This window comes from Nonomuraea sp. AD125B (assembly GCF_041402765.1).
Lineage (GTDB): Bacteria > Actinomycetota > Actinomycetes > Streptosporangiales > Streptosporangiaceae > Nonomuraea > Nonomuraea bangladeshensis.
On sequence record NZ_JBGLOU010000003.1, the window covers coordinates 107,721 to 163,770 of the forward strand.

The 56,050-nt window shown below is 73.0% G+C and carries 53 protein-coding genes (1 of these 53 running past the window's edge); 39 read left to right on the forward strand and 14 right to left on the reverse strand.

Annotated features, from left to right (window positions below; translation table 11 throughout):
• Positions 1-755, forward strand: a 755-nt coding sequence (locus ACBR40_RS09860) for a WD40 repeat domain-containing protein (protein ID WP_371248430.1), incomplete at its 5' end; no start/stop codon positions are given.
• Complete coding sequence (locus ACBR40_RS09865) at positions 752-1,039, forward strand: hypothetical protein (protein ID WP_371248431.1); 288 nt, start codon at positions 752-754, stop codon at positions 1,037-1,039. The genes ACBR40_RS09860 and ACBR40_RS09865, both read left to right, overlap by 4 nt.
• 94 nt (positions 1,040-1,133) lie before the next feature.
• Here ACBR40_RS09865 and ACBR40_RS09870 read toward each other — a convergent pair whose 3' ends face one another.
• Positions 1,134-1,778, reverse strand: a complete 645-nt coding sequence (locus ACBR40_RS09870) for a hypothetical protein (RefSeq protein ID WP_371248679.1) — start codon at positions 1,776-1,778, stop codon at positions 1,134-1,136.
• A 109-nt stretch (positions 1,779-1,887) separates the two neighbouring features.
• Here ACBR40_RS09870 and ACBR40_RS09875 point away from each other — a divergent pair, with 109 nt between their 5' ends.
• From ACBR40_RS09875 to ACBR40_RS09885, 3 genes are all read left to right on the forward strand, one after another.
• A complete protein-coding gene (locus ACBR40_RS09875) occupies positions 1,888-2,769 on the forward strand; it encodes a hypothetical protein (RefSeq protein WP_371248432.1) in 882 nt (293 codons plus the stop codon).
• 484 nt (positions 2,770-3,253) lie between these two features.
• On the forward strand, positions 3,254-4,735 hold the full coding sequence (locus tag ACBR40_RS09880; RefSeq protein WP_344206941.1) for an endo-1,4-beta-xylanase: 1,482 nt from the start codon (positions 3,254-3,256) through the stop codon (positions 4,733-4,735).
• A gap of 212 nt (positions 4,736-4,947) precedes the next feature.
• Complete coding sequence (locus ACBR40_RS09885; protein WP_371248433.1) at positions 4,948-6,405, forward strand: non-reducing end alpha-L-arabinofuranosidase family hydrolase; 1,458 nt, start codon at positions 4,948-4,950, stop codon at positions 6,403-6,405.
• Between the two features lie 13 nt (positions 6,406-6,418).
• On the opposite strand, the gene ACBR40_RS09890 is transcribed toward ACBR40_RS09885, so the two are convergent.
• Positions 6,419-6,928, reverse strand: coding sequence for a helix-turn-helix domain-containing protein (locus tag ACBR40_RS09890; protein WP_364460051.1), 510 nt, complete (start codon positions 6,926-6,928; stop codon positions 6,419-6,421).
• Positions 6,925-7,545, reverse strand: a complete 621-nt coding sequence (locus tag ACBR40_RS09895; protein WP_371248434.1) for a TetR/AcrR family transcriptional regulator — start codon at positions 7,543-7,545, stop codon at positions 6,925-6,927. Before ACBR40_RS09895 ends, ACBR40_RS09890 begins: the two co-directional genes overlap by 4 nt.
• A gap of 126 nt (positions 7,546-7,671) precedes the next feature.
• On the opposite strand from ACBR40_RS09895, the gene ACBR40_RS09900 reads away from it, so the two are divergent.
• The 3 genes from ACBR40_RS09900 (at position 7,672) to ACBR40_RS09910 (ending at position 15,014) form a co-directional block, all read left to right on the forward strand.
• Positions 7,672-8,547, forward strand: a complete 876-nt coding sequence (locus tag ACBR40_RS09900) for a VOC family protein (protein WP_371248435.1) — start codon at positions 7,672-7,674, stop codon at positions 8,545-8,547.
• 65 nt (positions 8,548-8,612) lie between these two features.
• Positions 8,613-9,374 carry a group II truncated hemoglobin gene (locus ACBR40_RS09905; protein WP_371248436.1) on the forward strand — a complete coding sequence of 254 codons (762 nt, stop codon included), beginning with the start codon at positions 8,613-8,615 and terminating at the stop codon, positions 9,372-9,374.
• A 171-nt stretch (positions 9,375-9,545) separates the two neighbouring features.
• On the forward strand, positions 9,546-15,014 hold the full coding sequence (locus tag ACBR40_RS09910) for a biotin carboxylase N-terminal domain-containing protein (protein WP_371248437.1): 5,469 nt from the start codon (positions 9,546-9,548) through the stop codon (positions 15,012-15,014).
• Positions 15,015-15,047: 33 nt separating this feature from the next.
• On the opposite strand, the gene ACBR40_RS09915 is transcribed toward ACBR40_RS09910, so the two are convergent.
• From ACBR40_RS09915 to ACBR40_RS09935, 5 genes are read right to left on the reverse strand one after another with little or no spacing between them, the layout of a single operon-like run.
• A complete protein-coding gene (locus ACBR40_RS09915; RefSeq protein ID WP_371248438.1) occupies positions 15,048-15,497 on the reverse strand; it encodes a MerR family transcriptional regulator in 450 nt (149 codons plus the stop codon).
• Complete coding sequence (locus ACBR40_RS09920) at positions 15,494-15,835, reverse strand: hypothetical protein (protein WP_371248439.1); 342 nt, start codon at positions 15,833-15,835, stop codon at positions 15,494-15,496. The genes ACBR40_RS09915 and ACBR40_RS09920 overlap by 4 nt, the downstream gene beginning before the upstream one ends.
• Complete coding sequence (locus ACBR40_RS09925; RefSeq protein WP_371248440.1) at positions 15,832-16,803, reverse strand: cytochrome c-type biogenesis protein CcmH; 972 nt, start codon at positions 16,801-16,803, stop codon at positions 15,832-15,834. Before ACBR40_RS09925 ends, ACBR40_RS09920 begins: the two co-directional genes overlap by 4 nt.
• Positions 16,803-17,321, reverse strand: coding sequence for a TlpA family protein disulfide reductase (locus tag ACBR40_RS09930; RefSeq protein ID WP_371248441.1), 519 nt, complete (start codon positions 17,319-17,321; stop codon positions 16,803-16,805). Before ACBR40_RS09930 ends, ACBR40_RS09925 begins: the two co-directional genes overlap by 1 nt.
• Positions 17,318-19,318, reverse strand: a complete 2,001-nt coding sequence (locus ACBR40_RS09935) for a heme lyase CcmF/NrfE family subunit (RefSeq protein WP_371248442.1) — start codon at positions 19,316-19,318, stop codon at positions 17,318-17,320. The genes ACBR40_RS09930 and ACBR40_RS09935 overlap by 4 nt, the downstream gene beginning before the upstream one ends.
• A 182-nt stretch (positions 19,319-19,500) precedes the next feature.
• Between ACBR40_RS09935 and coxB the strand changes: the two genes are divergently transcribed.
• The 11 genes from coxB to ACBR40_RS09990 all read left to right on the forward strand — a co-directional run bounded on the left by coxB (position 19,501) and on the right by ACBR40_RS09990 (position 28,962).
• On the forward strand, positions 19,501-20,472 hold the full coding sequence (coxB, locus tag ACBR40_RS09940; protein WP_371248443.1) for a cytochrome c oxidase subunit II: 972 nt from the start codon (positions 19,501-19,503) through the stop codon (positions 20,470-20,472).
• Positions 20,473-20,475: 3 nt separating this feature from the next.
• A complete protein-coding gene (gene ctaD, locus ACBR40_RS09945; RefSeq protein WP_371248444.1) occupies positions 20,476-22,377 on the forward strand; it encodes a cytochrome c oxidase subunit I in 1,902 nt (633 codons plus the stop codon).
• Positions 22,374-22,985, forward strand: a complete 612-nt coding sequence (locus tag ACBR40_RS09950) for a heme-copper oxidase subunit III (protein ID WP_344206925.1) — start codon at positions 22,374-22,376, stop codon at positions 22,983-22,985. Before ctaD ends, ACBR40_RS09950 begins: the two co-directional genes overlap by 4 nt.
• Entirely contained in the window at positions 22,982-23,362 is a 381-nt protein-coding gene (locus ACBR40_RS09955; RefSeq protein ID WP_371248445.1) for a hypothetical protein, read from the forward strand. The genes ACBR40_RS09950 and ACBR40_RS09955 overlap by 4 nt, the downstream gene beginning before the upstream one ends.
• Positions 23,353-24,282 (forward strand): cytochrome c oxidase assembly protein, encoded by a 930-nt coding sequence (locus ACBR40_RS09960; RefSeq protein WP_371248446.1) that lies wholly within the window; start codon positions 23,353-23,355, stop codon positions 24,280-24,282. The genes ACBR40_RS09955 and ACBR40_RS09960 overlap by 10 nt, the downstream gene beginning before the upstream one ends.
• The gene (locus ACBR40_RS09965) at positions 24,279-24,950 is read left to right on the forward strand and encodes a c-type cytochrome (protein ID WP_344206921.1); all 672 of its coding nucleotides are present in this window, start codon (positions 24,279-24,281) and stop codon (positions 24,948-24,950) included. Before ACBR40_RS09960 ends, ACBR40_RS09965 begins: the two co-directional genes overlap by 4 nt.
• On the forward strand, positions 24,947-25,786 hold the full coding sequence (locus ACBR40_RS09970) for a Rieske 2Fe-2S domain-containing protein (RefSeq protein WP_371248447.1): 840 nt from the start codon (positions 24,947-24,949) through the stop codon (positions 25,784-25,786). The genes ACBR40_RS09965 and ACBR40_RS09970 overlap by 4 nt, the downstream gene beginning before the upstream one ends.
• The gene (locus tag ACBR40_RS09975; RefSeq protein ID WP_371248448.1) at positions 25,783-27,255 is read left to right on the forward strand and encodes a cytochrome bc complex cytochrome b subunit; all 1,473 of its coding nucleotides are present in this window, start codon (positions 25,783-25,785) and stop codon (positions 27,253-27,255) included. The genes ACBR40_RS09970 and ACBR40_RS09975 overlap by 4 nt, the downstream gene beginning before the upstream one ends.
• Positions 27,245-27,520 (forward strand): hypothetical protein, encoded by a 276-nt coding sequence (locus tag ACBR40_RS09980; RefSeq protein ID WP_371248449.1) that lies wholly within the window; start codon positions 27,245-27,247, stop codon positions 27,518-27,520. The genes ACBR40_RS09975 and ACBR40_RS09980 overlap by 11 nt, the downstream gene beginning before the upstream one ends.
• 40 nt (positions 27,521-27,560) lie before the next feature.
• Positions 27,561-28,232 carry a cytochrome c biogenesis protein CcsA gene (gene ccsA, locus ACBR40_RS09985; RefSeq protein ID WP_371248450.1) on the forward strand — a complete coding sequence of 224 codons (672 nt, stop codon included), beginning with the start codon at positions 27,561-27,563 and terminating at the stop codon, positions 28,230-28,232.
• 85 nt (positions 28,233-28,317) lie between these two features.
• On the forward strand, positions 28,318-28,962 hold the full coding sequence (locus ACBR40_RS09990; RefSeq protein WP_371248451.1) for a cytochrome c maturation protein CcmE: 645 nt from the start codon (positions 28,318-28,320) through the stop codon (positions 28,960-28,962).
• Positions 28,963-29,008: 46 nt separating this feature from the next.
• Here ACBR40_RS09990 and ACBR40_RS09995 read toward each other — a convergent pair whose 3' ends face one another.
• From ACBR40_RS09995 to ACBR40_RS10010, 4 genes are all read right to left on the reverse strand, one after another.
• Positions 29,009-30,391 (reverse strand): N,N-dimethylformamidase beta subunit family domain-containing protein, encoded by a 1,383-nt coding sequence (locus tag ACBR40_RS09995; protein WP_371248452.1) that lies wholly within the window; start codon positions 30,389-30,391, stop codon positions 29,009-29,011.
• A gap of 83 nt (positions 30,392-30,474) precedes the next feature.
• Positions 30,475-31,638 (reverse strand): M20 family metallopeptidase, encoded by a 1,164-nt coding sequence (locus ACBR40_RS10000; protein WP_371248453.1) that lies wholly within the window; start codon positions 31,636-31,638, stop codon positions 30,475-30,477.
• On the reverse strand, positions 31,635-32,795 hold the full coding sequence (locus ACBR40_RS10005) for an amidohydrolase family protein (RefSeq protein ID WP_371248454.1): 1,161 nt from the start codon (positions 32,793-32,795) through the stop codon (positions 31,635-31,637). Before ACBR40_RS10005 ends, ACBR40_RS10000 begins: the two co-directional genes overlap by 4 nt.
• Positions 32,785-34,083, reverse strand: a complete 1,299-nt coding sequence (locus tag ACBR40_RS10010) for a glutamine synthetase family protein (RefSeq protein ID WP_344206911.1) — start codon at positions 34,081-34,083, stop codon at positions 32,785-32,787. Before ACBR40_RS10010 ends, ACBR40_RS10005 begins: the two co-directional genes overlap by 11 nt.
• Positions 34,084-34,256: 173 nt before the next feature.
• Here ACBR40_RS10010 and ACBR40_RS10015 point away from each other — a divergent pair, with 173 nt between their 5' ends.
• The 11 genes from ACBR40_RS10015 to ACBR40_RS10065 all read left to right on the forward strand — a co-directional run bounded on the left by ACBR40_RS10015 (position 34,257) and on the right by ACBR40_RS10065 (position 45,557).
• Positions 34,257-35,024, forward strand: a complete 768-nt coding sequence (locus ACBR40_RS10015; RefSeq protein ID WP_364459970.1) for an SDR family NAD(P)-dependent oxidoreductase — start codon at positions 34,257-34,259, stop codon at positions 35,022-35,024.
• Between the two features lie 153 nt (positions 35,025-35,177).
• Positions 35,178-36,485 carry an ABC transporter substrate-binding protein gene (locus tag ACBR40_RS10020; RefSeq protein ID WP_371248455.1) on the forward strand — a complete coding sequence of 436 codons (1,308 nt, stop codon included), beginning with the start codon at positions 35,178-35,180 and terminating at the stop codon, positions 36,483-36,485.
• Between the two features lie 6 nt (positions 36,486-36,491).
• A complete protein-coding gene (locus ACBR40_RS10025) occupies positions 36,492-37,334 on the forward strand; it encodes a polysaccharide deacetylase (protein ID WP_344206908.1) in 843 nt (280 codons plus the stop codon).
• Positions 37,318-39,075 (forward strand): gamma-glutamyltransferase, encoded by a 1,758-nt coding sequence (locus tag ACBR40_RS10030; RefSeq protein WP_371248456.1) that lies wholly within the window; start codon positions 37,318-37,320, stop codon positions 39,073-39,075. Before ACBR40_RS10025 ends, ACBR40_RS10030 begins: the two co-directional genes overlap by 17 nt.
• Positions 39,072-39,902 (forward strand): SDR family NAD(P)-dependent oxidoreductase, encoded by an 831-nt coding sequence (locus ACBR40_RS10035; RefSeq protein WP_371248457.1) that lies wholly within the window; start codon positions 39,072-39,074, stop codon positions 39,900-39,902. Before ACBR40_RS10030 ends, ACBR40_RS10035 begins: the two co-directional genes overlap by 4 nt.
• Entirely contained in the window at positions 39,899-40,645 is a 747-nt protein-coding gene (locus ACBR40_RS10040; RefSeq protein WP_371248458.1) for an ABC transporter ATP-binding protein, read from the forward strand. The genes ACBR40_RS10035 and ACBR40_RS10040 overlap by 4 nt, the downstream gene beginning before the upstream one ends.
• Complete coding sequence (locus ACBR40_RS10045) at positions 40,642-41,373, forward strand: ABC transporter ATP-binding protein (RefSeq protein ID WP_364459952.1); 732 nt, start codon at positions 40,642-40,644, stop codon at positions 41,371-41,373. The genes ACBR40_RS10040 and ACBR40_RS10045 overlap by 4 nt, the downstream gene beginning before the upstream one ends.
• Positions 41,360-42,235, forward strand: coding sequence for a branched-chain amino acid ABC transporter permease (locus ACBR40_RS10050; RefSeq protein WP_329591560.1), 876 nt, complete (start codon positions 41,360-41,362; stop codon positions 42,233-42,235). The genes ACBR40_RS10045 and ACBR40_RS10050 overlap by 14 nt, the downstream gene beginning before the upstream one ends.
• Positions 42,235-43,248: a branched-chain amino acid ABC transporter permease gene (locus ACBR40_RS10055; RefSeq protein WP_344206903.1), complete on the forward strand. Its 1,014-nt coding sequence runs from the start codon at positions 42,235-42,237 to the stop codon at positions 43,246-43,248. The genes ACBR40_RS10050 and ACBR40_RS10055 overlap by 1 nt, the downstream gene beginning before the upstream one ends.
• Entirely contained in the window at positions 43,245-44,570 is a 1,326-nt protein-coding gene (locus ACBR40_RS10060; protein WP_371248459.1) for an ArgE/DapE family deacylase, read from the forward strand. Before ACBR40_RS10055 ends, ACBR40_RS10060 begins: the two co-directional genes overlap by 4 nt.
• A 69-nt stretch (positions 44,571-44,639) precedes the next feature.
• On the forward strand, positions 44,640-45,557 hold the full coding sequence (locus ACBR40_RS10065) for a MurR/RpiR family transcriptional regulator (protein ID WP_344206901.1): 918 nt from the start codon (positions 44,640-44,642) through the stop codon (positions 45,555-45,557).
• Between the two features lie 5 nt (positions 45,558-45,562).
• Here ACBR40_RS10065 and dhaL read toward each other — a convergent pair whose 3' ends face one another.
• Positions 45,563-46,180 carry a dihydroxyacetone kinase subunit DhaL gene (gene dhaL, locus ACBR40_RS10070; protein WP_344206900.1) on the reverse strand — a complete coding sequence of 206 codons (618 nt, stop codon included), beginning with the start codon at positions 46,178-46,180 and terminating at the stop codon, positions 45,563-45,565.
• A 5-nt stretch (positions 46,181-46,185) separates the two neighbouring features.
• Positions 46,186-47,187 carry a dihydroxyacetone kinase subunit DhaK gene (locus ACBR40_RS10075; RefSeq protein ID WP_371248460.1) on the reverse strand — a complete coding sequence of 334 codons (1,002 nt, stop codon included), beginning with the start codon at positions 47,185-47,187 and terminating at the stop codon, positions 46,186-46,188.
• A 121-nt stretch (positions 47,188-47,308) separates the two neighbouring features.
• Here ACBR40_RS10075 and ACBR40_RS10080 point away from each other — a divergent pair, with 121 nt between their 5' ends.
• The 9 genes from ACBR40_RS10080 to ACBR40_RS10120 form a co-directional block, all read left to right on the forward strand.
• Positions 47,309-48,124, forward strand: coding sequence for a GntR family transcriptional regulator (locus ACBR40_RS10080; protein ID WP_329591547.1), 816 nt, complete (start codon positions 47,309-47,311; stop codon positions 48,122-48,124).
• 65 nt (positions 48,125-48,189) lie between these two features.
• On the forward strand, positions 48,190-49,554 hold the full coding sequence (locus tag ACBR40_RS10085) for a sugar ABC transporter substrate-binding protein (protein ID WP_371248461.1): 1,365 nt from the start codon (positions 48,190-48,192) through the stop codon (positions 49,552-49,554).
• 66 nt (positions 49,555-49,620) lie between these two features.
• Positions 49,621-50,541 (forward strand): sugar ABC transporter permease, encoded by a 921-nt coding sequence (locus ACBR40_RS10090; RefSeq protein ID WP_344206897.1) that lies wholly within the window; start codon positions 49,621-49,623, stop codon positions 50,539-50,541.
• On the forward strand, positions 50,538-51,368 hold the full coding sequence (locus ACBR40_RS10095) for a carbohydrate ABC transporter permease (protein WP_371248462.1): 831 nt from the start codon (positions 50,538-50,540) through the stop codon (positions 51,366-51,368). The genes ACBR40_RS10090 and ACBR40_RS10095 overlap by 4 nt, the downstream gene beginning before the upstream one ends.
• Positions 51,365-52,372 (forward strand): alcohol dehydrogenase catalytic domain-containing protein, encoded by a 1,008-nt coding sequence (locus tag ACBR40_RS10100; RefSeq protein WP_371248463.1) that lies wholly within the window; start codon positions 51,365-51,367, stop codon positions 52,370-52,372. The genes ACBR40_RS10095 and ACBR40_RS10100 overlap by 4 nt, the downstream gene beginning before the upstream one ends.
• A gap of 16 nt (positions 52,373-52,388) precedes the next feature.
• Entirely contained in the window at positions 52,389-53,177 is a 789-nt protein-coding gene (locus tag ACBR40_RS10105) for a class I fructose-bisphosphate aldolase (protein WP_371248464.1), read from the forward strand.
• A 2-nt stretch (positions 53,178-53,179) separates the two neighbouring features.
• Positions 53,180-54,607 (forward strand): FGGY family carbohydrate kinase, encoded by a 1,428-nt coding sequence (locus ACBR40_RS10110; RefSeq protein WP_371248465.1) that lies wholly within the window; start codon positions 53,180-53,182, stop codon positions 54,605-54,607.
• A gap of 87 nt (positions 54,608-54,694) precedes the next feature.
• Positions 54,695-55,417 carry a polyprenyl diphosphate synthase gene (uppS, locus tag ACBR40_RS10115; RefSeq protein WP_371248466.1) on the forward strand — a complete coding sequence of 241 codons (723 nt, stop codon included), beginning with the start codon at positions 54,695-54,697 and terminating at the stop codon, positions 55,415-55,417.
• A protein-coding gene (locus ACBR40_RS10120) for an oxygenase MpaB family protein (protein ID WP_371248467.1) crosses the window boundary here: on the forward strand, positions 55,414-56,050 show its beginning. It continues 788 nt past the right edge of the window; only the first 637 of its 1,425 coding nucleotides appear in the window; its start codon is at positions 55,414-55,416; the stop codon falls past the right edge of the window. The genes uppS and ACBR40_RS10120 overlap by 4 nt, the downstream gene beginning before the upstream one ends.

Consider the following 56,050-nt stretch of genomic DNA (forward strand, 5'->3'; position numbering starts at 1 on the left):
CCCCCCCCCCCCCCCCCCCCGACGCCGGCGTCATCTCGCTCACGGCCGGCGAGGTGGACGGACAGCCGATCGCGATCTCGGCCGGCAGGGACGACACCGTGCGGGTGTGGAACCTGACGACGAGAAGGCAGATCGGGAGCCTGATCGTGCTGTCGGAGTTCGGGGAGCCGGCGACCGGTGACGAACGCGTCCTCACGGTCGCGCTCGGCCGGCTCGCCGGACGGCCCATCGCTGTCACGGGCGGGCGGGACTGCGCCGTACGGATCTGGGATCCGCACACGGGACAGCAGCTCGGCCGCCCGATGACCGGCCACGAACGCCGTGTCGTCGCCGTCGCGCTCGGCGAGGTGGACGGCCGCCCGGTCGTCGTCTCCGGCAGCGCGGACGGCACATTGCGCATGTGGGACCCCTCCACGCGGAAGCAGATCGGCGACCCGCTCACCGGCCATGCCGGGGTGATCGCTTCGGTCGTGTTCGGCGAGGTGGACGGCCGGCCGGTCATCGTCTCCGGCGGTCATGACGGCACGGTGCGCAGATGGGATCCGGTCACGAGGAGACAGAGCGGCGCGCCCATGACCGGCAGCACGAGCCTCGTGGTGTCCGTCGCCCTCGGCGAGGTGGACGGCCGCCCGGTCGCCGTGTCGGGCGCCTGGGACGCCACGCTGCGCGTGTGGGACCTGGCCACCGGCGAACAGCTCGGCGGGCCGCTGATCGGCCACGAACGCGCCGGGGTCCCGTCGCGGTCACCCAGGTGAACGGCCGGCCCGTCATCGTCTCCGGCGGCGTGGACCGTACGGTGCGGATGTGGGATCTGGCCACGAGGAAGCAGCTCGGCGACCCACTGACGGGCCACGACAGAGGCGTCGTCGCCCTCGCGGTGACCCAGGTGAACGGCCGGCCGATCGCTCTCACCGCCGGAGAGGACCGTACGGTGCGCACGTGGGATCTCCTCACCCGGGAGCAGACAGGAGACTCGCTGGTCGGCCTCGAGGCCGGCGTCACGCCGGGGGCGGGGCGGACGGGGCGCACAGGGCCGTGACGAAGCTCCGCGACATCCGCGCCGACACGACCGGCCGTCGCGCGCGATCACGAAGCGACGACCAAGCTTCTGCTCACGGACGCCGCCAGGAAGGTCATTCGCCGGCCGCCTCCGTCCGTGTCGCGGCCGGCGCGATCTGCAGAGGCGTCGCGGCCCCGCCGGCGAGCTCGCGCCCCTGGCTCAGGGTGTGGTCGAGCTGCCGGGCCAGGACGTTGAGGGTCGCCGGAGGCAGGTACGCGTCGAGCAGCCGCCGTACCGGCCCGTGGTACTGAACGCCGAGCTCGTCGTCCTCGATCTCGGTAACGACCACCCGGGCCTCCGGGAACATCGACCGGAGCCCCGCGATGAGCTGCGGGCTGCCCGCGGGAACCAGCAGCACGTCGGCCGTCGCGGGCGCGGCGTGCATGTCGAGCACCACGTAGTCCGCCCCGAGCTGGGTGGACAGCGCGACCCTGGCGGCGGCCGGCAGCTCCATGGCGGTGGCCACGACCGTCACGCTCTCGTAGTCGATCGGCCCCTGCTCGTCGCCCTCGTCCGGCTCGACGACGGCGCCCTGCACGACGGCGCCCTGCACGACGGCGCCCTCCACGACGTCGATCGTGCTGGAGATCGTCGCGATCGACGCGCCGTCCCGTGTGAGGACCAGGCTCTCGCCGGGTTCGAGCGCGTCGATGAGCGCCACGACGTCGTCGGGCAGGCAGGCCACGTCGACACGTGGGGCGCGCTCGCGGATCACCATGTGCACGCCCCGACCGTCATGTGTCCCCCTTCCGGTGCCGTGGTCTCGTTGGACGCCACGAGCCGATCAGTGGTTCGGGGCCGCGCCGGAGTTTCCCTATGATCAACGGATGCACTTACCGAGGATCGCGCCGGCCATGCTCATGATCACCCTGGCCGGCGGGTGCGCGCCGGCGGCCTCGTCGCCCGCCGAGGCGGTGGCCCGGCAGGCGAAGGACTCGACGGGGGTGAAGGTCACCAAGATCGTCCGTCTGGACTACGGCGAGGCGATGCCCACCCCTCTCGGGGAGGACGACGGCGTCGTGCCGGTCAACATCGGCGAGTACAACGAGAGCCGGACCACCGGAGTCCTGCGGCTCGGTACGACCGCCTCCGATCTGACCACGACCTACTACCGGACCAACATCCCCGAAGACCTGAAGAGCGTGATCCCGGACGATCTGTCCTACATGACGACCAGGGCGATCTCGATCGGCGACTCCGGCACCTACGAGCAGCGAGCCGAGCGGAAGGACATGCCCGCCGGCAAGACCTGGCTGCACCACGACGGCGCCGGCTGCGGGGCGGCGGCGCGGCTCGTCGGAAACCTGGACCTGCGGACGATCCTGTCGCCCCAGGTGCTGCGGAAGCTGGCCGCCCCCGCTCCTGCTTCCGGCGAGGTCATCGACGGGGTCGACACCGTCGTGCACGCCGGAAGCGCGTTGCAGACCGAGTTCGCCGTCCATTCCCCGGATGACGACCCGGTCATGGCGGCGGTGCTGCGCGAGCAGGCCCGCCCGACGGAGGTCTCGTGGCGGCTGTGGGTCGGGCCGGACGGCCTGCCCCGCCGGGTCCGGCTCGTCACGACCGACCCGGAGGCGGCGGAGGGCGTGCCCAGGACCGCCGTGACCGAGATCGACTTCACCGACTGGGGAAGCACCGTGTCCATCGAGCCTCCGCCGGCGGACCAGGTGCACGAGACCGGCAGCTGCCTCGACCCCGAGCCCAGGTGAGAACCCGAGGCTGTTACCGCTAACAGGAAGCTTTCTCGTCGAGCTCCTCCTCGGCAGCCGGTGGGGGGTGGCGGCGTCACGGAGCAAATCCGAGCAGGAAAGGTCCTGTCAACCACGCCGCGACCGGCAACGGAGCGAAGAAGACGGCGACCGACCGCGCCGAGCTGCCGTTTCGGCGAACGATCGGCGCCGGCGCCACGATGAAACTTTCATCTGGCTACTTAACAGAGCCGAAACTTTCGCCAGCTCCTGATCGAGCGTACTCGCAGAACACCGGCCAGATCCCGCCGAAACGCCACGAAAAGTTTCATTACATTCTTGACAAGTTTCGGTGAGCCTCCTCACACTGAGTCCCCGAGGCGATCTCCCTGCCGCATCGGTGGCGCACGGCGGGGACCGCCGTCACGACGCCCCCGTGGCGCGGCGTCGATCACGTGGGCACGTCCCGCACGTTCTCTCTCCGATTCGCTATGGAGGCTCAGTCATGCGCGTCAACGCCATGTCCCCACCTGCCGAACACCGCCCGCCCGGCGCGCGCCGCCGGGCGGTGATCGCCGGCGCGCTCGGCGCGATCGGCCTGGTCGCGGCGTTCGCGACGGCGATCCCCGCCGACGCCGCGGCGAGCACGCTCGGCGCGGCGGCCGCCCAGAGCGGCCGTTACTTCGGCACCGCCATCGCCGCCGGCAAGCTCGGCGACTCGGCCTACACGACGATCGCCAATCGCGAGTTCAACATGGTGACGGCCGAGAACGAGATGAAGATCGACGCCACCGAGCCCAACCGGGGGCAGTTCAACTTCACGAACGGGGACCGGGTCTACAACTGGGCCGTGCAGAACGGCAAGCGGGTGCGCGGGCACACCCTGGCCTGGCACAACCAGCAGCCGGGCTGGATGCAGTCGCTGTCGGGCAGCTCGCTGCGCCAGGCGATGATCGACCACATCAACGGCGTCGTGGGCCACTACAAGGGCAAGATCTACGCCTGGGACGTGGTCAACGAGGCCTACGCCGACGGCAACTCCGGCGGCCGGCGCTCCTCCAACCTGCAGAGCACCGGGAACGACTGGATCGAGGTCGCCTTCCGCACCGCGCGCGCCGCCGACCCCGCCGCCAAGCTCTGTTACAACGACTACAACATCGACAACTGGTCCTGGGCCAAGACGCAAGGCGTCTACAACATGGTGCGGGACTTCAAGTCGCGCGGCGTGCCGATCGACTGCGTCGGCCTGCAGTCGCACTTCAACAGCAACAGCCCCTACAACAGCAACTACCGCACGACCATCCAGAGCTTCGCGGCGCTGGGGGTGGACGTGCAGATCACCGAGCTGGACATCCAGGGCGGCTCGGCCACCACGTACGCCAACGTCGTCAACGACTGCCTGGCGGTGCCGCGGTGCACCGGCATCTCGGTCTGGGGAGTGCGTGACACCGACTCCTGGCTCGGCACCAACGCCTCCGCGCTGCTCTTCGACGGCAACGGCAACAAGAAGGCCGCCTACACCTCGGTGCTCAACGCGCTGAACGGCGGCGCCACCAGCACCCCGACCACCACCCCGACGCAGGACCCCGGCGGCGGCACCGCGGGCCAGATCAGGAGCACGGCCGCCGGCCGCTGCGTGGACGTGCCCAACGCCGGCACCGCCGACGGCACCGCGGTCCAGCTCTGGGACTGCAACGGCCAGTCCAACCAGCAGTGGACGCAGACCTCGGCAGGGGAGCTGAGGGTCTACGGCAACAAGTGCCTGGACGCCGGGGGCACAGGCAACGGCGCCAGGATCCAGATCTACTCCTGCTGGGGCGGCGACAACCAGAAGTGGCGCGTCAACTCCGACGGCACCATCACCGGCGTCCAGTCCGGGCTGTGCCTCGACGCGATCGGCGCCGGCACCGGCAACGGCACGGGGCTGCAGCTCTACTCCTGCTGGGGCGGCAACAACCAGAAGTGGTCCTACACCCCAGCAACTTAACCTCGGAACGGCCGCAAGTTACACATCCTCACTGTGAAAGTTTCAACTGGATGAACGACCCTCCTGGAGGCGAAACCCCAGGAGGGAAGGCCGTGTGACGGCAAGGCCCGGCTCGACGGGAGACCCCTCTCGTTGACGCCGGGCCACCCGTCGGATGTACTCCGCGACAAGCCTCCGCACCACATCATGTTAGCGCTAACAACGGAGCCCCGATGAAGCACAGACCCCTGTCCATCCTGGCGACGGTGACCGCCTTACTGGCCAGCCTGTTCGTCGCCCTGCAGACCCAGCCGGCCAACGCGGCCACCGTCGACACCAACGCCTGGTACGTCCTGGTGAACCGCAACAGCGGCAAGGCCCTGGACGTCTACAACCTGTCCACCGCCGACGGCGGCCGCATCACGCAGTGGACCCGCAACAACCAGAACCAGCAGCAGTGGCAGTTCGTGGACTCCGGCGGCGGCTACTACCGCGTCAAGTCCCGCCACTCCGGCAAGGTCCTCGACGTCTACAACTTCTCCACCGCCAACGGCGGCGCGATCGTGCAGTGGACCGACACCAACGGCACGAACCAGCAGTGGCGCCTGGCCGACAGCCCCGACGGCTACGTCAGGCTGATCTCCCGCCACAGCAACAAGGCCCTCGAAGTGCAGGGCGCCTCCACCGCCGACGGCGGCAACATCGTCCAGTACGACGACTGGGGCGGCACCAACCAGCAGTGGCAGTTCGTCAAGGTGGACGGCGGCACCCAGAACCCCGGCCAGTGCGACCTCCCCTCGTCCTACCGGTGGAGCTCGACCGGCCCGCTGGCCACCCCGAAGTCGGGCTGGGTCTCGCTCAAGGACTTCACCGTCGCCCCCTACAACGGCAAGCACCTCGTCTACGCCACCACGCACGACACGGGCACGAGGTGGGGCTCGATGAACTTCAGCCCCTTCACCAACTGGTCCGAGATGGCCTCGGCGAGCCAGAACACCATGTCCAACTCGACCGTCGCCCCCACGCTCTTCTACTTCGCCCCGAAGAACATCTGGGTGCTCGCCTACCAGTGGGGCGGCACCGCCTTCTCCTACCGGACCTCCAGCGACCCCACCAACCCCAATGGCTGGGGCCCCCAGCAGGTGCTCTTCTCCGGAAGCATCTCCGGCTCCGGCACCGGCCCCATCGACCAGACGCTCATCGGTGACGGCACGAACATGTACCTGTTCTTCGCCGGCGACAACGGCAAGATCTACCGGGCGAGCATGCCTATCGGGAACTTCCCCGGCAGCTTCGGCACCACCTCGACCGTCATCATGAGCGACTCGACCAACAACCTGTTCGAGGCCGTCCAGGTCTACAAGCTCCAGGGCCAGAACAAGTACCTCATGCTCGTCGAGGCGATCGGCGCGCAGGGCCGCTACTTCCGTTCCTTCACCGCCACCAGCCTGAACGGCACCTGGACCCCGCAGGCCGCCACCGAGAGCAACCCGTTCGCCGGCAAGGCCAACAGCGGCGCCACCTGGACCAACGACATCAGCCACGGTGAGCTGATCCGCACCAGCGCGGACCAGACCTTCACCGTCGACCCCTGCAACCTGCAACTGCTCTACCAGGGACGCAGCCCCAGCTCGGGCGGCGACTACGGCCTCCTGCCCTACCGGCCGGGCCTGCTGACCCTGCAGCGCTGACCTCGGTCACGCCTCATCGTTCGTCACGCAGTTCGAGCAGGAGCGCCGTCATGCTGACCTTGACACCGTCGCGCGGCGCTCCTGCCTTGTCGTGCAGGAGCGCGACGGCCTGGCCGATCAGCCCGACGATCTCCTCCCACACGGGCCTGGGCAGCCACACCTCGGCGTCCATGGACATGCGCTGGCGCTCGGTCTCGGTCAGGCGTCTGGCCAGGTCGGCGCTCATCGCCTGGTGGAGGAGCTGCCGGCCGTCGGACCTGTCGATGCGCTCGGCGCTGGACGGGTCGTAGCGGTAGAGCACCCGCGGCCGGCCCTTGCCCGCCGGCGGCCGTTCGTCCACCTGCTGGAGGAAGCCCGCCTCGGCGAGCCGGCGCAGGTGGTAGCTGGCCGAGCCGTGCGCGATCCCGAGCTCGTCGGCGACCTCGGTGGCCGACATCGACGCGCCGGTGAGCAGCGACACGATGCGCATGCGCAGCGGGTTGGCCAGGGCGCGCAGCGGCACGAGCTCGTTCTCCGAGGTCACCGTCGGATCATAGGTTCTCCAACAACCCTTGGGGAAGGCCGGGGGTCCCAGCGCGTCGCGCCGAAGACGACCCGGATCATCGAGCGGGCGAGCGCCTCCGGATCGCCGTCGGCGCTCTCCGGCAGCACGCCGCTCAGCCACAGGCTGGTGAAGCCGTGGACCAGCGACCAGACGGCGACCGCGGTCAGGTGATCGTCCGCCGGGCCCGGCGACAGCGTCGCGGCGCCGGCGATGAGCACGCCGGCGGCACGCTCGTGCCCGGACCGCACGCCGGGGTCGTCGCCGCGATAGAGCTCGGGCCGGAACATCACCTCGAAGTAGGGCCGGTGGCCGATGGCGAAGCGGACGTAGGCGACGCCGATCTCCCACACGTCGCCGGCGGCCCGTTCGAGGGCGTCGGCGAACATCGCGAACCCCTCGGCGGCCACGGCGGTCAGCAGCCCCTGCTTGTCGCCGAAGTGGTGGGCGGGGGCGGCGTGCGAGACGCCGGCGCGGCGCGCGAGCTCGCGCAGGCTCCATCCGGCCGGGCCGGACTCGCTGATGGCCTGAAGGGCGGCGTCGATGACGGCACGCCTCAGGTTGCCGTGGTGGTAGCCCTGCTGGCCGATCCCTCTCACCTCCGGTGCTGTCGCGTGACGACCTCACCTTATCTTGACATTGACAAGATGGCGAACGTCCTCCAATCTTGCCGCTGACAAGATTGGAGACGGATCCGCCCCGTCTGACCACCAAGGACCACACCCATGACCCCCTCCGACATCGACCACATCGACCACACGGTGCTCATCACGACGGACCTCGCCGCGACGTCCGCCCGCTACCAGGACCTCGGCTTCACCCTCAGCCCCGTCTCGCCCCACCAGCTCGCCGAACGGCCCGGCGGTCCCCTGATGCCCACCTGCACGGCCAACCGCTGCGCCTACTTCGGGGAGTCGTTCATCGAGCTCCTCGGCATCGTCGACGCCACCGCGCCCGACCCCTGGGGCGTGCACGAGCTCCGCCGGACCTACCGCGGCCTGCTCATGACGCTCGGCTCCCGCGACGTGCGGGCCACCGCGGCACGGCTGCACGCCGCCGGCCTGGCCTCCACCGGCGTCCGCGGACTGGAGCGCGAGGTCGGCACGCCCGAGGGGCCGCGGACCGTACGGGCCGACAGCGTCCGCGTCGACGCCGCGCACACCCCCGGGTGCGCGTTGCAGGCCACCCAGCACTTCACCCCTCAGTACGTGCACCAGCCCCGCTACCTCGACCACCCCAACGGCGCGACCGGCCTGCACGGCGTGCTGATGGTCGTGCCCGACGACGAGGTGGACGAGCACGAGGAGCGCTACGCCCGCATCCTTGACGCCGACGTGTGGATCGACGGCCCCAAGCGCGTGCTGCCGCTGCGGCACGGCCGGGTGGAGATCCTGCCCCGGTCCGCGCTCGATCACTTCCTGCCCGGACACGTCCTGCCCGCCGTTCCCCTGCTGGCCGCGCACACCGTCGCCGTCCGCGACCTGACGGCCGCGCGCGAGCTGATCGAGGGCAACGACATCCCCACCCGGACCACCCCCGACGGCTTCTACGTCTCCGCCGGCGACGCCTGTGGCGTGCCGCTCGCGTTCGTCCAGAGCTGAGAGCTGAGCTCGCCGCCGGGCAGCTGTTGTGATTACATCATTACAACCCCTGGGGAGGAGTCATCGTGATCGTGGAGTACATCCGTTATCGCTTACCCGCCGGCGCTTCGGCCGAGTTCGAGGCCGCCTACGGCAGGGCGGCCCGGTCGCTCGCCGAAGCGCCGCAGTGCGTGGACTACGAGCTCAGCCGCTGCGTGGACGAGCCCGCCTGCTACATCCTGCGCATCACCTGGACCTCGCCCGAGGACCACATGAAGGGCTTCAGGGCGGGCGAGCACTTCCCCGCCTTCTTCAAGGAGATCCGCCCTTACGTGGAGCGGATCGAGGAGATGCGCCACTACGAGCAGACCCCGGTGCGCGGCCCCGGCGGCTCCGTCCCCTCCCTGTACGAGTGGGCCGGCGGCACCGAGGCGCTCGAACGGCTCACCGAGCGCTTCTACGAGCTGGTCAAGGCCGACGACGTCGTCGGCCCGCTGTTCGCCCACATGGACCCCGACCATCCCCGCTTCGTCGCCATGTGGCTGGCGGAGGTGTTCGGCGGCCCCGCGCGCTACACGGGCGAGCGCGGGGGCTACCCGCACATGCTCGGCATGCACCGCGACAGGGCGATCAGCGAGCGGCAGCGCCGCCGCTGGGTCAACCTGCTGGCCGACGCCGCCGACGAGGTCGGCCTGCCGGACGACCCGGAGTTCCGCGCCGCGTTCATGGGCTACGTCGAATGGGGCACCAGGCTCGCCCTGGCCAACTCCCAGCCCGGCGCGACCCCCGTCGAGCAGGCCCCGGTGCCGCACTGGGGGTGGGGCGTCGCGCCGCCGTACCAGGGCTGATACCCGCCGGTAACGACAGCGCGCAGGTCCCGTCGCGAGGCGGATCTTTTACAATGTGGCGGCCTCCATATGGCGCCGCGAATGATGATGTTCGAGCACCGTGGAACGGGTGGAGGCGACGCGATGCGATGAACGTCGCCTCGCGCACGTGACAGCGGGGAGAATCAGTCGGTGTTCAAACGTGTCGCCATCGTCAACCGCGGAGAGGCCGCGATGCGGCTCATCCACGCGGTCAGGGACCTCTCGGCGGAGACCGGGGTGCGGATCGAGACGGTCGCCCTCTACACCGACGCCGACCGTGACGCCACCTTCGTCAGGGAGGCCGATCTCGCCCATCTGCTCGGGCCCGCCTCGGCCCGGCCGTACCTCGACCACGCCGTCCTGGAGCGGGCGCTCGTCGAGACCGGGGCCGACGCGGCCTGGGTCGGCTGGGGCTTCGTCGCCGAGGACCCGGCCTTCGCCGAGCTGTGCGAGAAGATCGGGGTGACCTTCATCGGGCCGAGCGCCGAGGCCATGCGCCGGCTCGGCGACAAGATCGGCGCGAAGCTGCTCGCCGAGGAGGCCGGCGTCCCGGTCGCGCCGTGGAGCCGCGGCGAGGTGGCCACCCTGGAGCAGGCGCTGCGCGCCGGCCAGGAGATCGGCTACCCGCTGATGCTCAAGGCGAGCGCCGGCGGCGGCGGGCGCGGCATCCGCGTGATCACCTCCGAGGAGGAGCTGGCCGACGCCTACGAGCGCACCCGCCAGGAGGCGCTGCGCGCGTTCGGCTCCGGCGTGGTGTTCCTGGAGCGGCTGGTCACCGGGGCCCGGCACGTCGAGGTCCAGGTGGTCGCCGACGGCCAGGGCACCGCGTGGGCGCTCGGCGTACGCGACTGCTCGGTCCAGCGGCGCAACCAGAAGGTCATCGAGGAGTCGGCCTCCCCGGTCCTGAGCGAGGAGCAGGCCGCCGAGCTCAAGGCGTCGGCCGAGCGGCTGGCCAAGGCGGTCGGCTACCGCGGCGCCTGCACCGTGGAGTTCCTCTACCACCCCGGCGAGGAGCTGTTCGCCTTCCTGGAGGTCAACACCCGGCTGCAGGTCGAGCACCCCATCACCGAGGTCACCACCGGCACCGACCTGGTCCGGCTGCAGCTCCACGTGGCCGCGGGCGGCAGGCTGGAAGGGCCTCCCCCGGTCGAGACCGGCCACGCCGTCGAGGCCAGGCTCAACGCCGAGGACCCCGACCGCGACTTCGCGCCGTCCCCCGGCCGCGTCGCGCGCCTGGTGCTGCCCGCCGGGCCCGGCATCCGCGTGGACACCGGCGTCAGGGAGGGCGACGTCATCCCGGCCGCGTTCGACTCGATGATCGCGAAGATCATCGCGTATGGCCGCGACCGCGAGCAGGCGCTGGGCCGGCTGCGCCGGGCGATGACCGACATCACCGTGATCATCGAGGGCGGCGCCACCAACAAGAGCTTCATCCTCGACCTGCTCGACCAGCCCGAGGTCATCACCGCCCGGGCCGACACCGGCTGGATCGACCGCGTACGCGCCGAGGGCCGTCTGGTCAGCCACCGGCACTCCGCCGTCGCCCTCGTGGCCGCCGCCATCCGGGCCTACCGCGACGAGGAGGAGCTCAGCCTCCGCCGGCTCCTGTCCACCGCCTACGGCGGCCGTCCCCAGGTGCGGCACGACCCGGGCCGTCCGCTGGACCTCAAGCTGCGCGGCGTCGGCTACCGCGTGAGCGTGGCCAGGGTCGGGCCCGAGCGGTTCCGGGTGGGCGTCTCGGGCGGCGGCGACGTGCACCACGCGGACGTCGAGGTCGACCGGTTCGACGCGCACAGCGGCCAGATCGTGGTCAACGGCCGCCGCTTCCGCCTGGTGTCGGCCGCCCACGGCCCGACCCACCTGGTCGAGGTCGACGGCGTCACGCACCGGATCAGCCGCGACGAGGGCGGCGTGGTCCGCTCCCCCGCCCCCGCGCTCGTCGTGGCGGCGCCGGTCGCCGTGGGCGACGAGGTCGAGGCGGGCGCGCCCATCCTCGTGCTGGAGAGCATGAAGATGGAGACGGTGCTGCGCGCGCCGTTCCGCGCCCGGGTGCGGGAGTGCCCGGTGCCGGTGGGGACCCAGGTCGAGACCGGGGCCGCCCTGATGCGCCTGGAGCCGCTCACCGACGACAGCCCGCAGGAGGAGGCCGGCGTCGCCGAGATCGACCTGCCGGCCGAGCCCGCGAACGTGCCCGCGGCCGAGCGGGCCGGGCGCGGCCTGCGGCACCTGCGCGGGCTGCTGCTGGGCTTCGACGCCGATCCGCAGGGCCACCAGCGGGTGCTGGCGGACTACGTGGCCGCCCGCGGCGAGCTCGGCGACCAGGTGCTCGAAGGCGAGCTCGACCTGCTCACCGTCTTCGCCGACCTGTGCGAGCTGAGCCGCAACAAGCCGAGCGGCGACCTCGGCGCCGAGTCCTACAGCGCGGTGCACAGCCCGCGCGAGTTCTTCCACAGCTACCTGCAGAGCCTCGACGTCGAGCGCGCCGGCGTCACCGAGGGCTTCCAGGCCAAGCTCGCCAAGGTCCTCGCCCACTACGGCGTCACGAGTCTCGACCGGACGCCGGAGCTGGAGTCCGCGGTGTTCCGGATCTTCCTGGCGCAGCAGCGGATGAGCACGGGCGTCGCGATCGTGTCGGAGCTGCTGCGCCGGTGGCTGGCCGGCCCGCCGCCGCTGGAGTCGCTGAGCGAGCCCGCGGGGCTCACCCTTGAGCACCTGGTCGAGGCCACGCAGGTGCGCTTCCCCACGCTGACCGACCTGGCCCGCGGCGTGGTGTTCCGCTGGTTCGCCCAGCCGCTGCTGCGGCGCAGCCGCGCCGAGGTGTACGCGGCGGTCCGCGGCCACCTGCGCCACCTCGACCGCGACCCGGACGCGCCCGACCGCGCCGAGCGGATCCAGGCCATGGTGGCCAGCGCCGAGCCGCTGGTCCGGCTGCTCGGCCAGCGGATCGGCCGGCCGGGACGCGACCACGCGCCGCTGCTGGAGGTCCTGACCCGGCGCTACTACGGCAACCGCGGGCTGTCGGAGGTCGTCGCGCGGGACATCGGCGGCTGCCGGTTCGTCACGGCGACGCGGGCGGGCTCGGACGGCGCGACCCGCGTGGTCGCCACCGCCGCCGACATCACCGCCCTGCCGGACGCCCTCGCGGCCGCCGCCACGCTCACCGCCGAGGCCGACGGGCCCGAGGTGGCCGTCGACGTCTACGTCACCTGGGAGGACCAGCCCGACGACGACGCGATGGCCGTACGGCTGGACGGGATCGTCGCCGGGCACGCCCGGCCCGAGGGCGTCCAGCGGATCACCGTCATCGTGGCCGGCACCGGCGGCGCCGTGATGCACCACGGCTTCACCTTCCGGCCCGACGGGCAGGGCTTCGCCGAGGACCGGCTGATCCGCGGCATCCACCCGCAGATCGCGCAGCGCCTCCAGCTCGAACGGTGGCGCGAGTTCGACCTCACCCGGCTGCCGTCGGTCGACGAGGAGATCTACCTGTTCAAGGCGGTCGCGAAGAGCAACCCCGCCGACGAGCGGCTGCTCGCGATGGGCCAGGTCCGTGACCTGACGCCGCTGCGCGAGGCCGACGGCAGGCTGGTCGCGTTGCCGGCCGTGGAGGACGCGCTCACCGCGGGCCTCGACGCGATCCGCAACTTCCAGGCGCAGCGCCCGCAGAACAAGCGCCTCGACACCAACCGCATCATGATGTACGTCTGGCCGGCCACCGAGATCTCGCACGACGAGCTCAACGCGCTGGTCCAGCGCATCCTGCCGACCACGGTGGGCGCGGGGCTGGAGGAGGTCCTGTTCGTGGCCCGCCAGCGCAACGCCGCGGGCGAGCTGAGCGAGGTCGCCGTGCGCATCACGCTCGACGCGGGCCACGGCGCGACCCTGTACGTCGAGAAGCCCTCGACGGAGCCGGTGCGGCCGCTCGACGACTACCGCCAGAAGGTGCTGCGGGCCGCCCGGCGCGGCAGCGTCTATCCGTACGAGCTGAGCGCCATGCTCGGCCGCTTCGTCGAGCACGACCTCGACGAGCACGGCGCGCTCGTGCCGGTGGACCGGCCGAAGGGCCGCAACAGCGCGGCGATCGTGGCGGGCGTCGTCTCGACGCCGACCGAGCGGCACCCGGAGGGCGTCACCCGCGTGGTCCTGCTCGGCGACCCGACCAAGGCGCTGGGCGCGCTGTCGGAGCCGGAGTGCTCGCGGGTGATCGCCGCGCTCGACCTCGCCGAGCGGATGCGCGTACCGCTGGAGTGGTACGCGCTGTCGGCGGGCGCGCGGATCTCGATGACCTCGGGCACCGAGAACATGGACTGGGTCGCGGCGGCGCTCAAGCGGATCGTCACGTTCACGCAGGCGGGCGGCGAGATCAACGTCGTGGTCGCCGGGATCAACGTCGGCGCCCAGCCCTACTGGAACGCCGAGGCGACGATGCTCATGCACACCAAGGGCGTCCTGGTGATGACCCCGGACTCGGCGATGGTGCTCACCGGCAAGCAGTCGCTGGACTTCTCCGGCGGGGTGTCGGCCGAGGACAACTTCGGCATCGGCGGCTACGACCGCGTCATGGGCCCGAACGGCCAGGCGCAGTACTGGGCCCCCAACCTGCGGGCCGCCCACGACGTGCTGATGGCGCACTACGACCACACCTACGTCGCGCCCGGCGAGACCGGGCCCCGGCGGGCCGTCACCACCGACCCCGCCGACCGGGACATCTCGCCCTTCCCGCACACGGTCGCGGGCAGCGACTTCACCACGGTGGGCGAGATCTTCTCGGCCGAGCACAACCCGGACCGCAAGAAGCCGTTCGACATCCGCACGGTGATGCGCGCGCTGGCCGACCAGGATTACCCGGTGCTGGAGCGCTGGGCGGGCATGGCCGACGCCGAGACGGCCGCGGTCCAGGACGCGCACATCGGCGGCCATCCGGTCTGCCTGATCGGCATCGAGTCCCGCGCGGTGCCGCGGCGGGGCTTCCCTCCCACCGACGGCCCCGACACCTACACCGCGGGCACGCTCTTCCCGCGCTCGTCGAAGAAGACCGCGCGGGCGATCAACGCGGCGTCGGGCAACCGGCCGCTGGTGGTGCTGGCCAACCTGTCCGGCTTCGACGGCTCGCCGGAGTCGATGCGCAAGCTCCAGCTCGAGTACGGCGCGGAGATCGGCCGGGCGATCGTCAACTTCAAGGGCCCGATCGTGTTCTGCGTGATCTCGCGCTACCACGGCGGGGCGTTCGTGGTGTTCTCCAAGGCGCTCAACCCGAACATGACCGTGCTCGCGCTGGAGGGCTCGTTCGCCTCGGTGCTGGGCGGGGCGCCGGCCGCCGCCGTGGTGTTCTCCAGCGAGGTGAACCACCGCACGGCGACCGACGCGCGGGTCACCGAGCTGCAGGGACGCCTCTCGGGGCTCACCGGGGCCGAGCGGGCGGCGCTGAACGCGCAGCTCGTGGAGGTGCAGGCGGCCGTGCGGGCGGAGAAGCTGGGCGAGATCGCCGCGGAGTTCGACCGGGTGCACAGCATCCAGCGGGCCGTGGAGGTCGGCTCGGTGGACGCGATCGTCAGCGTCGCGGAGCTGCGTCCCCGGATCATCGAGGCCATCGAGCGCGGGCTGGCCCCCCGCTTCTGACCCGGCGACCGGCCGCCGCGCGGCGGCCGGTCCTCACGTCGGCCGGCTCTCCTCGGGGACATGCCCCGGGGCCAGGTCGGCGAAGGGCAGCGGGCAGTCGGGGCAGGTGCAGTGCGTCAGGCTGTCGCAGCCGGCGCTGACCACCTGGCCCAGCGCCATCCTGATCGTGGTCAGGTCGGCGATCTTCGCGTCCACTTCGGCGATCTTGGCCTGGGCGCGGGTCCGCAGGTCAGGGGTGGGATGGCCGCGCCGGCCCGTGTCGAGCAGCTCGGCCACCTCGTCCAGGGTGAAGCCGAGCCGCTGGGCCGCCTTGATCACGGTCAGCAGGGTGACTGTGTCCGGTGGGTAGGCGCGGTGCCCGCCGGGGCTGCGGGCCGGTTCGGCGATCAGCCCCCGGCGTTCGTAGTAACGCAGGGTCTGCGGGTTGACCCCGGCCCGCTCGGCGACCTGCCCGCTGCGCAGGTACGGGCCGTCCTGCCTCACGCCGGTCTCCCCGCGCGCCCGGCCAGCGCGTCCAGCACCTCGACGTGCTCCGGCGGCACCACCACCTCCAACCCGAGACCGCCGCCCGCGATGGTGAGGACGAAGGTGAAGAAGGAGCAGCAGCCGCTCTCCCGCGCCGCCAGCTCGGCTGCCATCGCGGCGTTGTCCGGGCTGAAGGCGAGCTCCAGCAGCAGCCGCTCCCGCGCGGGACGGCGCACGGTCCGGACGGTCCCCGCGAACAGCGCGTCGAACTCGGCCACCCGCAGGGGCCGCTCGACCGTGGGCAGCGTGCACGCGTCGGGAGCCCACACCTCATCAGGGGCGAGGTTTTTCTTCATCTCCCGACGTTAAGCCTGTACCTGGGTACCGGATGCAAGAGGAGGTCGCGGATCCGTGGCACCGCCGGGTGCCCGGCGGGGGCGACGGCCAGGAAGCGGGCGAGCGTGCGGCGGCCTCGCTCGGGCTCGATGGCCAGTTGCGCGGTGCCGAGGACGAGCAGCAGGTCGGCGTCCCGTGACCGGCCGCCGGCCATGCGCTGAAGCAGGGACACCGCCTCGGCGGCCCGGCCCGTCTCGATGAGCTGCAGGCCGAGCAGGGAGAGCGCGGCGCGGTCGTCCGGACGCCGGCGCAGTGCCTCCCGGTAGGCGCCTACCGCGCCCTCGTGGTCGCCGGCGGACGCGAGCAACCGTCCCCTGGCCACCGGGTCGTCGGGCTGGTCCGCCGTCACGGGTCGCGCGGGTTCGTGACTCACCCGGACGACGACGGCCCCCGCGACGAGGGCCAGAACGCCGAGCGCGGCCAACGCGACCACGGGAACAGCGGCGCCACTCCTGCCGGGCACGGCCCCGGCGTCGGCGGCCGACGGTTCCCGGCCGCGAAGCGCCATGCGCCGCCACCGCCGTGCGACCGGCGGCGCCAGGACGGCCGGTCGTGGCATCGTCAGGGCGGCCGACGACGCCACCGCCACGAGGGCCGCCGCCAGGGCCGCCGCGGGGAGCGCCCAGAGGGCCAGCGGCAGCCCCTGCATCGGCGGGGAGAGCAGGATCCACTCCCCGTAACGCTGCCGGAAATGTCGAAGGATGTCGTCATCGCCGACGCCGGCGCGCACCAGGCGCTCGATCTCGGCCCGGACCGACAGGGCCATCGCCGAGGACGACTCCGCCGCCGACACGCCTGCGCAGTCCGGGCAGCGCAGCATCGCGGCGAGGCCGTGCGTACGCTCGGCCAGACCGGGCTCCCGCTGCGCGGAGTTCCAGAGCGCCAGTGCGGCGAGCACGGTCAGGATCAGTGCGGCGAGCCTGGCCATCACGGGTCCAGCAGCGGCGGCACGCGCGCCTCGATCCAGCCGGGGGTGAGCGTGCCGATCAGGCGGTCGACGACGAAGCCGTCCCGGTCGAGGAGGAACGTCTCCGGCACGCCCCGCGCCCCCAGTTCGAGTGCGAGCCGCCCGTCGGGGTCGGACAGGTGTGGGAAGGACGTCGCGCCCGTCTCCGCCAGGAACGCGCGCGCCGCGCCGGCCGCGTCGCGCAGGTCCACCCCGAGCACGTGGACGCCGCGCAGGTCGCGCGCGGCGGCGACGAGCAGCGGGAACTCCTCGCGGCACGGGTCGCACCAGGAGGCCCACACCGTGACGAGGACCGGGCTGCCGCGCAGATCGGCGAGCGTGAACGGCCGCCCGTCGAGCGTGCGACCGGCCAGATCGGGCCTGCGCCGCTCGGGCGCGACCCACGTCCCTTCCCGGCCGTCGCCGAGAGCGTGGACGAGCACGACCACCAACATCGGCACCACGACAGCGACGACCGCGACAACCGACAGCCGCCTCATGCCGACGACACCCCACCACGCCGGGCCGTCCGCCGGGCCGCCCCTGAGGCCGCTGGGGGCCCTGGGGGCGCTGAGGGAGTGGACGGCTCGTCCGGACTGAATGGCTCGTCCGGACTGAATGGCTCGTCCGGGCTGGAAGCCCGCTCGGACGGCCCCGACCGTCCGGTGGTGCGGGTTCGCTTGCGGCCGACCGGGAGCAGCGCGAGGAGGCCGCCCAGGGCGGTCACGCCGCCGCTTGTCCAGAGCATCCCCATGAGGGGGTTCACCGCCACCCGCAGCATCACCGCGCCCCCCTCCTGGTCGATCTCCGTCACGGACACGTACAGATCGCCCGCGAACCCCCCGTGGACGGCCGGTCGGGCGACCGGCGAGCCGCCCCTGGCGGGGAAGAAGACGAGCGTGGGTCGCAGCACCCCGACGAACCGCCCCTCCCGGGTGACGGTGACGCGGGCGGTCGCCGTCATGGCGTCACCGGTCCGCGCCCGTTCGACGCCGTCGAGCCGCACGCTGTAGCCGCCGGCCGGCAGGGAGCCGCCCTGCTGGATCCGGCCCTGGTTCTCCTCGGCGTACGCGGTGGAGGCGGCGATGGCGACGGCGGCCAGGGCGACCCCGGCGTGCGCGAGCAGCGCGCCCGCGCGCCTCCGGTCGAGCCGTTGGCGAGCCGAGGGGCCGGGCAGGCGTCCCGCGAGCGCCGCCAGCGCGAACGCCGCCGCCCCGAACGTGACCAGGGCCATGACGGGATGGCGGTCGGTGAACCCGAGGCAGGCGACGGTGGCGGCCCCCACGGCGACGGGCACGGCCAGGCCGCGGCCCGCGCGGCGTACGCCCGCTCCCATGAGGACGACCAGCGCCAGCAGGCCCGGCACCACGGTGCGGTCGTAGTACGGCGGCCCGACCGACACCTGCTCGCCGTGGAGAAGCCCGGCGACGGCGGGGAACAGGGTGCCGAGCAGCACGGTGCCGGCCAGCACGGTCAGGAGCGCGCAGCCGAGCAGGAGCGCCGGGTCCGGCCGGCCCGCCGGCCGCGGCCGCCGCGCGGAGCGCCGGGCGAGCAGCCCGCCCGCGCCGACCAGCGCGACCGTCAGCAGCCCGAGCAGCGCCGGTCCGGCCTCCGAGCGGGTGAAGGAGTGCACGCTCGCCACCGCCCCGCTCCTGGTCAGGAACGTGCCGAGCAGCACCAGCAGGAACGCCCCCACGGCCAGCGGCGTCGTCCAGGTGACGAGCGCCCGCGTACGGACGGCGTGCAGCAGCGCCGTGGCGAGCAGCCAGGGCATCAGGGACGCGTTCTCGACGGGGTCCCACTCCCAGTAGCCGCCCCACCCGAGCACCCCGTACGACCACCACGCGCCGAGCACGATCCCGGCGGTCAGCGGGACCCACGCGGCCAGCGTCCAGGCCCTGATGCGCGCGGCAGCCGTGCCACCGGTGACGAGGCAGGCGACGCCGTACCCGAAGGGCGCCACCAGGGCGGCGAACCCCAGGTAGAGCAGCGGCGGGTGCACCCCCATCAGCGGGTGGCCGCGCAGCAGCGGGTCGGGGCCCGGCCCGTTGGCCGGGACGGGGTCGGCCGGGACGAAGGGGTCGGCGGCGAGCGCGGTGAGCGCGAAGAACGCGGCGCAGACGAGCATGACGACGGTCATCGCCACCGGCTGGAGCGGGTCGCGGGCCCGCGCGGCGACGGCGGCGACGCCGGCGAGGATCAGCAGCCACAGCACCAGCGACCCTTCCAGCGCCGACCACAGGCTGGTGACCGTGAAGAAGAGCGGCACCTCGCGCCCGCCGTGCCGGGCCACGAACCCCACGCTGAAGTCGTGCGTGACGAGCGCGGTCTCCAGCAGCAGGAAGGCGAGGATCGCGGCGACGAGCGCCGCCGCCGTGCCGCCGACCGCCAGGGCGCGGCTACGGGCACGGCTCCGGGCGCGCGGCCAGGTGAGCGCGGCGGCCAGCGACGCGGCCAGCCCGGACCACAGCGCGGCGGAACCCAGGACGTCGATCACGGCCGCGCGGCCCGTCGGTCGGACACGGGCTTCCTCCCGGAGTACGGATCGGAGGGAGGCAGGGCCAGCATCGCCCCGACCGCGGCGATGGACAAGTTTCCCCAGGTCGCTGGCGTGGCGAGCGGGCCGCGTCGAGGCACCGGGTTAGCCTGCGCGGACAGGGGGGACGGGAGGCTCCGAGCGTGGCGGCAACGAAGATCGGGCGCGTGGCCGCGGCCTGCGTGCCGCTCCTCGCCGCGTCCTGCTCCGCCGGCGCCCCGTCGGCGTTGTCGCCGGGCGGTCCCGGCGCGGCGCGGGTGGCCGATCTGTGGTGGCTGCTGTTCGGCATCGCCGTGGTGGTGTGCGTCGTGGTCACGGTCCTGGTGCTGTGGGCGGTCGTGCGACGCCGCGACGCGAGCGCGCGCACCGCGACGGGACGCCGGTTCGTCGTGGTGTGGGGGCTCGCCGTCCCGGCCGTCATCCTCACCTTCACGTACCTGACCGGCCTGGACGGCATGCGGGCGTTCGAGGACCCGCGCGACCCGAAGGCGCTGACCGTCGAGGTGACCGGCCACCAGTGGTGGTGGGAGGTCCGCTACCCCGCCTCGCACTTCACCACGGCCAACGAGATCCATGTGCCGGTCGGGCGCACCGTCCACGTACGGCTCCGCACCGCCGACGTCAACCACAGCTTCTGGGTGCCGCAGCTCACGGTGAAGACCGACCTGGTGGCCGGGCGGGTCAACGACATGTGGTTCACCGCGAACCGGCCCGGCCTGTTCCGTGGGCAGTGCGCCGAGTACTGCGGCACCCAGCACGGCCGGATGGCCCTGCACATCGTGGCCGAGCCGGACGCCGCCTTCAACGCGTGGCTGGCCAGGCAGGCGCGGCCGGCGACCGCGGCGGGCGAGGGGCGGCAGGTGTTCGAGGCCGCGTCCTGCGCCTCCTGCCACACCGTCGCCGGGACGTCCGCGGCGGGCAGGCAGGGGCCGGACCTGACGCACGTCGGCGGGCGCCGCTTCCTCGGCGCGGGCACCCTGCACAACACGCCGGCCAACCTGGCCGCCTGGATCGCGAACGCGCAGGCGTACAAGCCGGGCAACCGCATGCCGCCGCAGCCGCTCGCGCCGGAGCAGCTGCGCGCCGTCACCGCCTACCTGGACAGTCTGGAGTAGCACGTGGAGACCGTCACCGGGGCGCGGGCGAGCGCCGCCGAGCGCGTCGCGCGCCACTGGCAGGAGCCGCCCGGCCTGCGCGGCTTCCTGACCACGGTGGACCACAAGCGCGTGGGCCGCCGCTACCTGGTGACGGCCTCCGTGTACTTCACGCTGGCCGGGCTGGAGGCCGTGGTGATGCGCACCCAGCTCATCGCCCCGAACGCCGGCGTGGTCGCGCCGCAGACCTACAACCAGCTCTTCAGCCTGCACGGCACCGCGATGATCTTCCTGTTCGCGACGCCGGTGCTGTTCGGGTTCGGCAACTTCCTGTTCCCGCTCATGCTGGGCACCAGGGACATGGCCTTCCCCCGGCTGAACGCCTTCGGCTACTGGGTGTTCTTGCTGGCGGGGGTGCTGATGTTCGGCAGCCTGCCGTTCGGGGCCGCGCCGGACGGCGGGTGGTTCGCGTACGTGCCGCTCACCGGCCCTCGTTTCGCCCCCGGCCCCAATCTGGACGTCTACACGCTGGGGCTGCTGTTCCTGGGCGTGTCCACGACGGCGGGCGCGATCAACTTCATCTCCACCGCGCTGAAGCTGCGCGCCCCCGGCATGACGCTGAACCGGGTGCCGGTGTTCGTGTGGGCGCTGGTGGTCACCTCGTTCATGGTGGTGTTCGCGCTGCCGCCGCTGAACACCGCCAACTTCCTGCTCTTCCTGGACCGCCGGTTCGGCACGCACTTCTTCAACCCGGCCGCGGGCGGGGACGCGGTGCTGTGGCAGCACCTGTTCTGGCTGTTCGGCCATCCCGACGTGTACATCATCGTGCTGCCCGCGCTCGGCATCGTCTCCTCGATCGTGCCGGTCTTCTCCCGCCGCCCGATCGCCGCCTACAGCCTCATCGTGCTGGCCACGGTGGCGACCGGGGTGATCAGCTTCGGGGTGTGGGTGCACCACATGTTCGCGGTGGGCCTGCCGCAGCTGTCGCTCACGTTCTTCTCCGCCGCCAGCATCGTGGTGTCGATCCCGGCCGGGATCCAGGTCTTCTCCTGGCTGGCCACCATGCTCATGGGCCGCGTCGTGCCGAAGGTGCCGATGATGTGGGCGGCCGGGTTCATCGTGGTGTTCACGATGGGCGGGGTGACCGGGGTGATGTTCGCCGTCGTCCCCTTCGACCAGCAGGTCACCGACTCCTACTTCGTGGTCGCGCACTTCCACTACGTGCTGTTCGGCGGCGCGGTGTTCCCCGTCATCGGCGGGCTGTTCCACTGGTGGCCGAAGCTGACCGGCACGATGACGAGCGAGCGGGCCGGGCGCTGGGCGTTCTGGCTCACCTTCGCCGGGTTCAACCTGACCTTCCTCCCCATGCACGTCTCCGGGCTGCTGGGGATGCCGCGCCGGGTCTACACCTTCCCGTCCGGGATCGGCTGGGAGCCGTGGAACCTGGCCGCGACCGTCGGGGCGTACCTGCTGGGCGTCGGGCTGCTGGTCGTGCTCGGCACGCTCTGGTACGCGCACCGGCGCGGCCCGGCCGCGCCCGCCGACCCGTGGGGCGGCGAGACGCTGGAGTGGGCGGCGGCGTCACCGCCGAAGCCGTACGACTTCGCGGTCATCCCCACCGTCCACAGCCTGCACCCGATGTGGGACGAGCGTTCGCGCGCCTCCCTCGCCGAGGGCGCGACGTCCGAGGCGCGGGTGCTGGCCGACGGGCATCTGGTGCTGCGCACGTCGGAGCTGGACGGCGAGCCGGAGGGGCCGCTGGAGATGCCGGAGCACTCATGGGCGCCGATCGCGGCGGCGGGCGCGCTGTTCCTGGCCGTCGCCTCCCTGCTGTTCGACCGGCCCGGCTTCGCCGCCGGCTTCGGCGTCGCGACCGCGCTGGTCGTCGTCCGCTGGCTCTGGCCGAAGGAGGCCGCCCGGGCATGAGCGCGATCGACGAGATCACCGAGCCCGCGGCGCTGAGCAGCGCGCCCAAGGGCCGCACCCCTGCCTGGTGGGGGATGGTGCTGTTCGTGGCCACCGAGGCGACGCTGTTCGCCTGCCTGCTGGCCTCGTACTTCTACCTGCGGTTCCTGACCTCCGCGGAGTGGCCGCCGCCGGGGATCAAGAAGCCCGAGCTGGCCAAGCCGCTGGCGATGACCGGGCTGCTGCTGATCAGCAGCGGCTGGATGGCCTGGGCCGACTGGGCGATCAGGCACGACCGGCGGTGGCTGCTCAGGGTCATGCTGGCGCTCACGCTGCTGTTCGGCGCGGGTTTCCTCGGCGTCCAAGCCACCGAGTACGCCACCAAACTGTCGGAGTTCACCTGGACCACGAACGCCTACGGCTCGCTGTTCTACGTCATCACCGGCTTCCACGGCACACACGTCTTCACCGGCCTGCTCATGGTGGGCTTCACGCTGGTGGCGGCGCTGGCCGGCAAGTTCGGCCGCACCCATCACGAGCGGGTCCGGATCGTGTCGTTCTACTGGCATTTCGTGGACGGGGTATGGCTGGCCATCCTGTTCTCCCTCTACCTGAGCCCGCACCTGTGAGCACGCGGCCGAGCACCCGGCGGGCGGCGCGGTGGCTGCTCGCCTTCGCCGTCGTGGGCGGCGTGCTGGCGTGGGCCGCGCACCTGCTGGTGGCCTGGGCCGTGGTGGAGGTGGCCTGCTCCATCGGCCACCCCGAGGTGGCCGGCATCCCCGTACGCCTCTTCGCGCTGCTGGCCACCGTCCTGCCCGGCGTCGTCGCGGTCGCGGCGCTGGCCGTCGCGTGGCGGCTGCGGCTGCGTCACCTGACCGAGCCTGAGGGGCGGCGGGAGCGGCGGGCGAGGTTCCTGGCCGAGCTGGGGCTCGGGCTCGACGCGTTCTCCTGCCTGATGATCCTGTTCGGCGCGGTCGCGGTGGCGGTGCTGGCCGCATGCGGGTGACGGTCCTGCGGGCGCTGCACCATGCGGCCCCGCACCCTACGGCCCCACACCCCACGGCGCTGCACCATCACGCCGGCGGGCTGGACCTGGCCGGGGTGGCGCCGGTGGCCTGCTGGCTGGTCCTGGCCGCCGCCGGCTACCTCATCGGGCTGCGGCGGCTCGGCGGCCCCGGCCGTTCGCCGCGGGCGGGCGCGCGCCGGCTGGGCCGGGTCAGGGCGTGGGCCTTCGCGGGCGGGCTCGGGGCGGTCGCGGCGGCCCTGCTGCCGCCCCTCGACGCGGTCGCCGACGAGCGGTTCTCCACCCACATGCTGCAGCACATGATCCTCGTCTCGGCGGCCGGGCCGCTGCTGGCCGCCGGCTCCCCCGGCCTGCCGCTCACCCTGGCGCTCCCCCGGCGGGCGCGGCGGGTGCTCGCCCGGGCCAGGCACGTCCTGCGCCGGGTGCCGAGGCGGCCGGTCGCGGCCTGGGCCGCGCACGTGGGCGTGCTCTGGCTCTGGCACCTGCCCGGCCCGTACGAGCTGGCGCTCCGCGACCCCGTGGCGCACCTGGTGGAGCACACCTGTTTCCTGGGCACCTCGTACCTGCTGTGGACGCACGTCCTGTCGTCCTCCCGGTCGCGGCTGAACCCGCCCGCCGCGATCCTCTACCTGTTCGCCACGGCGCTGCCCAGCGCGGCGCTCGGCGCGGTCCTCACCCTGGCCGGGGCGCCGCTGTTCCCCGGTCAGGCGGCGGCCGCGCTCGCGTCGGGCGCCGACCCGCTGACCGATCAGCAACTGGCCGGGCTGGTCATGTGGATACCGGCTGACCTGGTATATCTCGGCGCGATCTTTGCCGTCTTCCTCGCGTGGATGGACGGGCCCCGGGAAATGAGCGCTCCGAGGCCGTCCGTCGCCTCGCCGGCGTCCGGAGGTGAGCGATGATCGAGCGCGTGCTCGCCGGAACGCCGTCCCCGTCCCCGCAGGAGCGCGGCAGGGACCTGTTCGGGGCGCACTGCGCGACCTGCCACGGCCAGGGGGGCGTGGGCAGCGACCGCGGCCCGTCGCTCAAGGGCGTCGGCGCGGCCAACGCCGACTACCAGCTCTCGACGGGACGCATGCCGATCCCTCGGCCCGACGTGCGCCCCGAACGCCATCCGCCCGCGTTCACCGAGGCCGACATCGCCGCGCTCACCTCCTACATCGCCGCGCTCGGCCCAGGGCCGGCCATCCCCCGGGTCGGGCCGGGGGACGTGCGGCTGGGCCGCGAGCTCTACCTGGCCACCTGCGCCTCCTGCCACTCCGGCGCGCAGTCGGGCGGCACGCTGGCCCACGGGCTGGCCGCTCCCCCGCTGCTCCACTCCACACCCACGCAGATCGCCGAGGCCGTGCGGATCGGCCCCGGTGCGATGCCCGCCTTCCCGCCCTCGGTGCTCGGGGACGCCGAGCTGGACTCCATCGCCTCCTACCTGACCACCACCCGCCACCAGCTCGACCACGGCGGCAACCCGCTGGGCGGCATCGGCCCGGTCGCCGAGGGCGCGGTCGCCCTGCTGGTCGGGCTCGGCCTGCTGCTGCTGTTCATCCGCCTGATCGGGAAGAGGGCGCCATGAGCGATCCGGGGCGGCGGGCCGAGCGCGGCATCGCCGTGGCCTTCGCGGCGACCGTGCTCGGCGCGGTGCTGGCCGCGACCGGCTACGTGACCGGAAGCGACCGGCTGCTGCTCGGGCTCGGCTTCTGCCTGGCCTTCGCGGGGCTGGCCGCCGGGTTCACGCTGTGGGCGGCCCGGCTGCTGCCGCAGGGCCCGTACGTCGAGGAGCGCGAGCCGATGCGCTCCCCGCCGGAGGAGCGCGAGGCGCTGGAGTCGGAGTTCGAGCCGCCCGCCGGCCGGCTGCCGCGCCGCATGCTGACGGCGGCGCTCGGCACGCTCGGCCTGGCCGGGCTGTTCCCGCTGCGGTCGCTGCTGGTGCACGGCCCCTCCCCCGCGGTCGCGCTGGCCACCACCGCCTGGCAGGACGGCGTGCGCCTGGTGGACCAGGACGGCTACCTCATCCGGCCCGAGCGGGTCCCCCGGGGCACGATGCTGACGGTCTTCCCCGAAGGCCACCGCGACACCGGCGACAGCATGGCGCTGCTGCTGCACGTGGACCCGGCCCGCCTGGACCTGCCGCGCGGCCGCGAGAGCTGGACGGTCGGCGGCATCATCGCCTACTCCAAGCTGTGCACCCACGCCGGCTGCCCCGTCGGCCAGTACATGCGGCCCGAGGAGCGGCTGGTCTGCCCGTGCCACCAGTCGGTGTTCGACGTGCTGCGCGGCGCGGAGCCGGTGTTCGGTCCGGCCGCCCGGTCGCTGCCGCAGCTGCCGCTCAGGCTCGGGTTCGACGGGGTGCTGGTGGCCGCCGGCGACTTCCACGAGCCGGTCGGCGCGGGCTACTGGAGGCCGATGTGATCCTCCGCCTGCTGGGGCGGGCCGGGTGGCGCTGGGTGGACGGGCGGCTGCGGGCCGCCGAGATCACCAGGACCGCGCTGGCCAAGGTCTTCCCCGACCACTGGACGTTCATGCTGGGCGAGATCGCCCTCTACAGCTTCGTCACGCTGGTCGCGACCGGGGTGTTCCTCACCTTCTTCTTCGTGCCAAGCACCGCCGAGACGATCTACGGCGGCTCGTACGCGCCGCTGCACGGCGCGTCCGTGTCGGCCGCCTACGCCTCGGCGGTCGAGCTCAGCTTCGACGTGCGCGGCGGGCTGCTGTTCCGGCAGGTCCACCACTGGTCGGCGTTGATCTTCCTGGGGGCGATCGCGGCGCACGCCTGCCGGATCTTCTTCACCGGCGCGTTCCGCAAGCCGCGCGAGATCAACTGGCTGGTCGGCGTCACCCTGCTGCTCACGTCGCTGGCCAACGGCTTCGTCGGCTACTCGCTGCTGGACGACCTGCTGTCCGGCACCGGGCTGCGCATCGGCTACTCGATCGCGCTGTCGGTGCCGGTGGTCGGGTCGTGGGCGGCGTTCCTGCTGTTCGGCGGCGAGTTCCCCGGCGACCTGATCATCTCGCGCCTGTACGGCCTGCACGTGCTGCTGCTGCCCGCGCTCATCGCCACGCTGATCGCCGCGCACATGGCGATCCTGATCCGCCAGAAGCACACCCACTTCCCCGGCCCCGGGCGGCGCGACAGCAACGTCGTCGGCTCCAAGATGTGGCCCACGTACGCCTTCCGCTCCCTCGCCCTGCTGTCCGGCGTGCTGGCGGTGACCTTCGGCCTGGGCGGGCTGGCGCAAGTCAACCCGGTGTGGATCTGGGGGCCGTTCAAGCCGGCCAACGCGACCACGCCGGGCCAGCCCGACTTCTACATGGGCTGGGTGGAGGGCATGATCCGGCTGTTCCCCGCGGCCGAGTTCCGGGTGTTCGGCTACCTGGTGCCGTCGCCGTTCCTGCCCGCGGTGGCGCTGCCGCTGCTCATGGTCCTCGTCATGTACGCCTGGCCGTGGCTGGACCGCCTGGTCACCGGCGACCGGGGCCGGCACCACGTGGACGCCCGCGTCAGGGACCGTCCCGGGCGGACGGCGGTGGGCGCGTGGGCGGTGGCGCAGACGGGGCTGCTGCTGTTCGCCGCCTCCGACGACCTGATCGCGCGCTGGCTGAAGGCTCCCGTGGAGGACGTCGTCGCGGTGCTGCGGATCGTGGTGCTCGCCGTGCCGCCGGTCATCGGGGCGGTGGCGTACGTGCTGGCGCGGGCTCTGCGGGCGCATCCGGAGAGCCGGCTCATGACGCTGGAGCCCCGGTACGTCGGCGAGGCCCTGGGCCTGTCCCGCGCCCGGCGGCCCCGCCGTCCGGCACCGGGGCGGCTCGGTCACCGGCCCGACGTGCCGGCGGAGGACGCGCCGCGGGTCGCGGAGGCGGGAGGCCGGCATGCGGGTTGAGGTGTGGCGGCAGCCGAACGGCTACTGGCGCTGGGCCTACTACGAGGGGAACACCTGCCTGCTCAGCAACTCCGAGTACACGAGCGAGGAGGCCGCCCGGCACAGCGCCGACACGGCCTACCCGCCTCCTTCCGGCGACGGCGAGCCGCGCTCCCGCACCGGCCGCCTGCTGAGCCGCTGGTTGGAGCGCTTCCTCCTCGCCGTTGTCGCCCGGCGGCTGCTGCGGCGGGTGCGCCTCCGCCGCGGTCACGGACGGGGTGGATAGATTGACACGGTCACGCACGGTGATGACGGGAGGAGGGGGCATGCGACCGTCCCTGACAGGCTCGCTGGTCTCGGCGGGAGCCGCGACGGCCCTGGTCACGGGCCTGGCGGTGGCGCCGCCCGACGCCGTGCAGGGCGAGGTCCAGCGCCTCATGTACGTGCACGTGCCCGCCGCGTGGACGGCCTACCTGTGCTTCACCGCGGTCTTCGCCGCCGGGCTGCTGCGGCTGCGGCACCCCAGGCCGGAGCTGGACCGGATCGGCAGGGCCGCGGCCGAGGTCGGCGCCGGCGTCACCGCCCTCGCCATCGCGCTCGGCATGGTGTGGGGGCGGCCGGTCTGGGGCGTGTGGTGGACCTGGGACCCGCGGCTGACCACGACGGCGTTGATGCTCGCCGCGTACGTCGCCCACCTGCTGGCCGGGCGGCTCGCGGGCGGCCGGGCCGCGGCGCTCGCCGGCTGCGCCGGGTTCCTGACCGTGCCGCTCGCGCACGGCTCGGTCCTGTGGTGGCGGGCGCTGCACCAGCCGCCGACCGTGCTCAGCCCGGAAGGGCGGCTCCCGATCGCGGCGCCCATGCTGGCCGCGCTGATCCTGGCGACGGCGGCGTTCACCGCGCTGGCGGCCTGGGTGGTCGCGCGCCGCGTCCGCTCGCTCGCCGCCGCTCCCCCGCCGCCGCTCCCCGCCGCGCCCGTGCCCGCGGGAGCCGCGCGATGAGCGGCTGGCTCTGGGTCGCCGCCGGCTACCTGCTCACCGTGGCCACCTGGGCGGGATACGTCGTGTGGTCGGGGCGCACCCCGTCATGAGGAGGCTGCTGATCGCCGCCGTGGCGGTGGTGGCCGGGGGCGTGCTCGTCTTCCAGGCGCTGGGCGAAGGGGCCGTCTACTACCGCACGCCGCAGGAGCTCGCCCAGGACCCGCCGGAGCCGGGCGACCGGCTGCGGGTCGGCGGGCTGGTCGTCGTCGGCAGCGTGCACGCCATGCCCCACGGCGTCGCCTTCACGCTCACCGACGGCGTACGGAACCTGCCCGTGCGGCACACCGGCGAGGTCTCCCCGGTCTTCGCGGGCGGTCAGGGGGCGGTCGTCGAGGGCCGCATGGACGGCGGGGTGCTCCTGTCGGACCGGCTGATGGTCAAGCACTCCAACGAGTACCGGCCGCCGGTCGCGAGCACCCGCGTCGGCCTCACCGAATGGGCCGTGACCGTAGGCGACCCCGTGCTGCGGCCCGGACCGGTGACGCTGGAGGTGACCAACGCCGGGTCCACCGCGCACGACCTCATCGTGACCGGCATCGGCGTGTCGGCGCACACGCCGGTGCTGGCCCCGGGGCAGACGGCGACGCTGCGGCTCGACGCCCCGTCCGGCGCGCTGCTGACCCTCGTGTGCGGCGTCACCGGCCACGAGACGCTGGGCATGACCGGCACGCTCCGCGTCGCCGACCTCTAGGCCCGCGTGCGACGCCGGCCTCTAGGCCCGCGGCCGGCGTCGACCTCTAGGCCCGCGTCCGGCGCCGGCCGCCGGGCTCGCGGGCGTCCCCGGCCGGGCCCTTGGCGAACCTGGTCAGCAGGTTGAGCGTGGCACGCCGGGTGAAGGCGGCGGCCGCCCGCGTCACGCCGTGGCCGCACGCCGCGCCCTTCATCCCGCACACCCAGCGCATCGTGCCGGAGGCGAACACGCCGGCGCCGCTGGGGGCGACGTAGTAGGTGCTGTTGCTCACGGTGGCCCGGCCGCCGCAGTCGACCGGCGACTCGGCCAGCACCTCGACGTCGGGCGAGCCGGCCGACACCTTGTCGGTCTCCACGCCCGCCAGGCCGGGGAAGACCCTGCCCCTGGTCCCCGCGAAGATCCAGTGGCCCGGCCTGGTCACCCGGTAGGCCGCCTCGGCGGGGAAGCAGTCGTACATCTGCCCGACCAGCGCGCTCTCCGGCTTCGACTGCCGCCAGAGCGGGCACTGGATCTCCTTGTCACATTTGACCGTCCTGCCGGACAGCCCGATCCGCCAGTAGACCGCGTTGGCCCCGAGGAAGGCCAGGTTCACGCCCTCGTCGCGGGCCCGGGTGACGACCTTCCGCATCTCCGGCGACCAGTACTCGTCGTGCCCCAGCGACACCACGGCCCGGGCGCCGCGCAGCGCGCCGGGCCGCAGGTCGAGGCTGGTCAGATAGGCCAGCGGCAGGCCGCTCTGCTCGGCCAGCCGGATGGCGTTCCACTCGAAGTCGAGGAAGAGCCGGGCGCCCGAGCCGTCGTAGGGGCGGTCGAAGGTGACCGCGCGTGAGCGGTCGGCGAAGCCGCCGGGGCCCATGTAGAGGCTGCGGCCGCCCCACAGGTTGTACGCCTGCCAGGTGGTGACCGCGTTGACGAGCACGACGCGGCCCTCCGTCGAGGCCGAGCGCACGGTGATCGGGACGTACCGCTGGCCGCCCGTGGAGGCGTCCAGCCGTACCAGGTAGGCGCCCTCGGCCCAGCCGGTGGTGTCGACGGTGAGCGAGGGCGTCCAGTGGGCGGCGGTCACCGTGCGGGCGACGGTCCGCGCCCGCGGCTGCCGCTTCCCGTCGGCCGGCGCGGAGCGCCAGACCCGTACCGGCCGGGCGCCCATCCGGAACGCCGACGCGGTGAAGCGCGGCGCGGTGGTGGAGACGAGCAGCCGGAACCGCTCACCCGGCAGCACGCTGACGCGGTCGGCGTAGCCCTCGATCTCGTGCTCGCCGCCGCGCTTCGTGATGCGCCAGGGCACGGGCCCGGCGGGCGGCGCCTGCGCGGGCGCGGGGCTCTCGGGAGCCGCGCGTTCGGGAGCGGCGGGCCCGGGGGCCACGGGAGCGGGGACGGAGCAGCCTGCGGCGGCGAGCAGGACCAGGGCGGCGAGGACGTGACGCATGATCACATGCTCACGCCCGGTCCCCTCCGGGCGCCGCCCCTTGGCCAAGTGCTTACTTGTTCCGGCACTCGGCGGGACCTGGGTCAGGCCGTCTCGCCGGCCGCCGCCAGGTATCCCGCCAGCATCGCCAGGCCCACGTCGCGGACCGCGTCGTCGCCCGGCAGGAAGTCGGAGCCGTGCAGGCGGGCGCCGCCGCCGTCGTCCACCCCGACGAACATCATCAGCCCCGGCAGCACCGCCGACAGGTACGAGAAGTCGTCGGCCCCGAACGACCACATCGGCCGGGCGGGTTCGAGCCCGAGCGCGGTCAGGTTCGCGCCGGCCAGGGCGGCGAGCGCGGGGTCGTTGTGCAGGATCGGCTCGCCGTGGGTGATGGTGACCGTGGCCTCGCAGCCGTGGGCGCGGGCCACGAGCTCGGCCACCTCGCGCAGGCGGGCGTGGACGCGCTCGCGTACCGGGTCGCTCAGGGACCTGAGCGTGCCGCTGGCGGAGGCGGAGTCGGGGACGACGTTGGGCGCGCTCCCGGCCGCGAGGGTGGAGACGCCGAGCACGGCCGAGCTGGTCGGGTCGACGTCCCGGCTGACCACCCGCTGGAGGCCGACGATGACGTGGGCGAGGGCGAGCACGGGGTCGCTGGTCAGGTGCGGGTAGGCGGCATGGCCGCCGCGGCCCCGTACGACGACGGTGAACTCGTCGGCGGCGGCGTTCACCGTGCCGGGGGTGGCGGCGACCGTGCCCGCGGGGAGCGTGGGCTGGACGTGCGCGCCGATGACGGCGGTGAGCTCCTGCCCGGCCAGCAGCGGCGATTCGGCGATGTCGCGCGCCCCCGAGGGATAGGTCTCCTCGCGGGGTTGCAGCACCGCCACCAGCGGCGCCGCGTCGCCGGTGGCCGCGACCGCGCGGGCGAGCGCGACCAGCGCGGCGAGGTGCACGTCGTGCCCGCACGCGTGCATGCGGCCGGGGGTGCCGGACGCCCAGGCGACGCCGGTCCGCTCGGTCACGGCGAGCGCGTCGAGCTCGGCGCGGACGCCGATGGCGGGGCCCGGTCCGCCGACGCGTACGAGTGCGCCGGTCCCCGCCACCAGGTGCGCCTCGTCGCCGGGCAGCTCGGCGAGCACGAGGTCGCGGGTGGGGCCCTCCTCACCGGACAGGTCGGGGGCGGCGTGCAGTCTGCGGCGCAGCTCGCCGGCCGCGGGCAGCTCCTTCTCCAGCGCGGTCAGCAGGCGGGCCGCCAGGCTCGTGCTCACGCGGCGCCCTCCAGGCGGTACACGCGCAGCGCGTTGTCCGCGCCGATCATGCGGGCCACCCGTACGGCGTCGCGCTCGCTCCACTCCCCGGCGTCGACCCAGTGCCGCAGGGCGCGGCCGAGGCCGCGGCGGAAGAGGTGGGCGCCCAGGAAGTGCAGCTCGGCGGGGCCCCAGGCGTCGGACGAGAACAGGGTCTTGGCGAACGGGGCCAGCTCCAGCGACTCGGCGATCAGCTCGGCCGAGCGGCTGCCGGTGTAGTTCACGCCGAGCCCGACGTCGAAGTAGACGTGCGGGAACACCTGCGCGAGGTAGCCGGCGTTGCGGTGGTACGGGTAGCAGTGCAGCAGCAGCACGTCCATGCCGGTCGGCTCGACCAGCTTGAGCCACCGGGTGAGCAGCAGCGGGTCGCACAGGTGCAGCTCGACGTCGGGGTCACCGTACCCGGCGTGCAGTTGCAGCGGCAGGCCGCGCTCGGCCGCCGCCCACAGGCCGAGGCGCAGCAGGACGGGGTCGCTCACCCGCCACTCCCCTGTCCGTTCGGCGTCGGCGAGCCAGCGGCCCGCCGCCGCGACGGCCTCGCGGTCGCCGGGCGGGGCGGGGTCGAAGGCGAAGCCGTGCCGGTAGGCGACGATGCTCTTGAGCCCGACGGCGTGCTCCGTACGGCGGCGCAGCTCCTCGCGGAAGCGGCCGGGCAGGTCGGCGGCGGCGACGCCGGACGCCGCGACGTCCTCCATCACCCGTTCGACCCGGACCACCTCATGGGCGGGCCGGCCCGACACGGCCGTCATCCCGGCGGGGCTGAGCACGTCGTCCCCCCGGTAGCCGGTCTCGACCAGGTAGCGGCCGATACCGCTCGCGGTGAGCAGCAGCCGGTTGACCTCGGCCGCGCCGAGCTCGGCGCGGCGGGACATGTACTCCTCGGGGGAGGCGTGCGCGGGCAGCCCGAGCACGGGCGCGCACCAGCGGCGGATGGCGAAGCCGATCTGGGAGTCGAACTGCGTCATGAACGCGGGGATCGGGCGGTCCGACTCGGTCACCAGCGTCTCGAACACGTCCCGGCCGAGATCGTCGGCGGAGGCTCCGTGCACGTGGTGGTCGACCAGGGGGAGGGCGCCGAGTTCGGTCTCCAGCGCGGCGCCCGGGGTCTCAGTAGACATCGGCGACCTTCCTGCAGAGCTCGTGGGAGGGCAGGCCCGCGACGTGGTCCAGCTCGGTCCGCTTCACGGTGAGGAACGTGTGCAGCAGCTCGGGCGGGAACCAGCCGCGCGCCACCTCGTCGGCTTCGAGCGCGGCGAGCGCCTCCGGCAGCGACGCGGGCAGCGGGGGCTCGCCGGCCAGGTCGGCCTCGCTGCTGGACTCGGGCCAGACCCGGGCGGGCTCGCCCGCCGCCAGCCCGGCGAGCCCCGCGCGGACGAGGACGCCCAGGACCAGCCACGGGTTGGCGGTGGCGTCCGCGGCCCGGTACTCCAGGTGGAGCTGGGCGGCGGGGTCGGCGTCGCCGATCGCCACGGTGGGCGCGATGCGCAGCAGCGCCTCGCGGTTGCGCTCGGCGAGGAACACCCCGCCGGAGCTCCACCGGTGCGGGGTGAGCCGGATGGAGGAGGAAGGGCTGGGCGCGGTGACGGCCACGACCGCGCCGGCGTGCTCCAGGACGCCGGCGGCGAACGCGGCGGCCACGGCCGACAGCCTGCCGGGGGCGTCGGCGTCGTACATGACGGGGCCGCCGCCGTCCGCCCGCCGCAGCGAGAAGTGCACGTGGACGCCGTTGCCGACGGACTCGGGGTCGGCGATCGGCGCGAACGTTGCCCGGTGGCCGCGCCTGCGGGCGAGGTCGCGGACGAGCTCGCGGAGGAGCACGGCGCGGTCGGCGGCGACCAGGCCGGATGCGGGCCGGAGGGTGATCTCGAACTGGCCGGGGCCGTACTCGGGCAGCCAGGTCTCCGGCTCCAGCCCGGCGCCCTCCAGCAGCGTGACCAGGTCGGTGCCGAAGGGCTCGGCGCGGCGGGCGCGCTGGAAGGAGAACGGCGGGTCGTCACCGGGCTCGCCCCCTTCGAGCATGAACTCGTGCTCGAAGGAGGCGTGGATCTCCAGCCCGGCGCGTTCGCGCAGGTCGTCGAGTGCGGCGCGGAGGAAACCGCGCGGGCAGCCTGGCCAGGGGGAGCCGTCGAGGCCGGTCTGGTCGGCGAGGTAGAGCCGGGCGCCGGGCGTCCCCTCGTCCGCCGGCAGGTCGATCGCGGTGGCGGGGTCGGGCATCAGCCGCAGGTCGCCGACCGAGCCGAACACGTTGCCGTCCGCGAGGTCGCCGAAGCAGTTCAGCGCCAGGTTGGCCGGAACCCAGCCGACTCCGCCGCGAAGCGTCTGTTCCAGCCTCGACACGGGCGCGGCCCGGCCGCGGACCTGCGCCGCGAGGTCGCAGGTCGCCACGAAGACGGTCCCGGTGGTCATCGCACTCTCCTCCCAGTCCGGTCGGCACGCCCGCGACCGGCTGCCCAAATGAAACATTTGATGCAAATCTCTGGTCAAGAGGGCGAGATGAAATTTATCATGCACGTTACTCACCGCGGCCGGAGAAAAAGCGCAGGTCAAGGCGTTCTCCGCCGCCGAACGGAAGGGCAGCCATGGCCAGAACCTCCTCCCCGGACGGGCTTTCCGGCGCCGTCGCCCTCGTCACCGGAGGCGCCCAGGGCATCGGCAGGGGCATCGCCGAGGCGTTCCGCGACGCGGGCGCGACGGTCGTCGTCGCCGACCTGGACGCCGAGCGGGCCGCCGAGGTCGTGGCGGGCCCCGGCCGGATGTCGGCGCTCCGCCTCGACGTCCGCGACCCGGCCTCCGTGGAGGAGGCGTTCCGCCGCGCCGCCGAGCGGCACGGCCGCCTCGACATCCTGGTCAACTGCGCCGGACGCTACCCCAACACGCCCCTGCTGGACATGCCGCTCGCCGAGTGGGACGACGTTTACGCGATCAACGTGCGCGGCGTGATGCTGACCTCGCAGGCGTTCGCCAGGCTGCCCGGCCGGGACGGCCGCCGGATCATCACCGTCTCGTCGGCGGCGGCCCGGTCCGCCCGGGTGGGCGCGTCCCACTACTGCTCGTCGAAGGCGGCCGTGGAGATGCTCACCAAGGTGCTGGCGCTCGAACTGGCGCCGCTCGGCGTCACGGTGAACGCGGTCGCCCCCGGCCTCATCGAGGTGCCCGCCACGGCGGACCTGGCCCCCGAGTACGTGGCCACCCTGGTCGCCGGGCAGCCGGTGCACCGCATGGGCACGCCGGCCGAGATCGCCCGCGCCTGTCTCTTCCTGGCCCATCCGGACGCGTCGTTCGTCACGGGGAGTGTTCTCGACGTGGACGGCGGTTTCCTGGCGGGAACGGCCCTGCCGCCGAGCTGATCCGCGTTTCGCCTGATCACCGGCATGCTCTTCCCATCCGGCTAAGTAACGAATATTTTACAGACCTACTCTTTACCGGCATATGCAACGTACATTTCACTTCGATTGGTGACGTACCGTCGCCGCCCCCCGATCGCGCAGAGAGGCTTCACCGTGGCCCGTCTCCCCTTCGGCCGACCCCGGACCCGCCGCCGGGCCGTCGCCGCCATCGCACTGGCCGGCGCCCTGACCGCCGCCACCGCCTGTTCCTCGTCCACCACCCCCTCCGAGGGCGCCGCACCCGAGGGCGGCGGCGAGGAGATCCAGATCGGCCTGCTCGCCCCGCTCACCGGCGGGTCCGCCGCGGACGGCAAGGGCATGCAGCAGGGCGCCGAGCTGGCGATCAAGCAGCTCAACGAGCGCGGCGGCGTGGCCGGCCACACGTTCAAGCTCAAGACGGTCGACGTGCAGGGCCAGTCGAACGACGCGGTCACCAAGGGCGTGCAGACCCTGACCGACGACGACTCGGTCAAGGCGGTCGTCACCGGCTACGCCTCGACCTCCAACTTCGAGATCGACGAGTTCGCGGCGGCCGAGAAGCTCTACCTGATCGGCGGCAACACCGCGCAGACCCAGGCCATCATCGAAAAGGACCCGGCCAAGTACCCGACCGTCTGGTCCATCACCCCCAACTACGACGCCTACGGCACCGAGCCGGTCGCGCTCGCCGAGAAGTGGGCGGAAGAGGGCCTGTGGAAGCCGCGCAACAAGTCGGTCTTCGTGGTCCGCTCCGACAACCCCTACAGCGAGGGCATCGCCGACGGCCTGGTCAAGACCTTCACCTCCAAGGGCTGGACCATCGCCGGGGAGGAGAAGGTGCCCTTCGGCGCGGTCAACGACTGGGGCACCATCATCGGCAAGATCCGTGACGCCGACCCCGACTTCATCGTCAACACCGACTACCAGGTCTCCAACGAGGCCAGCTTCATGCAGCAGTTCCTGCAGAACCCCACCCAGTCTCTGGTGTTCATGCAGTACGGGCCGAACCAGCCGCAGTTCTTCGAGCTGACCAAGGACAAGGCCGAGGGCGTGCTGTTCAACAACCTCGCCGGGCTGGTGCCCGCCGCGAATTACGCGCCCGCCAGCCGGCTCACCGCCGACTGGAAGGCCGCGTACGGGACCGACAACGTCGACCCGCAGGGCGTCATGACCTACGTCGAGATCATGATCTACGCGGAGGCGCTCAAGCAGGTCGGCGACCCCGACGACGTGCTCGGGATCAGCTCGGCCATCAGCAAGATCGACACCGAGCAGGCGTCCGGCCGGATCGTCTTCGACCAGGCCACCCACCTCGCCAAGCAGGGCGACGACTACGTGCCGCTGCAGTCGTTCCAGTTCCAGGACCAGAAGCGGGTGCTGATCGCCCCCGAGAAGTACAAGTCGGGCACCTTCCGGCTGCCGCCGTGGATGGCCAAGGGCTGACCCGCGATGACGAACCCCCTCACCCTGCCGCCGGGCAAGCGCATGGCCGTGGCGCTGACGTTCGACTTCGACGCCCACTCGCCGTGGATGGGGACGCTCGGGCGGACCTCGCCTTCGTACCTGTCGCGCGGCGACTTCGGCGCCGAGCAGGGCGTGCCCCGGCTGCTCGAACTGCTGGGCCGCCACGACGTGCCCGCCACCTGGGCGACGCCCGGCCATGACCTGGTGACGTTCCCGCACCGCATCGAGCAGATCCTCCAGGCGGGGCACGAGATCGCCGCGCACGGCTGCTACCACGAGGTGGTGCCGAGCCTCGGCGCCGACGAGGAACGCCGGCTCATGGAGGTGGCGCTGCGCCAGCACGAGCAGGTGGTCGGCCGGCGTCCGCGCGGCTACCGCTCCCCCGCGTGGGACTTCTCCGAGACCACGCTGGACCTGCTGGAGGAGTTCGGCTTCGACTGGGACAGCTCGCTGATGGGCCGCGAGTTCGAGCTTTACCGGCCGCGCCGGGTCACCGTGAACTACGAGTCGGCCAACGAGTTCGGGCCGGAGAGCCCGATCATCGAGATCCCCGTCTCGTGGTACCTCGACGACTGGCCCGCGGTCGAGTACGTGGCGGGCGTGTCCGCGCTCGGCTCGCACCGGGCGATGGAAGACCGCTGGAACGTCATCTTCGACTACGCCTACGAGCGGGTGCCCGGCGCGGTGTACGTGCTCACCATGCATCCGCAGACCATCGGCCGCGCCCACCACCTGCTCGTGCTGGAAGGGCTGCTGGAGCGGATGGCGGACAAGGGCGACGTCTGGTTCGCGACCCTGAGCGAGATCGCCGATGCCTGGCAGGGCTGACGCCGGACTCGTCACCGCGCCTGACCCGCGGGCGGCCGAGGCCGGCGCGGCGATGCTGCGCGCCGGCGGCAGCGCCGTGGACGCCGCGGTGGCCACGGCCTTCGCCACCGGCGTGGTCGAGCCGTTCATGAGCGGGATCGGCGGCGGCGCGTGGCTCGTGATCCGCGAGCCGGGCGCGCCCACCGCCACCACCGTGTCGGGTCCGATCCGCGCGCCCGCGCTGGCCACGCCCGACATGTTCCCGCTGGTCCCGTCGGGGCCCGGGACCGGCCTGTACGGCTGGCCCGCCGTCCGGGACGACGCCAACATCGTCGGCCCGCTGTCGGTGGGCGTGCCCGGCGCGGTCGCCGCGCTCTGCCACGCCCACGCCCGCTTCGGGCGGCTGCCGCTCGCCCAGGTGCTGGCCCCCGCGATCGAGCTGGCCGAGGACGGCCACGAGACGAACTGGTTCGCCTCGGCGGCGATCTGCTCCGACGCCCGCACGCTGCGCCGGTTCCCCTCCAGCGCCGAGCTGTTCCTGCCGGACGGCCTGCCGCTGCGCGGCCCGTCACTGGGGCCGGGCGACCGGCTCGTCCAGCCGAGGCTGGCCCGGGTGCTGCGCGAGATCGCCGCCGGAGGCCCGGACGCCTTCTACCGGGGACGGGCCGCCCGGTCCATCGCCGCGACGCTCGCCGCCGCGGGCGGCCTCCTGCGCGAGCCCGACTTCGCCGGCTACCAGGCGGAAGAACGCCAGGTGGCCCCGATCGACATCGGCACGGTCGTGGCCGGCGGGATCGGGGCGGGTGCGACCGGAGCCGGCGGGATCGGGGCCGGTGCGACCGGAGCCGGCGGGATCGGGGCCGGTGCGACCGGAGCCGGCGGGATCGGGGCCGGTGCGACCGGAGCCGGCGGGGTCGGGGCCGGTGGGCTGCGTCTCTTCGGGCCGGTGGCGACCGGGATGATCACTGTTGCGGAGGCGCTGCAGCTCGCCGACGCCGCGCGCCGTCGCGGTCTCCCTCCGGGGCCGGCGTTGTGGGCGCGCGTGCTGTCGCACGCCATGGACGACCGCCTCCGCGAGGTCACCACGGACGAGTCCGGGCCGTGGACCAGGCTGGCCACCGCCGAGTACGCCGCCGAGATCGTGGACGGCTGGCTCGCCGGCCGCGATCCCGGCCCCCGCGAGAACGCCGGCCCGCCCAAGGCGGGCTGCACCTCCCACATGTCGGCCGTGGACGCCGACGGCATGACGGTGGCGCTCACCCAGACGGTGCTGGACCTGTTCGGCTCGCGGATCGTCGAGCCCGCGACCGGCATCCTGCTCAACGACGGGATGATGTACTTCGACCCCCGCCCGGGCCAGGTGACCAGCGTCGCTCCCGGCGCGGCCGGGCTCAGCGCGGTCAGCCCGCTGATCCTGGAGGGTCCCGGCGGCGCCGAGGCCACGCTGGGCGCGTCGGGCGGGCGGCGCATCATCTCGGCGATCGCCCAGATCGCCGCCCGCTGGCACGACGGCGAAGGCGTCCAGGACGCGATCTCCGCGCCGCGCCTGCACGCGGAGGGCCGCCGGGTCTGGCTGGACCGGCGCGAAGAGGCCGCCGCAGCCGAGCTGGCCGCCGCCGGGTTCGACGTCCAGATCGTCACCGAGGAGCCCACCACCTGGCACTTCGCCCGCCCGAACGGCATCGCCCGCCGGGCCGGCGGCCCGTGGACGGCGGGCGTGGACCTCATGAAGCCGTACGGCGTGGGCGTGCCCACCCCATGATCATCAGCGATTTCGAGAAAGGCAACGCGATGGCGACCACTTTGGCAGAGCGGCGCGCCCTGGTCACCGGCGCCGCGAGCGGCATCGGCGCGGCCATCGCCCGCAGGCTGCTCCAGGAGGGGGCGCGGGTGATGATCGCCGACGTCGACGCCGCTCGCGGCGCCCGTACGGCCCGCGACCTGTCCGCCGCCTTCCAGGAGGCGGACGTGTCGGACGAAGGCTCCGTGACGGCGCTGTTCGACCGGGTGACGGACGAGTTCGGCGGCCTGGACGTGCTGGTGAACAACGCCGGCGTGGCCGAGAGCGGCGGCGGCGTCATCGGCGTGCCCGTCGCCGAGTGGCGGCGGGTGCTGGACGTCAACGTCACCGGCACGTTCCTGTGCTCCCGGGCGGCGTTCCCGCTGCTGGCCGCGGCCGGTGGCGGCGCGATCGTCAACCTGTCGTCCATCTTCGGCGTCACGGGGCTGCCCGCCTTCCCCGCCTACTCGGCGGCGAAGGGCGCGATCGCCAACCTGACCAGGCAGCTCGCCGTCGAGGGCGGCCCGCTCGGCATCCGGGTGAACGCCGTGCTGCCCGGCTACGTCGACAACGACATGGGCCGCTCGCGCGACCTGCTCGACGCCGACGACGCGGCCGAGGCGCTGCGGCAGCGCGAGGCGGCGGCGGCCAGGCAGCCGATCGGGCGGCAGTGCTCGCCGGACGAGATCGCGACCGCGGTCGCCTTCCTGATCGACCCGCGCTCCTCGTTCGTCACCGGGACGCTGCTGCCGGTGGACGGCGGCTTCCTGGCGCAGGGCGACTGGCGCGGGCCCGGGGGGCCGGCATGACGGCCGACGCTCCCGTGCTGCTCGCCGCGAGGGAGGTGAGCAAGTCGTTCGGCAGCCTCAAGGCGGTGGACCGGGTCTCCCTGGAGGTGCGCCGGGGCGAGGTGTTCGGCCTGGCGGGCCCGAACGGCGCCGGCAAGAGCACGCTGTTCAACCTGCTGACCGGCATCCCCATCCGGCCCGACTCGGGCGAGGTCGTCTTCGACGGGCGGGAGATCCAGAACCGTTCGCCCCGCCTGATCGCCAAGGCCGGGCTGAAGCGCACCTTCCAGACCGAGGCCGTCTTCGACTCGCTGAGCGTGATGGAGAACCTGCGGGTCAGCTCCGCGTACGGAGGGGCCGGCCGCGCCGTACGCCCCGACGCGGCCCGCTGCCGCGAGGTCCTCGACGTCGTGGAGCTCGGCGGCGACCCGGAACGCCCCGCGGACGGCCTGTCGCTCATCGACCGCAAGCGGCTGATGATCGCCTGCGCGCTGGTGAGCCGTCCGTCGCTGCTGCTGCTCGACGAGCCCGCCGCCGGTCTCGACCCGGCCGACCAGGACGCCCTGATCCGGCTCCTCGGCCGCATCGCGGGCTCCGGAGTGACCATGGTGATCATCGAGCACGTGCTGTCGGTGCTGGAGGCCCTGGCCGGCCGCATGGCGGTGCTGGACAGCGGCCGGATCATCGCCACCGGCGTCCCGGCCGAGGTCCTGTCGGACCCCAAGGTCGTGGAAGCCTACCTGGGACCGGGAGCCGCCCGATGAGCGACCTGCTGACCGTCGAGAACCTGACCGCCGGCTACGGCCAGGCCGGAGTGCTGCGCGGCATCTCGCTGCGCGTCGGCGAGAACGAGGCCGTCGGCCTGCTCGGCCCCAACGGCCACGGCAAGACGACGCTGCTGCGCTGCGTGTCCAACCTGCACCGGCCCACGTCCGGCACCATCACCTTCGCGGGCCGCCCCACCGCCGGACGCTCGCCGCGCGACCTGGTGAGGAGCGGGCTGATCCACGTGCCGCAGGGCTCGCGGCTGTTCCCGCAGCTCACCGTCGAGGAGGCGCTGCGGCTGTCGGCCGCCTCCAGCGGGCATGCCGGCTCCTGGCGGGACGGCATCGACCGGGTCTACTCGGTCTTCCCCCGGCTCAAGGAGCGCCGCCGCCAGCTCACCGGCACGCTGAGCGGCGGGGAGCGCCAGATGGCCAGCCTCGGCATGGGCCTCATGGCCCAGCCCACGCTGCTCATCCTCGACGAGCCCACCCTGGGCCTGTCGCCGAAGGTCAAGCACGAGCTGAGCGAGTGCATCGTCCGCGTCCGCGCCGAGGTGTCGTCGATCATCCTGGTCGACGGCGACATGGAGCTGGTGCTCGATCTGACCGACCGCTACCACGTCGTCCTGCACGGCGACGTCGTGGACAGCGGCGCGTCGGACGACGAGCGCAGCCGCGACGAGATGATGTCGCTCTTTCTGGGAGGAGCCGCGGATGAGCGGCATTAGCGTCATCGCCACCAGCACGCTCGTGCTGGGCGGCCTCTACCTGCTCATGGCGGCGGGCCTGACCCTGATCTGGTCCACGCTGCGGGTCTTCAACTTCGGGCACGGCGCGCTGCTGATGTTCGGCGCCTACCTGACCTGGACGCTGCTCAACACGACCGGGCTGCCCCTGGTCGTCTCGCTCGCCGGGGCCGTCGTGGCGATGGCGGCGCTGGGGGCGGTGTACGAGTTCCTGCTGGTCAGCCCGTTCATCAAGCGCCCCAACGGGGACATGCTGGTGATGGTGGCCACGCTCGCGGCGACGATGCTGCTGCAGTCCGGCGCCCAGCTCATCTGGGGGCCGGAGCTCAAGCAGCTCCCGCCGTTCGGCGGGGCGCGGGTGGACGTGGCCGGCTCCGTCGTCCAGGGCACCCAGCTCGTCACGATCGTGCTGGCCCCGCTCCTGGTCGGCCTGCTCGCGCTGGTGCTGAGGCGCAGCAGCATCGGGCTGACCGTGCGCGCGCTCGAACAGAACCGCGAGCACGCCCAGTTGCTGGGCATCGCGCCGCGCCGGGTCTACCTGTTCGTGGTCATGGTCGCGGTCGGGCTGGCCACCGTGGCCGGGGCGCTGCTCGGCAGCATGCAGTTCATGTCCCCGGCCATGGGCAGCGACCCGCTGCTGCGCGCGTTCGTGGTCCTCGCCTTCGGCGGCGCGGGCAGCCTCGCCGGGACCATCGCCGGCGCGTACGCCATCGGCCTGCTGGAGGCGGTCACCACGTACTACTTCGGCCTGTCCTGGAGCCCCGTGCTGGTGTTCCTCGCGATGATCGTGATCATGCTGGTCAAGCCGGAAGGGCTGCTGCACACGCGGGTGAGGAGCGCGTGATGGCGAAGCTCGGGACGCGGGCCGGCTGGCCCGCCTACGCGATCGTGCTGGCGATCCTGCCGCTGGTCATCACCGATCCGCACGGCAGGCTGCTGCTGATCCTCATCACCATGTACGGCGTGCTCGCGCTGAGCTGGAACCTCACGCTCGGCTTCGCGGGCATCTTCAACTTCGCGCAGATCGGCTTCTTCGGCATCGGCGCCTACACGACCGGCATCCTCGTCACCCGCACCGGCGTCGAGCCCTGGTTGGCCCTGCCCGTCTCCGGGGTGTCGGCGGCGCTCGCGTCGCTGGTGGCGTTCCTGCCGGTGCTGCGGCTGCGCGGCATCTACGTCGGCCTGGCCACGTACGTGTTCTCGCAGCTGTGCATCTACCTGGTGCTCGGGCAGGCGGGCCTGACCGGCGGCTCCAACGGCATCGTCGGCATCCCCCGGCTGTCCCTGGGCGAGCTGAACCTGCGCGCCGACGGGCGGATCGGCTACTACTTCCTCGGCGCGGCGCTGCTGTTCGCGGTCACCCTGCTGGTGCGGGTCCTGACCAGGTCCACGCTCGGCAGGTCGCTGCTCGCGATCAGGGACAACGAGGCGCTGGCCACCAGCCGGGGCATCTCCCGCGTCCGGCAGCACCTGATCGTGTTCATGGTCGGCGCGGCCGTCGCGGGCGTGGCGGGCAGCTTCAACGCCTTCCTCAACGGCGTGGTCAGCACCGACATCTTCGGCTTCGGCTACCTCACCCTGCTGCTCAGCATGATCTTCCTGGGCGGCAGCGGCAGCGTCTACGGGCCGATCGCGGGGGCCGTGGTCGTCACGGTCGTCTCGGACGCGCTCCAGGACGCCGGGCCGTGGCGGGACGTCGTGATCGCCGCGCTCATCCTCGTCGTGCTGTGGACCGCGCCCAAGGGCCTGGCGGGCATCGCCCGCTCCGCCGTCACCGCGCTGCGCGAACGGCGCGGCCGTGCCGACCGCTCTCCGTCCGCATCCGATCCCATCACCCACGCGAAGGAGCTTTCATGACGAACACCGGCGACCCGCGGGACGCGGTCATCGACGAGGTGGACCGGCTCGCCGAGCGCATGGTGTCCAGCCTGTCCGACGCCATCGCGGTGCCCAGTGTCAACCCGCGCTACCCCGGCCAGGAGTACGACAAGATCGTCGGCGCGGAGAGCGACGTCAGCGCGCTGCTGGCCGACCTCTACGCCGAGGCGGGCGCGGACGTCACCAAGGTCACCGCCGAGCCCCGCCGCGACAACGTGGTCGGCGTCGTCGCGGGCGCGGGCGGCGGGCGGTCGCTGCTGCTCAACGGGCACGTGGACGTGGTGCCGGAGGGCCGGCTCGACCGGTGGCGCGGCAACCCGTTCCAGGCCGTCGTCACCGACGACAAGGTGGTCGGGCGCGGCGCGACCGACATGAAGGGCGGCCTGATCGCCGCCGCCTACGCCGCCGTGGCGCTGCGCCGGGCCGGGGTGCGCCTCGCGGGCGACCTGGTCCTGCAGGGCGTCGTCGGCGAGGAGGTCGGCGACCACGAGGCCGGCACGACGGCCGTGCTGGAGGCCGGGTTCACCGCCGACGCGGCCATCGTCTGCGAGCCGTCCGGGCAGGCGGGCACCCTGCCGGCGCAGGTCCCGGTCACCCCCGGCCTGCTGTGGTTCAGCGTCTCGCTGGAGGGCAAGACCGCCCATTCCGGGCTGCGCGGCATGACCGTGCACCCCACGCTCGAAGGCGACGCGCTCGGCGTGAACACCGTCGACAAGTTCTGGGTCGTCTACCAGGCGCTGCGCGCCCTGGAGGACGAGTGGGCCAGGCACAACCGGCACCCGCTCTTCCCGCCCGGCTACTTCAACCTGCTCCCCGGCGTGCTGCGGGCGAACCCGTCCGGGATTCTCGTGCCGTTCTTCCTGGCCGACGAGCTGACCGTCGAGTACTGCGTCTACCACCACCCCGACCGGTCCAACGAGGAGGTCATCGCCGAGATCGAGGGGCGCGTCCTCGCGGCCTGCGCCGCCGACCCGTGGCTGCGCGAGCACCCGCCGGTCTTCGAGTGGAAGCTGCTGTGGCCGCCGTACTCGCTGCCCGACGACGCCCCGCTCAACGCGGTGGTGGCGGGCGCGCACGCCGCCGCGGCCGGCGGCGTGGCGCCGCAGCGGGCCGGGTTCATGGGCGTGTGCGACCTGACGTGGATGGACCGCAAGGGCCTCGGCGGCCTGGTCTACGGCCCCGGCGTCGGTTTCACGGCGCACGCCGAGAACGAGTACGTCGAGATCGCCCAGCTCGTCCAGTCGGCCAAGACGTACGCGCTCACCGCGATCGACTGGTGCGGGCTCACGGACGGTGCGTGAACCGCGTACGCTTTTGCGGCGCGCCGCCCATCGGCGGGCGGCGCGCCGTCTCTTCCCCCAGGAGGCAGGGTGACATCCGGCGTGCCCGAGTCCCGCACCGTCGCGGCGCAGCTCCGCGAGGTGCTGCCCCAGCTTCCGAAGGCCGAGCAGCGGGTGGCCCGCGCCCTCCTCGCCGGCTACCCCACGGCGGGCCTCGAACCGCTCGCGATCGTCGCCGGGCTCGCCCAGACCAGCGCCGCGACCGTGCTGCGGCTGGCCTACCGGCTCGGCTTCGAGGGCTATCCCGAGCTGCAGCAGGCGATCAAGCGCGAGACCCAGCAGCGCTACACCTCGCCGCTGGCGCAGTACGGCACCCCGCAGGAGGACTCCGACGGCGTGCTGGGCCGGTCCGGCCGGGTCCTGCTCGAAGCGACCGCCGCGACCTTCGAGCAACTGCCGGAGGGCGAGCTGCTCAAGGCCGCCGGGCTGCTGGCCGACCCCGCCCGGCGCGTGTGGGCGCTCGGCGGGCGGTTCAGCACGATCCTCGCCCAATACCTGATCGCCCATCTCCAGCAGCTGCGGCCGGGCACGGCCCACCTGGCGGGCTCGACCGCCGACCACGCGGCCCATCTGCTCGACATGGGCCGTAAGGACGTGCTCGTCCTGTTCGACTACCGCCGCTACCAGCAGGAGAGCATCGCCTTCGCCAACGCGGCGGCGGCCCGCAACGTCAAGATCGTGCTGCTGACGGATCCGTGGCTGTCCCCGGCCGCCGCGGTGGCCGACGTGGTGCTGCCCGCCCAGGTGCGCTCGCCGTCGCCGTTCGACTCGCTCACCCCGGCCGTGGCGCTGCTGGAGACGCTGATCGCGGCGGTGGTGGAGGAGCTGGGCGAGGTCGGGCGGGCCCGCGTCGCCGAGTACGACCAGCTGGCCGACGGCGTCCTCCGCGAGGACGACCGCCGGGCCCCGTCCGCCGAGCGCTCCCGCAGGTCACAGAGAGCACGCTGACCAGGTCACGGGCAGGCGGCCTCCGTCAGGAGCGCCACCGTGACCGCGCCAGGGTCGAGGACGCCGCGTGCCACCTCGCCCACATAGCTGGCCCGGCCACGCCTGGCCAGCAGGTCGGCGGTGGCGTCGGCGCCGGAGCGGGCGGCGGCGGCCGCTGCCGTCAGCGCCTCGCGCAGGTCGCCGGGCGCTCCCACGGACGCCGCGGTGAGCGCTTCGGCGGCCGGGACCATGGCGTCCACCATGGTCTTGTCGCCCGGCTTCGCCCCGCCGAGCCGCTGCACGGTCGCGGTCGCGTCGGCGAAGCCGCGGGCCAGCTCGGCCACGCCGACGGTCTCGGCGCGGGTCGCCTTGGCCAGGTGCCTGAACCACATCCCGAACAGCGGGCCGGACGTCCCGCCGGTGTTGAGGAACGCGGTGGAGACCACGTCGAACACGTCGCCGGGGGTGGCGGTGTCGGCGGTCGCGAGCGCCGTACGGGCGCGGCCCAGCGCGGAGCGCAGGTTCGCGCCGAAGTCGCCGTCGCCCGAGCGGCGGTCGAGGTCGGTGAGCGCCTGCTGCTCGCGGTCGAAGGCGGCGAAGAACCGCTCCATCCACCGCCGCGCGTCGGATGCGTTCATGCTCATGCCTTTCACCAGGTCAGGGCCGGGGTGCGGACGGGCGCGTCCCAGAGGGCGACGCGGGTGTCGTCGGCGCGCACCAGGGTGATGGACAGGCCGGCCATGTCGAGCGAGGTGACGTAGGGGCCGACCAGGCTTCTGGCCACCTCGATGCCGCGGCCGGCCAGTTGCCGGTGCACGGCCCGGTGGACCAGGGACAGTTCGAGTCCGTGGGTGGCGCCGAGCGAGTTCACGACGACGAGCACGCCGTCGCCGCGGCCCAGCCCGAGCGCGGCGACCAGCCGGTCGAGCAGGTCGGCGGTCAGCTCGTCGGCGCCCGCGAACGCCCGCCTGCCGATGCCGCGCTCGCCGTGGATGCCGACGCCCAGCTCGACCTCGTCGTCGGCCAGCTCCCACGCGGGCAGGCGCTCGCCGGGATGCGCGCCCGCCGCGAGGGCGACGCCCATGCTGCGCGCGTCGCGGACCAGCTCGCGGCCGAAGCCGGCGACGCGGGTCAGGTCGGCTCCCTGCTCGGCGAGGGCGCCGCACAGCTTCTCCACCACGACGACGGCGGCGGTGCCGCGCCGCCCCGGGCCCTCGCCGTCGGCACGCTCGGAGGCGAGGTCGTCGTCCACGAGGACCCGCTCGACGGAGACGCCCTCGTCGGCCGCGATCTCGGCGGCGATGGTGAAGTTGAGCACGTCGCCGGTGTAGTTCTTGACGATCTGGAGCACGCCCCGGCCGTTGTCGACGGCGGTGGTCGCCGCCGCGACCTGCAGCGCCGTGGGGCTGGCGAAGACCGCGCCGGGCACGGCGGCGTCGAGCATGCCGGTGCCGACGAAGCCGGTGTGGAGCGGTTCGTGCCCGGATCCGCCTCCGGACACCAGGGCGACCTTGCCGGTGGCGGGCGTGGCCCGGACCACGTAGGCGGGGTCGGGGTTCAGCCGCAGGAGCGCGGGGTGGGCCAGGACCAGCCCTTCCAGCGCCTCCGGGACGACCTGATCGGGTTCGTTGACAAACTGTCGTCGGCTCATGCAGCCCAACTTCCGTGTAACGAGCTCTTGACGTGCCGGAAAACTAACCCATACATTCCTCCATGTCCAGACTGTACGTCTTGTACGTACCAGGGCACTGACCTCGGATTACGGAGTCACCATGAACCTACCCCCCGACGGCAAGGCCATCGACCGCGTCTCGGTCGAGCCTTACTACCTCCAGCTGGCCGACCGGATCCGCAAGCAGATCTCGGACGGCCACCTCGCGATGGGCGACCGCCTGCCGAGCGAGGGCGAGCTGGCCACCACCTGGAACCTGTCGCGAGCCACCGTTCGCGAGGCGCTCCGGCTGCTGGAGGAGCAGGGCTGGGTCATCCGCATCCCCCGCCGCGGGGCGTTCGCCTCGATGCCGCCCCAGCGCGGCTGGCTGCTGCAGGGGCGTGAGGGCTTCTTCGAGGACGAGGTCGAGGGGCGTCAGCGCCAGGTCACCACCCAGGTGCTGCGCGCCGAGCAGGCCCCGCTGCCGCAGTCGGCCCTGGAGGCGCTGCACCTGCCGCCCGGCAGCCACGGCTACGTCCTCGAACGGGTGCGCGAGCTCGACGGCAAGGTCGCCCTGTTCTCCATCAACTATCTGCCACCGCAGATCGGGACGCTGGTGTCGCGCGGCGAGGTCCCGACCGGCACCGGCTCGCTCAACGGCATCCTGCGCAGGGCCGGCTACGCCGTCGCGAGCGCCTCGCGCACGGTCGAGGCGGTCGCCGCGGAGGGCGAGATCGCCCGCCTGCTCCACGTGCCCGAGGGCACTCCGCTACTGAAGATCAAGTCGACGTCCTGGGACGCGAACCTGGTGGCCTTCGACCACTACGAGGTCTGGGTACGCAGCGACGTCGTGCACGTCGAGATCCAGGTGGGCGCCCCCACCCCGTCGTCCACCTCGGCCCGCCACCCCGAGATCGGCCGGATCGCCAGCCCCTGAACCCGCTTGCCCGGTCCGCCGCGCCGACGGCGGGCCGGTCCCCCCACCCCCTCCTGGAGGATCTCTTGCGACTCCGTACCCGACCACTCAGCGCGGCCGTGCTGGCCGTCGCCACCCTCGCCACCGTCTCCGCCTGCTCCGACCCCACCGCCGAGCAGACCTCGGCCTCGGGCGAGACCACGATCACCGTGGCGCTCGCCGCGAACCCCCAGATGAAGACCGCGGAGAGCCTCATCGCGGACTTCGAGCAGAAGAACCCCGGCCTCAAGGTCAAGTTCACCACCCTGCCGGAGAACGACCTGCGCCCCGCCGTGACCAAGGACGTCGCCACCAAGGCCGGCCAGTACGACGTCACGATGATCGGCAGCTACGAGGTGCCGATCTGGGCGAAGAACGGTTGGATCGTTCCACTCGACGACTACGTCGCCAAGGACACCGCCTGGGACTCCGGCGACGTGCTCCAGCCCATCAAGGACATCGTCTCCGCGGACGGCAAGCTCTACGGCGCCCCCTTCTACGGCTCCAGCTCCTTCCTCTTCTACCGCAAGGACCTCGCCGAGAAGGCGGGCGTCAAGATCCCGGAGAAGCCGACCTGGAAGCAGGTCGCCGACGCCGCGGCCAAGATGGACGACAAGAAAGGCGGCGTCTCGGGCATCTGCCTGCGCGGCCTGCCCGGCTGGGGACAGAACCTGGCCTCGCTGACCACCGTCATCAACACCTTCGGCGGCCGCTGGTTCGACGAGCAGTGGCAGCCCCAGCTCACCTCGCCCGAGACCACGAAGGCCGTGCAGTTCTACGTCGATCTGCTGCGCGAGCACGGCCAGCCGGACGCCGCCAAGGACGGCTGGGAGGGCTGCCTGCAGCAGATCACCCAGGGCAAGACCGCCATGTGGTACGACGACACCGTCTTCGCCGGCTCGGCCCTGCAGCAGGCCACCCCCGAGATCAAGGACAACCTGGCCTTCGCCCTGGCCCCGGTCGAGCAGACCGACGCCTCCGGCTGGCTGTGGTCCTGGGCCCTCGGCATCACCGAGTCCAGCAAGAACAAGGACGCCGCCTGGAAGTTCATCTCGTGGGCGACCAGCAAGGAGTACATCAAGCTGGCCGGCGCCAAGGCCGGCTGGGACTCGATCCCGCCCGGCTCGCGCACCTCGACCTACGACCTGCCTGAGTACCAGGAAGCGGCCAGGTCCTACGCCGACCTGACCCTCAAGTCGATCAACGCGGCCGATCCGAAGCAGCCGACCGTGCGGCCGGTGCCCTACACGGGCGTCCAGTACGTCCAGATCCCCGAGTTCACCGACATCGGCGACTACGTCTCCCAGCAGGTCGCGGGCGCCATCAGCGGCACCCAGACCGTGGCCGACGCGCTGAGGAAGTCCCAGGAGTACGCGGCGGAGGCCGTCAAGAAGGCCGGCTACCTCAAGTAGCCGCCGGGGGTGGCGTCGCGAAGGCCACCCCGCGACGCCACCCGACAACCCAGAAGGAGGTGGGACATGACCGCCATCGCGTCAACGACCGGCCCGGCGCGGGCCCGCGGCCGGCGCGGGGCGTGGAGCAGACGCGCCCCGTTGCTGCCGGCCCTCGTCATCACGCTCGCGCTCACGCAGATCCCGTTCGTCATGACGATCTGGTACTCGCTGCGGAGCTGGAACCTGCTGGCCCCCGGCGAGGGAGGCTTCGCGGGGCTCGCCAACTATCGGGCCACGTTCGCCGACGGCACCTTCTGGAAGGCCATCGGCAACACGGTGGTGCTCACCGCCGGGGCGACGATCCTCAGCATGCTCGTGGGCCTGGTGCTGGCGATGCTGCTGCAGAAGAAGTTCCCCGGCCGGGGCGTCGCCCGCACACTCGCCATCACGCCGTTCTTCATCATGCCGGTGGCGGCCGCGCTGTTCTGGCGCAGCGCCATGTTCGACCCCTCGTTCGGCCTGCTCGGCTGGCTCACCGACCTGGCCGGGCTGCCGCGGGTGAACTGGCTGAGCGAGCAGTCGATGACGTCCATCGTGCTCATCACGTCCTGGCGCTGGACGCCGTTCGCGATGCTCGTCCTGCTCGCCGGGCTGCAGGCGATGCCCGACGAGCAGCTGGAGGCCGCGCGGGTGGACGGCGCGAGCTGGTGGTGGCAGTTCCGCGGCGTGGTCCTGCCGCATCTGCGGCCGTTCATGGAGCTGACCGCGCTGCTGCTCAGCATGAACGTCATCCAGACGTTCGGCGAGATCGCGCTGCTCACGGCAGGCGGCCCCGCGTACGGCACCACCAACATCACCTACTACGTCTACCTGCGCGCGTTCAACTCGTTCGACTTCGGCACGGCGTCCGCCTACGGCCTGGTCACGCTGGTGCTCACGATCGCGCTCGCGCTGCCGGCGCTGCGCCTGCTGTCCGGCATCTTCCGACAGGAGGGACGGCGATGACCGTCACCACCGCTCCGGACAAGGACCGGGCCCGCTGGCCGGTCGCCGTGCTCGGCTGGCTCGGCTCGCTGCTGCTGTTCTCGCCGGTCGCGTACATGCTGCTCAAGAGCGTCCAGAGCGAGACGGACGCCGCCTCGCCGGCGCCGAAGCTCATCTTCGAGCCGACGTTCGAGCACTACAGGAACGCCTTCGGCGCGGGTTTCTGGGCGTACGCCGGCAACTCGATCGCCATCGCGGTGGTCTCGACGGTCCTGGTCCTGCTGCTCGCGCTGCCGGCCGCGTACGCGCTGTCGGTCCGGCCGGTCCGCAAGGCGCAGGACGCGCTGTTCTTCTTCATCAGCACCAAGATGATGCCGATCGCGGCCGGGATCATCCCGATCTACGTGGTCGCGCAGCAACTGAACCTGCTGAACACGGTCACCGTCCTGATCGTCCTGCACCTCGGCATGAACCTGCCGCTCGCGGTGTGGATGATCCGCTCCTTCCTGCAGGAGGTGCCGGGCGAGGTGCTGGAGGCCGCGTCCATGGACGGGGCCGGCCGGCTGCGGATCATGCGCAGCATCGTGCTGCCGCTGATCAGCCCCGGCCTGTGGGCGACCGCGCTGCTGTCGTGCGTGTTCTCCTGGAACGAGTACTTCTACGCGGTCAACCTCACCACGACCACCTCCAGCCTGCCGGTGTTCATGCAGAAGTTCCTGTCCTTCGGTGAGCTCTACACCGCCCAGGTCGCGGCCGTGGCCACCGTCGTGAGCGTCCCTGTCGTGATCCTCGGCTGGATCTGCCAGCGCAGCCTGGTGCGCGGCCTGCTGTTCGGAGCGGTGAAATGATGCGCGCGATCATCCTGGACGGAAAAGGCGGCGTCGAACCGGCCGAGGTGCCCGACCCGGTGCCCGGCCCCGAGGACGTCGTCATCGCCCCCGCCGCGGTCGGCATCTGCGGCACCGACCTGCACCTCGTCGAGGGCAGCTACGCCACGGGACGCCATCCGGTCGTGCCCGGCCACGAGTTCGCCGGCACCGTGGTCGAGGTCGGGGCGGACGTCCGCGGCCTGTCGCCCGGCGACCTGGTCGGCGTCGACCCCAACGTCAACTGCGGGCGCTGCCGCTGGTGCCGGGCGGGAGCCCCCAACCTGTGCCTCAGCCTCGAACCGGTCGGCGTCACCCGCGCCGGGGCGTGCGCCGAGAAGGTCGCCGTCCCCGCCCGCGTCGCCCACCGGCTGCCCGCGGGCCTCGATCCCACGGTCGGCGCGCTGATCGAGCCGCTCGCCTGCGTCCTGCACGCCCTCGACCGCGCCCCCGACCTGCGGGGACTGGACGTCCTGGTGTACGGCGCCGGCTCCATCGGCCTGCTCCTGTGCGCCGTCGCCCGGCAGCGCGGAGCAGGCCGCGTCCAGGTCGTCGAACCGCACGCGGTACGCCGTGACGCCGCGCTCCGCCTCGGCGCCGACCACGTCGCCGCGAGCGGCGCCGAACTCGACCTGCCCGACGGGGCCCAGGTCGTCGTCGAGGCGAGCGGGCACCCGGCCGCCGTCGCCGACGCGCTGGAGCGGATCGCGATCCGCGGCACCCTCGTGCAGATGGGCGTCACCGCGCCGGAGACGGCCGTGCCGCTGCGCCCGTTCGAGGTCTTCGACAAGGAGCTGACGGTGCTCGGCTCCAACAGCCTCGCCGACTGCTACCCGGCCGCCGTCGAGCAGATCGGCGACCTCGCCGCGGCCGTCCGGCCGCTGGTCACGCACCGGCTGCCGCTCACCGCGTACGCCGAGGCGCTCGCGGTCGCCGCCTCCCCCGAGGCGCTCAAGGTCCACATCGACCCCTCAATGAACACCTGATTGGAAGGCAACACCCATGACCATGGCCTACCGCATGACCCGTACGCTGCCCGCGGACCGGGCGGCCATCATCATGCCCGTCGACCACGGGCTCATCTTCGACCGCCTGCCCGGCCTGGAGAACCCGGCCGCCGTGGTGGAGGAGTTCGGCGGTGACGACATCACCGGCTTCATGATGAGCCCGGGGCTCGTCGTGCGCACCGAGCGGTACTTCGCCGAGCGACCGCACCTGTCCCGGGTGATGGCGATCGACGCGTTCTACCACTACACCGACGCCCCGGCCGGCGTCGGCGCGCTGCAGCACAGCGTGGAGGACGCCGTACGGCTCGGCGTGGACTGCGTGAAGATGCTGATGCCCTGGAACACCACCAAGGCGGAGCAGGCCGCGCTCGTCACCCGCGTCGGCAAGGTGGTCTCCGACTGCGAGCGCTGGCAGATCCCGCTCATGCTGGAGCCGGTGATGCTGGGCGCGCCGCGCACCCCCGAGGTCGTCGCCGCCGAGGAGCTGGCCGCCCGGATCGCCTTCGACCTCGGCGCGCACATCATCAAGATCGCGTTCCCGGGCGAGGAGGGCACCCGCCGCCTGGTCGAAGAGCTCGGCCTGCCCGTCGTCATCGCCGGCGGGCCCCGGGAGGGCGACGCGGCCGACACCGTCGAGGCCGTCAGGCAGACCGTCGTGGCCGGCGCCCGCGGCATCATCGTGGGCCGCAACGTCTGGCAGCGCAGCCTTCCCGAGGCGCACACCATCGTCGGGCAGCTCGCCGCGCTCTCGCGTTCCGGCGGCCGCGCGCTGCAGACCGTCTGACCATGACGGACGTGTGGGCCGGCGCCGACCTCGGCAGCACCAACGTCAAGGTGCTGCTCGCCGACGCCGAGGGCACCGTACTGGCTCGCGCCGCCAGGCCCACCCCCAGGGCCGGGCTGCGCGTCCGCCCGGACGAGCTGGTCGACGTCCTCGAGGAGCTGATCCTGCTGGCCGCGGGCGCGGTGTCGCGTCCCCGGCTGCGCGGGGTGTGCGTGGCCGGGGTCGGCGAGGACGGCGTGCTGCACGCCGGCGGGCGGCCGCTCGGCACCGCGCTGCCGTGGTTCGCCCCGTCCCGGCGTGTGGCCCTGGACCGTCTGGCCGAGCTCGCCCGGCCGGGCGACCGGCTCCGCTACGGGGTGGAGCTGGACGCCGCCCGCACCGTCGCGGCCTGGGCCCTGATCCCGTCCGCCGACCTGGCGGCGGCCGACGGGTGGGTGGCGTGCACCGACTACCCGGCGCTGCGCTGGACCGGCCGGGCGATCATGTCCAGCAGCCTCGCCCCGCGCACCGGCGCCTGGCTGCTCGATCCGGGTGAGTGGGACATCGAACGCGCCGGCCGGTTCCTCCCCGCCGACCTGCTGCCGCCGGTCGTCCCGGCCGGCACCGTGGTCGGCGAGCTGCGCAGCAGGCGGCTGGCGGACCTGCTCGCGTCCGACGCGGTGGTGGTCGCGGGCGGACACGACCACCCGGTGGGCGCCTCCGTCGTGCACCGGCAGGATCCCGGCGCGCCCCTCGACTCGATGGGCACCGCAGAGGTCCTCGTCCGCACCCTCGAACCCGCGAACCGACCGGCCCGCACCGGGGATCGCCGGACCGAGGACCGTGGGGATCGCGGAGACCTCCGGACCGGGGTCCTCCGAACCGGGGACCTCCGGAATGAAGACCGCGGGGATCGCGGAGACATCCGGACCGGGGATCGTCGGACCGGGGGGAACCCGCCTCCTGGGGTGGACCTCTCCCCTGCGGTGCTCGGCGACGGTCTGACCGCTCTCACCGTGCTGGAGCTGGACCGCAACATGACCTGGCTCCGCGACAACGGCCTCGGCCCCTGCCTGGACGCCGTCCTGGCCGGCCGCCTCGTCGCGGAACGGCCCGACCGGCCGGTGTTCGCGCCCGGCGCGGCAGGCGGCGAACCGCCCCGCTGGACACCCGCCGCGGCCGACCTGTCCGCCGAGGCGCGGGCGGCCGGCGCGGCCTGGCAGCTCGCGCAGGCCGGCGCGACGGCTCTGCGTGCCCTGGCACCCGACGCCGAAGCCGCCTACGCGGCCGGCGGATGGACCCGCGCGCCAGGGTGGATGCGCCTGAAGGCCGCCGCGGCGGGTCTGCCTTACCGGATTCTCGCGGAGCCGGAGCTGTCCGCACTCGGCGCGGCCCACCTCTGCCTGCCCGGACCGATCGCACCGGTGTCCGTACGGGAACTCACCCCCTGACGCGACCGGTGGCCGTACGTGGGGCTGCCATGACTCCAAGGAGCACCTAGAGTATTGGTATAGTCACGTACAGCTATGGGGGTGGTCATGGTCGTGCCGCGTCACGTGGCGTGTGTGATGGACGGAAACGGCCGCTGGGCCGCGCAGCGGTCGCTGCCGCGCACGGCGGGTCACGAGGCCGCCGAGGCCGCCGTGATGGACGTCATCGAGGCGGCGCGCTCCTCCGGGGTCTCCTGGCTGAGCCTCTACGCCTTCTCCACGGAAAACTGGCGGCGGCCGTCCGGCGAGGTCGACATCCTCATGCGGCTCGTCCGCCGCGCCATCCGCAAACACGCGCCGGTGCTGCACACGCGGGGCATCCGCTGCAGGTTCCTCGGCATGACCGACCCGCGCATCCCGGCGCCGCTGGTCCAGGACATCACCGACCTGATGACGCTCACCCGCGACAACAAGCGCATGACGCTGACCGTCGCCTTCGACCACGGCGGCCGCCGCGACATCGTGGAGGCCGCCCGGTCGCTGATCCGGTCCTCGACGCCGGCCGACCAGGTCACCGAGGCGAGCTTCGCCGAGCACCTGCCCTACGCCGACACCCCCGACGTGGATCTGGTCATCCGCACCTCCGGCGAGCAGCGCATCTCCAACTTCATGCTCTGGCAGGTGGCCTACGCCGAGTGGGTCTTCCCCAAGGTGCTCTGGCCCGACTTCCGCGCCGCCCACTTCTGCGAATGCCTCGACGCCTACCTCCGGCGCCAGCGCCGGTTCGGCGACGTCAGCCCCGCCACCATGACAGGAAAGGGCCTTCGATGACTCACACGATCCCCCAGGAGAACATCGACGTCTTCGGACCCGACTCCATCCTGCGCCGCCTGGTCGGCGAGGCGCGCTGGGGCCTCGCGGTGACCCGCGCCACCCTGCTGGAAGCCGCCCACCCGCAGATCGGCGCGGCGCTGATGGAGAACTCCACGTTCCTCACCAACCCCTGGCGGCGGCTGCGCAACACCGCGACGAGCTCGCGGCGGCTCCTCGACCCCGATCCGCGCGTACGCGACCGCGAAGCGGCCCGGCTCAACCGCCTCCACTCCCGCATGTCCGGCGTCGACGCCCAGGGCCGCCCCTACGACGCGACCGACCCCGCGGCGCGCGCCTGGGTGGCGGCGACCCTGTTCGAGTCGACGGTGACGATGTGCCGGCTGAGCGGCGACGCGCTCGACGCCGACGAGATGCGGCGGCTCTACGCCGAGCACCGCACGTTCCTGGCCCTGATCGACGGCACCAGCGACCACCTTCCCGCGACGCTGCACGAGTTCTGGCCCTACTACGACGACATCGTCGAGCACCAGCTGGAGAACAACGAGGCGGTGGGCGCCATCCTCTACCGGCTGTTCGCCAACGTGCCCGCGCCTCCGGTGCTGCGCCCCTACCCCGTGGTGTGGGCCGCGG

What these genes read in the sequence shown, in the direction of transcription:
- ACBR40_RS10045 (WP_364459952.1), top strand. Translation starts at nt 40,642, where the DNA reads ATGAGCGACCTGCTGACCGTCGAGAACCTGACCGCCGGCTACGGCCAG.
- ACBR40_RS10090 (WP_344206897.1), top strand. Translation starts at nt 49,621, where the DNA reads ATGACCGCCATCGCGTCAACGACCGGCCCGGCGCGGGCCCGCGGCCGG.
- ACBR40_RS09880 (WP_344206941.1), top strand. Translation starts at nt 3,254, where the DNA reads ATGCGCGTCAACGCCATGTCCCCACCTGCCGAACACCGCCCGCCCGGC.
- ccsA (WP_371248450.1), top strand. Translation starts at nt 27,561, where the DNA reads ATGCGACCGTCCCTGACAGGCTCGCTGGTCTCGGCGGGAGCCGCGACG.
- ACBR40_RS09990 (WP_371248451.1), top strand. Translation starts at nt 28,318, where the DNA reads ATGAGGAGGCTGCTGATCGCCGCCGTGGCGGTGGTGGCCGGGGGCGTG.
- ACBR40_RS09920 (WP_371248439.1), bottom strand. Translation starts at nt 15,835, where the DNA reads ATGAAGAAAAACCTCGCCCCTGATGAGGTGTGGGCTCCCGACGCGTGC.
- ACBR40_RS09970 (WP_371248447.1), top strand. Translation starts at nt 24,947, where the DNA reads ATGAGCGATCCGGGGCGGCGGGCCGAGCGCGGCATCGCCGTGGCCTTC.
- ACBR40_RS09980 (WP_371248449.1), top strand. Translation starts at nt 27,245, where the DNA reads ATGCGGGTTGAGGTGTGGCGGCAGCCGAACGGCTACTGGCGCTGGGCC.
- ACBR40_RS10050 (WP_329591560.1), top strand. Translation starts at nt 41,360, where the DNA reads ATGAGCGGCATTAGCGTCATCGCCACCAGCACGCTCGTGCTGGGCGGC.
- dhaL (WP_344206900.1), bottom strand. Translation starts at nt 46,180, where the DNA reads ATGAGCATGAACGCATCCGACGCGCGGCGGTGGATGGAGCGGTTCTTC.
- ACBR40_RS09885 (WP_371248433.1), top strand. Translation starts at nt 4,948, where the DNA reads ATGAAGCACAGACCCCTGTCCATCCTGGCGACGGTGACCGCCTTACTG.
- ACBR40_RS10105 (WP_371248464.1), top strand. Translation starts at nt 52,389, where the DNA reads ATGACCATGGCCTACCGCATGACCCGTACGCTGCCCGCGGACCGGGCG.
- ACBR40_RS09925 (WP_371248440.1), bottom strand. Translation starts at nt 16,803, where the DNA reads ATGGCCAGGCTCGCCGCACTGATCCTGACCGTGCTCGCCGCACTGGCG.
- ACBR40_RS10015 (WP_364459970.1), top strand. Translation starts at nt 34,257, where the DNA reads ATGGCCAGAACCTCCTCCCCGGACGGGCTTTCCGGCGCCGTCGCCCTC.
- ACBR40_RS10095 (WP_371248462.1), top strand. Translation starts at nt 50,538, where the DNA reads ATGACCGTCACCACCGCTCCGGACAAGGACCGGGCCCGCTGGCCGGTC.
- ACBR40_RS09870 (WP_371248679.1), bottom strand. Translation starts at nt 1,778, where the DNA reads ATGGTGATCCGCGAGCGCGCCCCACGTGTCGACGTGGCCTGCCTGCCC.
- ACBR40_RS10040 (WP_371248458.1), top strand. Translation starts at nt 39,899, where the DNA reads ATGACGGCCGACGCTCCCGTGCTGCTCGCCGCGAGGGAGGTGAGCAAG.
- ACBR40_RS09965 (WP_344206921.1), top strand. Translation starts at nt 24,279, where the DNA reads ATGATCGAGCGCGTGCTCGCCGGAACGCCGTCCCCGTCCCCGCAGGAG.
- ACBR40_RS10025 (WP_344206908.1), top strand. Translation starts at nt 36,492, where the DNA reads ATGACGAACCCCCTCACCCTGCCGCCGGGCAAGCGCATGGCCGTGGCG.
- ACBR40_RS10035 (WP_371248457.1), top strand. Translation starts at nt 39,072, where the DNA reads ATGATCATCAGCGATTTCGAGAAAGGCAACGCGATGGCGACCACTTTG.
- ACBR40_RS10110 (WP_371248465.1), top strand. Translation starts at nt 53,180, where the DNA reads ATGACGGACGTGTGGGCCGGCGCCGACCTCGGCAGCACCAACGTCAAG.
- ACBR40_RS10080 (WP_329591547.1), top strand. Translation starts at nt 47,309, where the DNA reads ATGAACCTACCCCCCGACGGCAAGGCCATCGACCGCGTCTCGGTCGAG.
- ACBR40_RS10060 (WP_371248459.1), top strand. Translation starts at nt 43,245, where the DNA reads ATGACGAACACCGGCGACCCGCGGGACGCGGTCATCGACGAGGTGGAC.
- ACBR40_RS10030 (WP_371248456.1), top strand. Translation starts at nt 37,318, where the DNA reads ATGCCTGGCAGGGCTGACGCCGGACTCGTCACCGCGCCTGACCCGCGG.
- ACBR40_RS09900 (WP_371248435.1), top strand. Translation starts at nt 7,672, where the DNA reads ATGACCCCCTCCGACATCGACCACATCGACCACACGGTGCTCATCACG.
- ACBR40_RS10075 (WP_371248460.1), bottom strand. Translation starts at nt 47,187, where the DNA reads ATGAGCCGACGACAGTTTGTCAACGAACCCGATCAGGTCGTCCCGGAG.
- ACBR40_RS09930 (WP_371248441.1), bottom strand. Translation starts at nt 17,321, where the DNA reads ATGAGGCGGCTGTCGGTTGTCGCGGTCGTCGCTGTCGTGGTGCCGATG.
- uppS (WP_371248466.1), top strand. Translation starts at nt 54,695, where the DNA reads ATGGTCGTGCCGCGTCACGTGGCGTGTGTGATGGACGGAAACGGCCGC.
- ACBR40_RS10005 (WP_371248454.1), bottom strand. Translation starts at nt 32,795, where the DNA reads ATGTCTACTGAGACCCCGGGCGCCGCGCTGGAGACCGAACTCGGCGCC.
- ACBR40_RS09950 (WP_344206925.1), top strand. Translation starts at nt 22,374, where the DNA reads ATGAGCGCGATCGACGAGATCACCGAGCCCGCGGCGCTGAGCAGCGCG.
- ACBR40_RS10010 (WP_344206911.1), bottom strand. Translation starts at nt 34,083, where the DNA reads ATGACCACCGGGACCGTCTTCGTGGCGACCTGCGACCTCGCGGCGCAG.
- ACBR40_RS09875 (WP_371248432.1), top strand. Translation starts at nt 1,888, where the DNA reads ATGCACTTACCGAGGATCGCGCCGGCCATGCTCATGATCACCCTGGCC.
- ACBR40_RS10055 (WP_344206903.1), top strand. Translation starts at nt 42,235, where the DNA reads ATGGCGAAGCTCGGGACGCGGGCCGGCTGGCCCGCCTACGCGATCGTG.
- ACBR40_RS09960 (WP_371248446.1), top strand. Translation starts at nt 23,353, where the DNA reads ATGCGGGTGACGGTCCTGCGGGCGCTGCACCATGCGGCCCCGCACCCT.
- ACBR40_RS10100 (WP_371248463.1), top strand. Translation starts at nt 51,365, where the DNA reads ATGATGCGCGCGATCATCCTGGACGGAAAAGGCGGCGTCGAACCGGCC.
- ACBR40_RS09995 (WP_371248452.1), bottom strand. Translation starts at nt 30,391, where the DNA reads ATGCGTCACGTCCTCGCCGCCCTGGTCCTGCTCGCCGCCGCAGGCTGC.